39 protein-coding genes (2 of these 39 running past the window's edge) are annotated in these 57,671 nt (G+C 72.7%); 11 read left to right on the forward strand and 28 right to left on the reverse strand.

Going from position 1 to position 57,671, the window contains the following annotated elements; all coding sequences use genetic code 11:
* Positions 1–1,426, reverse strand: partial view of an aldehyde dehydrogenase family protein gene (locus tag ACIQWG_RS25205; protein WP_404099774.1) — the 5' portion only. It extends 101 nt beyond the left edge of the window; only the first 1,426 of its 1,527 coding nucleotides appear in the window; the start codon lies at positions 1,424–1,426; its stop codon lies off the left edge, out of view.
* Between the two features lie 263 nt (positions 1,427–1,689).
* Here ACIQWG_RS25205 and ACIQWG_RS25210 point away from each other — a divergent pair, with 263 nt between their 5' ends.
* Positions 1,690–2,577, forward strand: coding sequence for a GNAT family N-acetyltransferase (locus tag ACIQWG_RS25210; RefSeq protein ID WP_404099776.1), 888 nt, complete (start codon positions 1,690–1,692; stop codon positions 2,575–2,577).
* Between the two features lie 8 nt (positions 2,578–2,585).
* Here ACIQWG_RS25210 and ACIQWG_RS25215 read toward each other — a convergent pair whose 3' ends face one another.
* From ACIQWG_RS25215 to ACIQWG_RS25260, 10 genes are all read right to left on the reverse strand, one after another.
* Positions 2,586–4,574, reverse strand: coding sequence for a hypothetical protein (locus ACIQWG_RS25215; RefSeq protein ID WP_404099778.1), 1,989 nt, complete (start codon positions 4,572–4,574; stop codon positions 2,586–2,588).
* Entirely contained in the window at positions 4,571–6,715 is a 2,145-nt protein-coding gene (locus tag ACIQWG_RS25220) for a hypothetical protein (RefSeq protein WP_404099780.1), read from the reverse strand. The genes ACIQWG_RS25215 and ACIQWG_RS25220 overlap by 4 nt, the downstream gene beginning before the upstream one ends.
* Positions 6,712–9,504, reverse strand: coding sequence for a hypothetical protein (locus ACIQWG_RS25225; RefSeq protein ID WP_404099782.1), 2,793 nt, complete (start codon positions 9,502–9,504; stop codon positions 6,712–6,714). The genes ACIQWG_RS25220 and ACIQWG_RS25225 overlap by 4 nt, the downstream gene beginning before the upstream one ends.
* Positions 9,501–13,082, reverse strand: a complete 3,582-nt coding sequence (locus tag ACIQWG_RS25230) for a tubulin-like doman-containing protein (protein WP_404099784.1) — start codon at positions 13,080–13,082, stop codon at positions 9,501–9,503. Before ACIQWG_RS25230 ends, ACIQWG_RS25225 begins: the two co-directional genes overlap by 4 nt.
* Positions 13,083–13,149: 67 nt before the next feature.
* Positions 13,150–15,477: a VWA domain-containing protein gene (locus ACIQWG_RS25235; RefSeq protein ID WP_404099786.1), complete on the reverse strand. Its 2,328-nt coding sequence runs from the start codon at positions 15,475–15,477 to the stop codon at positions 13,150–13,152.
* A 167-nt stretch (positions 15,478–15,644) separates the two neighbouring features.
* Positions 15,645–16,199, reverse strand: coding sequence for a Pycsar system effector family protein (locus ACIQWG_RS25240; protein WP_404099788.1), 555 nt, complete (start codon positions 16,197–16,199; stop codon positions 15,645–15,647).
* On the reverse strand, positions 16,196–17,755 hold the full coding sequence (locus tag ACIQWG_RS25245) for a hypothetical protein (RefSeq protein WP_404099790.1): 1,560 nt from the start codon (positions 17,753–17,755) through the stop codon (positions 16,196–16,198). The genes ACIQWG_RS25240 and ACIQWG_RS25245 overlap by 4 nt, the downstream gene beginning before the upstream one ends.
* The gene (locus ACIQWG_RS25250) at positions 17,748–20,417 is read right to left on the reverse strand and encodes a hypothetical protein (protein ID WP_404099792.1); all 2,670 of its coding nucleotides are present in this window, start codon (positions 20,415–20,417) and stop codon (positions 17,748–17,750) included. The genes ACIQWG_RS25245 and ACIQWG_RS25250 overlap by 8 nt, the downstream gene beginning before the upstream one ends.
* A gap of 5 nt (positions 20,418–20,422) precedes the next feature.
* Positions 20,423–21,271, reverse strand: a complete 849-nt coding sequence (locus ACIQWG_RS25255; protein ID WP_404099794.1) for a hypothetical protein — start codon at positions 21,269–21,271, stop codon at positions 20,423–20,425.
* A 196-nt stretch (positions 21,272–21,467) separates the two neighbouring features.
* Positions 21,468–22,190: a Crp/Fnr family transcriptional regulator gene (locus ACIQWG_RS25260; protein WP_404099796.1), complete on the reverse strand. Its 723-nt coding sequence runs from the start codon at positions 22,188–22,190 to the stop codon at positions 21,468–21,470.
* Between the two features lie 544 nt (positions 22,191–22,734).
* Here ACIQWG_RS25260 and ACIQWG_RS25265 point away from each other — a divergent pair.
* A complete protein-coding gene (locus tag ACIQWG_RS25265; RefSeq protein ID WP_404099798.1) occupies positions 22,735–25,911 on the forward strand; it encodes an AfsR/SARP family transcriptional regulator in 3,177 nt (1,058 codons plus the stop codon).
* A 75-nt stretch (positions 25,912–25,986) separates the two neighbouring features.
* Here the strand turns inward: ACIQWG_RS25265 and ACIQWG_RS25270 are convergent, their stop codons facing one another.
* From ACIQWG_RS25270 to ACIQWG_RS25290, 5 genes are all read right to left on the reverse strand, one after another.
* Complete coding sequence (locus ACIQWG_RS25270) at positions 25,987–26,976, reverse strand: malate dehydrogenase (protein ID WP_404099800.1); 990 nt, start codon at positions 26,974–26,976, stop codon at positions 25,987–25,989.
* Positions 26,977–27,345: 369 nt separating this feature from the next.
* Positions 27,346–28,596, reverse strand: coding sequence for a DUF2690 domain-containing protein (locus ACIQWG_RS25275; protein ID WP_404099802.1), 1,251 nt, complete (start codon positions 28,594–28,596; stop codon positions 27,346–27,348).
* A gap of 448 nt (positions 28,597–29,044) precedes the next feature.
* Positions 29,045–29,554, reverse strand: a complete 510-nt coding sequence (locus ACIQWG_RS25280; RefSeq protein ID WP_404099804.1) for a helix-turn-helix domain-containing protein — start codon at positions 29,552–29,554, stop codon at positions 29,045–29,047.
* Between the two features lie 215 nt (positions 29,555–29,769).
* A complete protein-coding gene (locus ACIQWG_RS25285) occupies positions 29,770–30,246 on the reverse strand; it encodes a DUF3017 domain-containing protein (protein WP_404100360.1) in 477 nt (158 codons plus the stop codon).
* Positions 30,247–30,271: 25 nt separating this feature from the next.
* Positions 30,272–31,126, reverse strand: a complete 855-nt coding sequence (locus ACIQWG_RS25290; RefSeq protein ID WP_404099806.1) for a bifunctional methylenetetrahydrofolate dehydrogenase/methenyltetrahydrofolate cyclohydrolase — start codon at positions 31,124–31,126, stop codon at positions 30,272–30,274.
* Positions 31,127–31,395: 269 nt separating this feature from the next.
* Here ACIQWG_RS25290 and ACIQWG_RS25295 point away from each other — a divergent pair, with 269 nt between their 5' ends.
* The 4 genes from ACIQWG_RS25295 to ACIQWG_RS25310 all read left to right on the forward strand — a co-directional run bounded on the left by ACIQWG_RS25295 (position 31,396) and on the right by ACIQWG_RS25310 (position 35,382).
* The gene (locus ACIQWG_RS25295) at positions 31,396–32,004 is read left to right on the forward strand and encodes a hypothetical protein (RefSeq protein WP_404099808.1); all 609 of its coding nucleotides are present in this window, start codon (positions 31,396–31,398) and stop codon (positions 32,002–32,004) included.
* 153 nt (positions 32,005–32,157) lie between these two features.
* A complete protein-coding gene (locus tag ACIQWG_RS25300; RefSeq protein WP_404099810.1) occupies positions 32,158–32,907 on the forward strand; it encodes an FHA domain-containing protein in 750 nt (249 codons plus the stop codon).
* Positions 32,904–34,472 (forward strand): protein kinase, encoded by a 1,569-nt coding sequence (locus ACIQWG_RS25305; RefSeq protein WP_404099812.1) that lies wholly within the window; start codon positions 32,904–32,906, stop codon positions 34,470–34,472. The genes ACIQWG_RS25300 and ACIQWG_RS25305 overlap by 4 nt, the downstream gene beginning before the upstream one ends.
* Before the next feature lie 154 nt (positions 34,473–34,626).
* Entirely contained in the window at positions 34,627–35,382 is a 756-nt protein-coding gene (locus ACIQWG_RS25310) for an ALF repeat-containing protein (protein WP_404099814.1), read from the forward strand.
* On the opposite strand, the gene ACIQWG_RS25315 is transcribed toward ACIQWG_RS25310, so the two are convergent.
* Together ACIQWG_RS25315 and ACIQWG_RS25320 are read right to left on the reverse strand one after the other, a co-directional pair.
* Complete coding sequence (locus ACIQWG_RS25315; protein WP_404099816.1) at positions 35,379–35,576, reverse strand: DUF397 domain-containing protein; 198 nt, start codon at positions 35,574–35,576, stop codon at positions 35,379–35,381. The two genes, ACIQWG_RS25310 and ACIQWG_RS25315, sit on opposite strands and share 4 nt — an antisense overlap.
* Positions 35,554–36,408, reverse strand: a complete 855-nt coding sequence (locus ACIQWG_RS25320) for a helix-turn-helix domain-containing protein (protein ID WP_404099818.1) — start codon at positions 36,406–36,408, stop codon at positions 35,554–35,556. The genes ACIQWG_RS25315 and ACIQWG_RS25320 overlap by 23 nt, the downstream gene beginning before the upstream one ends.
* Before the next feature lie 118 nt (positions 36,409–36,526).
* On the opposite strand from ACIQWG_RS25320, the gene ACIQWG_RS25325 reads away from it, so the two are divergent.
* Both ACIQWG_RS25325 and ACIQWG_RS25330 read left to right on the forward strand, forming a co-directional pair.
* Positions 36,527–36,895 (forward strand): ATP-binding protein, encoded by a 369-nt coding sequence (locus ACIQWG_RS25325; protein ID WP_404099820.1) that lies wholly within the window; start codon positions 36,527–36,529, stop codon positions 36,893–36,895.
* A gap of 91 nt (positions 36,896–36,986) precedes the next feature.
* Positions 36,987–38,744, forward strand: coding sequence for a protein kinase (locus ACIQWG_RS25330; RefSeq protein WP_404099822.1), 1,758 nt, complete (start codon positions 36,987–36,989; stop codon positions 38,742–38,744).
* A gap of 48 nt (positions 38,745–38,792) precedes the next feature.
* Here ACIQWG_RS25330 and purH read toward each other — a convergent pair whose 3' ends face one another.
* The gene (gene purH / locus ACIQWG_RS25335) at positions 38,793–40,376 is read right to left on the reverse strand and encodes a bifunctional phosphoribosylaminoimidazolecarboxamide formyltransferase/IMP cyclohydrolase (RefSeq protein ID WP_404099824.1); all 1,584 of its coding nucleotides are present in this window, start codon (positions 40,374–40,376) and stop codon (positions 38,793–38,795) included.
* Positions 40,373–41,011, reverse strand: a complete 639-nt coding sequence (gene purN / locus ACIQWG_RS25340; RefSeq protein WP_404099826.1) for a phosphoribosylglycinamide formyltransferase — start codon at positions 41,009–41,011, stop codon at positions 40,373–40,375. The genes purH and purN overlap by 4 nt, the downstream gene beginning before the upstream one ends.
* 285 nt (positions 41,012–41,296) lie before the next feature.
* On the opposite strand from purN, the gene ACIQWG_RS25345 reads away from it, so the two are divergent.
* On the forward strand, positions 41,297–42,079 hold the full coding sequence (locus ACIQWG_RS25345) for a hypothetical protein (protein ID WP_404099828.1): 783 nt from the start codon (positions 41,297–41,299) through the stop codon (positions 42,077–42,079).
* A gap of 60 nt (positions 42,080–42,139) precedes the next feature.
* Here the strand turns inward: ACIQWG_RS25345 and ACIQWG_RS25350 are convergent, their stop codons facing one another.
* Positions 42,140–44,308, reverse strand: coding sequence for a DUF6350 family protein (locus tag ACIQWG_RS25350; protein ID WP_404099830.1), 2,169 nt, complete (start codon positions 44,306–44,308; stop codon positions 42,140–42,142).
* A 45-nt stretch (positions 44,309–44,353) separates the two neighbouring features.
* On the opposite strand from ACIQWG_RS25350, the gene ACIQWG_RS25355 reads away from it, so the two are divergent.
* On the forward strand, positions 44,354–45,400 hold the full coding sequence (locus ACIQWG_RS25355; protein ID WP_404099832.1) for an RNA polymerase subunit sigma-24: 1,047 nt from the start codon (positions 44,354–44,356) through the stop codon (positions 45,398–45,400).
* A 66-nt stretch (positions 45,401–45,466) separates the two neighbouring features.
* Here the strand turns inward: ACIQWG_RS25355 and sucD are convergent, their stop codons facing one another.
* The 7 genes from sucD to ACIQWG_RS25390 all read right to left on the reverse strand — a co-directional run bounded on the left by sucD (position 45,467) and on the right by ACIQWG_RS25390 (position 57,379).
* On the reverse strand, positions 45,467–46,351 hold the full coding sequence (gene sucD / locus ACIQWG_RS25360) for a succinate--CoA ligase subunit alpha (RefSeq protein WP_404099834.1): 885 nt from the start codon (positions 46,349–46,351) through the stop codon (positions 45,467–45,469).
* 27 nt (positions 46,352–46,378) lie between these two features.
* On the reverse strand, positions 46,379–47,557 hold the full coding sequence (gene sucC / locus ACIQWG_RS25365; RefSeq protein ID WP_404099836.1) for an ADP-forming succinate--CoA ligase subunit beta: 1,179 nt from the start codon (positions 47,555–47,557) through the stop codon (positions 46,379–46,381).
* A gap of 508 nt (positions 47,558–48,065) precedes the next feature.
* Positions 48,066–50,054 (reverse strand): hypothetical protein, encoded by a 1,989-nt coding sequence (locus tag ACIQWG_RS25370; RefSeq protein ID WP_404099838.1) that lies wholly within the window; start codon positions 50,052–50,054, stop codon positions 48,066–48,068.
* 289 nt (positions 50,055–50,343) lie between these two features.
* Positions 50,344–51,447, reverse strand: a complete 1,104-nt coding sequence (locus ACIQWG_RS25375; RefSeq protein ID WP_404099840.1) for a hypothetical protein — start codon at positions 51,445–51,447, stop codon at positions 50,344–50,346.
* A 294-nt stretch (positions 51,448–51,741) separates the two neighbouring features.
* Complete coding sequence (locus tag ACIQWG_RS25380) at positions 51,742–52,905, reverse strand: VWA domain-containing protein (RefSeq protein ID WP_404099842.1); 1,164 nt, start codon at positions 52,903–52,905, stop codon at positions 51,742–51,744.
* 148 nt (positions 52,906–53,053) lie between these two features.
* Positions 53,054–55,906: a DUF5682 family protein gene (locus tag ACIQWG_RS25385; RefSeq protein WP_404099844.1), complete on the reverse strand. Its 2,853-nt coding sequence runs from the start codon at positions 55,904–55,906 to the stop codon at positions 53,054–53,056.
* 342 nt (positions 55,907–56,248) lie between these two features.
* Complete coding sequence (locus ACIQWG_RS25390) at positions 56,249–57,379, reverse strand: AAA family ATPase (RefSeq protein WP_404099846.1); 1,131 nt, start codon at positions 57,377–57,379, stop codon at positions 56,249–56,251.
* Between the two features lie 166 nt (positions 57,380–57,545).
* Between ACIQWG_RS25390 and ACIQWG_RS25395 the strand changes: the two genes are divergently transcribed.
* Positions 57,546–57,671 carry the 5' portion of an SWIM zinc finger family protein gene (locus ACIQWG_RS25395; RefSeq protein WP_404099848.1) on the forward strand. 1,230 nt of this gene lie beyond the right edge of the window, so the window shows 126 of its 1,356 coding nt (coding positions 1–126); the start codon lies at positions 57,546–57,548; its stop codon lies off the right edge, out of view.

Here is a 57,671-nt window from a genome sequence, read left to right on the forward strand (position 1 = left end):
CCCCGCTCTTGCCGAAGCCGCCCCACTCCGCCTGCGGGAGGTAGGGGTGGAAGTCGTTGATCCAGACGGTGCCGTGCCGCAGCCGGCCGGCGACCCGGCGGGCGCGGCCGGCGTCGGCGGTCCAGACGGCGCCCGCGAGGCCGTACTCGGTGTCGTTGGCGAGGGCGACGGCCTCGTCCTCGGTGCGGAAGGTCTCGACGGTGAGGACCGGGCCGAAGACCTCCTCGCGGACGACCTTCATGTCGCGGTGGCAGTGGTCGAGGACGGTCGGCTCGTAGAAGTAGCCGCTCTCCGGCCGGTCCGGGGACGGCTCGGGGCGCTTGCCGCCGGAGCGCAGCACCGCGCCCTCCTTGAGCGCGGAGTCGACGTACGCCTCGACCTTGGCGCGCTGCTGCTCGGAGACGAGGGGGCCGCACTCGACGCCCTCGGCGGTGCCGCGGCCGAGGCGGATGCGGTCGGCCCGGCGCGCCAGCTCGGCGACGAAGCGGTCCCGGACGGACTCCTCGATGATCAGTCGGGCGCCGGCCGAGCAGACCTGGCCGCTGTGGATGAAGCCGGCGTTGAGGGCCTGGTCGACGGCGGTGTCGAAGGCCTCGTCGGTGGCGCAGGCGTCGGCGAAGACGACGTTGGGGTTCTTGCCGCCGAGTTCGAGGGCGACCTTCTTGACGGTGGGGGCGGCGGCCTGGGCCACCTTGGTGCCGCTGACCAGGCCGCCGGTGAAGGAGACGAGGTCGACGTCGGGGTGCTCGGAGAGGCGGGCGCCGACGGAGTGGCCCGGCCCGGTGACGATGTTGGCGACCCCGGCGGGCAGACCGGCCTCGACCAGCAGCTCGATGAGCGCGACCGTCGTCAGCGGGGTGATCTCACTGGGCTTGACGACGAAGGTGTTGCCGGCGGCGAGGGCCGGGGCGATCTTCCAACTCGCCTGGAGAAGGGGGTAGTTCCACGGGGTGATCAGGGCGCAGACACCGACCGGCTCATGGACGACGACGCTGTGGATGTCGGGCGAGCCCGCGTCGACCACCCGGCCGGGGGCCTCGGCGGCGACGAGGTCGGCGAAGTAGCGGAAGGCGTCGGCGACGCAGTCGATGTCGACCCGGCCCTCCTCGACGGTCTTGCCGGCGTCGCGGGCCTCCAGCAGGCCGAGCTGCTCGCGGTCGCGCACGAGCAGGTCGGCGACGCGGCGCAGCACGGCGGCGCGCTCGGCGACGGGAGTGCGGGGCCACTCGCCCTGGCCGCCGTCGAAGGCACGGCGGGCGGCGTCCACCGCGAGGTCGGTGTCCTTCTCGTCACCCTCCGCGACCACGGCGAACGGCGTCCCGTCCGCGGGGTCGAGGATCTCGCGCGTGCCGCCGGAGACGGCCGCGCGCCATTCCCCTCCCACGTGGATGGTGCCGCGTGCCTGGAGTTCCGTACTGTCCGCCATGATCGGTGTTGCCTTCCGTTCCTGTTCAGAGCCCCTGTGTCACACGTATGTCACGCACGGGACCGAGTGCGCCTGCCCCCCGGATACGGATGCATGCGCGATCCATGGCCGAAAGTGCGCTGCATCACGGAACATGCGGGCGAATCCACTGAAACAGGGTGATCGCTCAAGGGCGCGCCCCCTCGACCGCCCCTCGACCGGTGCCCGGACTCTGCCCGCGGACCCATGGACTCCGGCGAAACCTTTGACTAAAGTCAAAGAACATGAAGCCAGTGTCGGCAGAACAGGTGACGGCCTTCCGCCGCTTCAACCGCTACTTCACGCGTCGCATCGGCGTGCTGGACGACCACTACCTCGGCCAGGACCGCCCGCTCGGCGAGGCCCGTCTGCTGTTCGAGGTCGGGGACGGGGTGTCCCTGCGGGAGCTCAGGAGCCGGCTCGGGCTGGACGCCGGGTATCTGAGCCGGATGGCCAAGGCGCTTCAGGCGCAGGGCATGGTCACGCTGAGCGCGCATCCGCAGGACAGCCGGCTGCGCATGATCGAGCTGACTCCGGCCGGGCGGGTGGAGGTGAAGGAGCAGAACCGGCGGGCCCACGCGGCCGCCGCCGGTCTGCTCGAAGGCCTCAGCGAACCGCAGCGGACCACGCTGACCGAAGCCATGGCCACCGCACAGCGCCTGCTGCGCCTCGCGGGCATCACCGTCACCCTCGTCGACGGCGCCGCGCCGGACGCCCGCGCCTGTCTGGACGCCTACGCCGCCGACATCGACGAGCGCTTCCCGGAAGGATTCGACAAGGCCGACCTCGTACGGCCCGAGGAGGTGTCCGGCGACGCCGGCGCGTTCTTCGTCGCCTACGAGGAGGGCCGCCCCGTGGGCTGTGGCGCGCTGCGCTGCCTGGAACCCGGCGTCGGCGAGATCCGCCACGTCTGGGTGGACCCCGCCGCCCGCCGCCTCGGCCTCGCCCGCCGGCTGCTCACCGCACTCGAAACGGAGGCCCGCACCCGTCACTTGAATGTCGTACGCCTCGACACCCACGCCGCGCTCACCGAGGCGCAGGCCATGTACCGGGCCTGCGGATACACCGAGATCCCGGCGTACGTCGACCACGTCTACGCCAGCCACTGGTTCGAGAAGCGGCTGGCGCCCTGAGCCTGCCGTCAGCTGAGGAACCAGGCGACCACGATGACCATGCTGACCGCGCAGAAGCCGAGACCCCCCACGAGCAGACAGCCCGCGATGCCGCTGCCGCCGGAGAGCCGGTCCAGGAGCGACCCCGGCGGACGGTCCGGCGGCTGCGGAGGCGCGAGGGGCGGCAGGGGTGCCGGGACGGTCGTGCGGGACGTCGGGGAGGCCTGGGGTGGCGGCGGAGCGGCGGGCGGCGGGGTGCCGGCCCGCATCAGGGCGTTCCCCAGGAGCTTGCCCCACACCTCCGGCGGCAGGTCCGGGACCCGGCCGTTCGGCGGCTGCACGATGCTCTGCCTGAGCCAGTTGCCCGTGGTGGGGTGCGGGTCGCGGCTGAGGCGGTACAGCAGTTCCTGAAGCGGGACCAGATGCCGCCTGTCCCGGGCCAGCGGGGCGACGGCCCAGGTGAACAGGTGCGCCGCCCGGGACGCCCGGTCCGCTCCCGACCTGCCTTCCGCCCCCGGTCCGTGCGGCGTGAAGTACAGGTCGTGCTGGAGCACCTCCGTGCACAGCTCGTGCCGCATGTCGAGCGAACGCGCCTGGACCCGCCGGGGTTCACCCAGCTCGTCCAGCAGTAACTCCTGGGCCTCCAGCGGCAGTTCGCCCGACCGCAGCTCGTGCAGGAGCGACTCGTCCGGCTGCCGGCGCAACTCCGCCAGCAGGACGCTCTGCCCCATGACGTCGCCCCGACGGTGGCCGCGGAGCCGGCGGCGGAGCGAGGGGTCCAGGTGCGGGGTCGGGGAGGGGTCCACGGCCGGCTCCACGTACGGCTCCGTGACGGCCTCCGCGTATGGGTCCTCGGTCGGCTCCGCATACGGGTCCAGGGCCGGCTCCGCATACGGGTCCACGGCCGGCTCCGCGTACGAGTCCAGGTGAGGCTCCGCGTACGACTCCTCGTAAGGCTCCTCGTACAGCTCCGGGTACGACGGCACCCGGTCCCTCGCCGGAGCCGGCACCGGGGCCTCCTCCGGCCGTTGCTCCGGCTGCGGCGTAGGCACCGGCGTCGGCACCGGCGTCGGGATCCGGGTGCCCGCCGGAGGTGTCCGGTCCACGCCCAGGATTCCCTGGAGGCGGGCCCGGCGCCGCTCCCAGTCCAGCCCCGCGCCCTCGGGGAGCTCGTGGACCAGCTGCGGCACCCCGGCGTCCGCGTCGGGGTGGGCGAGGAGGTGCCGTACCAGCTCGGCCGCCGCCCAGAGTTCGAATCTGCGGTTGACCGGCTTGCCGCCCCTGACCCGGGCCAGCGGGCCGGACCCGCCGCTGTCCGGCTCCCAGACCGGCACGGACGTGAGCCGGAGCGGGTGGCTGTCGGCCGTGTCGTACGTGGCGAAGGTCCACTGCCGGTCCAGCCACGGTCCGAAGAGCAGGAACAACCCCAGGTAGACCACCGGCACCGCGTCCTGGTCCGGCCAGCCGGGATGCCTGCGTTCCTCCTCCATCAGCAGCGAGATGCGCTGCACCGGATCGCGCAGCCACTCCGCCGCGGCCATCGTCAACGCGTGATTGACCGACGGCAGTTGGCCCAGCATCTCCGGCAGTCGCCTGAGCGCCAGCGCGTCGAGTCTCGCGCCCTCGACCACGTCCTGCTTCCCGGTGACCGTCTCCGCCTTCTCCCGGGTGCCCCAGCCGCCGTACGCCAGCCCGAGGCACTGCCGCACCTTCAGGGTGCCGGGCCCGCCGACCAGCACATGGCTGACCGTGCTGGGCCGTCCGCCCCGGTCGGTGGTGGGCCAGCGCCGCACGAGCAGGACGTCGCCGTCGCGGGACAGGGTGCGGACGACGCTCGGGCGGGTGGCCGCAGCACCGGACACCCACAGCAACGGGCCCAGTTCGCGCCCGAGTTCCTCGGCGCGCCCGGCGTCGCAGGAGTGCGCGACGGCGTTCATGCCGGTGCCCTGGCGGCCGTGGTTGCCGTCCCAGCGGTAGACGACCTGGTGCACCGAGCCCCGGTCCTGGAAGTCGTTCACCGGAGTTCCCCTCCCTCGGATCCCTCGGATCCCTCGGGCTCCTCGGGCCCTTGCGATCTCTTGAACCGGCCGCCGTCGCCGGCCCCGTCCCACGGCACCGCCTCCAGCGCCGGAGCGTCTCCCACCGCCAACGCCTCGCCGCCACCGGGGAGTTGGATCAGTCCGTGCATGGCGAACAGGGCGAGCAGCGGCTCCAGCACCCGCCGGGGCCCGGCGCCCGCCGGATAGCGGCCGTGGTCCTCCTGGCCGCCGGTGGCGGACGCGATGTGCAGGGTGCAGCGGCGGATCGCGTCGAACGGGCGCAGCCACGCCTGACCCGCGTGCCGGCGCAGCAGCCCGTACAGGTCCCGGCTCTCCTCGCGCACCAGCGCCGGATCCAGCGAGTCGGCCGGCGGCCGGGTCAGCCACCGGTCGACCGGCGGCTGGAACCTGAGGAGGTCCGCCTTGCCCAGCACCATCGCGGACGGCACGTCCAGATACCCGCCGTACTTCGGCAGCCGGTCCAGGACCGTGCCGAAGGCCAGGTCGCCGTCCCGGTTCACCTCCACGCCCCAGCGTTGGCGGGCGTGGTCCAGCTGCGGCAGCGGCAGGGCCAGCGCCGGGTCGACCACGAAGACCAGGGCGTCGACGCCGAGCAGGAACCGCAGCGCCGCGTCGGTGCGGACGAGATCCTCACCGCCGAGGTCGAAGAAGGCGACCGGGCGCACCTGCCCGCGCGGGTCGGTGATCAGCAGGGACTCCACGAAGCGGGCGAAGTCGTCCATGCCGAGCGCCGGGGTGTGGTTCAGCACCTTGCCGTTGCGCAGCGGCTGCACCCGGTCCCGGACGAACCTGGCGTGCTGTTCCGGATTGACGGACTGCCACTTCAGACCGAACGGCTCCAACCCGCCGTCGGTGATCGCCGCGATCATCTGGGTCAGCAGATGGCTCTTGCCGGTGGAGGACTGCCCGACCATCGCGACGGTCAGCGGCCGGCCGTACGTCAGATAGGGCACCGGGATGTAGTGCGCCGGAAACTCCGGGTCCGCCGTGCACTTCTGGACGGCGCCGCGCATGACGTCCGTGCGCCGCACAGGGTTGGTGATGCCCTTGAGGTCCAGCCGCTTGTACTGCATCCGGCTGTCGGTGACGAACAGCTTGCCGAGGTCGAGTTGGATCGTCTCCAGGCAGTAGGGGCAGAGCACCCCGGCCCCCGTCTCCTCGCGCGGCGGGGCGGCGGGCGCCTGGCGCTTGAGCCGCAGCGCCTCCTCGAAGGCCTCGTGGTGGGGGCGGGTCTCGTCCGGCGGCACGGCGACCCGGACGCGGTGGGCGGCACCCGGTGCGACCAGGTCGAGCACCTGGGCGGGCGTCGGCCGGCCGGCCGCGCCCGGGGCGAAGGCGTCCCGCAACGTCTGGTCGAGCTTGCGGTGTTCGCCCAGGTCGGCGGGCGGCCGGTCGGCGGGGCCGGACCGTCCGGTCGCCAGCCGGTACAGCACCTGCGCCACGCTCCACACCGCGTCCCGGGGCTCGGCGAGCCCCTGGCCGGCGCGCTGTTCCGGCGGGCAGAACGGCGAGCGGCCCCACGGACGCCTCGGCCGGCCGATCCGGGTGACCGACTCCAGTCCCCACAGCTGGACCTTCGCGCCGTCCCAGAGCACGGTGCCGGGCGCGATGCCGCGCGGCACCAGGCCCTGGCCCTCCAGCAGGCACAGGGCCAGCATCAGATCGCGGGTGAAGATCTCCTGGTCGGCGGCGCCCATCACATGGATCCGCGCGACGGGTGTGCCGCGCGGTGGGTCGTACAGCAGGAACGGCTCGGCCGTGTCCAGCTCGTGGCCGATCAGCCTCGGGAAGAGCGCCGCGTACTCCGTGTCGCCCAGCACCTGGGCCAGTTGCACGGCGGTGCCCGCCTCGGTGTCCAGCAGGGCGCGCGCCGCCGGGTTCGCCGCGTCCTTGGCGTTGAGCCGCACCTGGACGCACTGCTGTCCCTCGTCGTCGAGCACGGCCCTGCGCAGCAGTTGGGGCAGCACCCGGTCGCGACGGAACTCCTTGCCGACCCGCACGGGGGTGACGCGCCGCCGCCCGGACAGCGTCGTGAACGCGAGCTTGTCCGGCGGCGGTCCGCCCGGCCCCGGCGTACGGGAATGCGTGGTGCTGGTCACCGGCGGTCGCCGTCCCCTCGGTCGTCGGAACCCAGCCAGTCGTCCGAGGCCAGCCAGTCGTCGGAGTCGGCGCGGTCGTACGAGGCCGTACGGTCGTAGGCGTCCGCACGGTCGTAGTCCGCACGGTCGCGGTCATACGTGTCGGTGCGGTCGTACGAGTCCGTGCGGTCGTACGTGTCCCCGCGTTCGTACGGATGTCCGCCGTACCCCTCCGTCCTCCCCTCACCCGCATCGGCCCCGTCGGGACCGTCGGAACCGGTGCCCTGCCGGGAGCGGACGGTGTGCACCACGCCGGTCCGCAGGGGGGTGAGCCGGACCAGGCCGGCGTAGCGGCCGGACGATGTCCACAGGACGTCCTGCGGGTGCCCGGAACCCGTCGCCCGCCAGGACTTCTCGACCTCGTCGCGTACGGCCCCGGGCGCGAACCTGAGCCACACCGCGGCCTCCGGGTCGCGGCTGAGCAGCGTGCCCTGCTCGGGTGTGGACAGCTGCACCACGGCCTGCCGGCCGGTGTCCGCGCCGACCAGTTCGGCCAGTCCGTGCGGGTCGGTGCCGAGCAGGTTCGCCGAGGTGGCGCGGGCGCGGCGCGGGGCGGCGAACGGGGGCGGGGCCAGCACCCCGTTGTGCTGGAGGTGATGGCGGGCCGCGAACAGCAGCTCGTGGACCCGTTCCTCGGTGCGCCGGACGGCGCGGGCGCCGGCCTGGCCGCGCTCGACGGCACCCCAGTAGTGCTTCATGGCTTCCAGCGCGGCATCCGTCAGATCGGCGGACAGGGTGGCGACCAGCTCCGGCCCGCCCTCCCCGTTCTCCCGCTCCAGCCAGCGCGGGACCCTGCCGGGGCTGCTCCGCCAGACGCCGGAGCTCTTCTCCGGCCCCTGCCCGTTCGGGCGACCGGCTGCGCGCTCGTCCTCGGCGGGCTCCTCCTCCCAGGCGTACACGCTGGCCCAGTCGGTCTCCGCGTCCTCCGCCCCGGCGTAGGTGTCCTCGACGTCGACGTCCGGGTCACCGGTGAGCCAGTCGTCCTCGGCGCGGGTCCCGCCGGACAGACCGAAGGCCCCGTCGGCCGCGGGCCGGGCCGGGCCGGGCAGCGCTTCCGCCTCCGCCGCGTCCGCCGTCGCCCGCAGCATCCCGGCGACGGAACGGGCGGCGTCGGCGCAGTACAGGCGCTCCTCGACGGCCCAGTGCTCCCGGACCGCCTCCGCCAGCACGGCGTCCAGACCGTCAAGTGCCCGACGCAGTACGGCCGTTGTGTGGCCGGGGGCCCAGGCGGCGGCCGCCGCGCACCAGAGCCGGCGTACGGTCTCCACCGCGATGCCGAGGCCGGTCAGCAGGCCGACCGTGCCCAGCCAGAGCGGGGGTTCGGTGGCGTATCCCGCGCCCGCCCCCACCGCGGCACCGCAGAACGCCGCGATGCGCGGGGCCACCGCCCAGCGGCCGGGGCGTCCCGCACCCCGCAGCCGGGCCGAACCGAGCGCCGCCATGCCGGCGAACAGCAGCGGCACCAGGACCGCGAGGGCGAGGAACGGCCCCGACCACAACGCGCCGAGCACTCCCGCCGCGAACGCCGCCAGTGGTCCGGCGACGGGCAGTCCGGGCACGGCGACGCCCGCCCCGCCCGTCAGCTGCCGGGCCACGGACTCGGCCGAGTGCGGGCCGAGCTTCGGCAGCAGAGCCGAACCGGGCAGCGGCTCGACCCGCCCCGCCAGTCCGGTGAAGCGCTGCGCCACCGAGCGCAGGGCGAGCCCCTGGCCGAGCAGCTTCAGGGCGAACTCCCGCAGTCCTTCGCCGATCCGCTCCCCCATGCCCTCGGCCGACGGCACCCGCAGCCCGAGCGCCGCCAGCCGGGTCGCCGACTCGGCGGCGGACGGTGCCGTGCCGCCGCCACCCCGCAAGGCCGTGGCGACGAGGTCCCGGTAGTCGTCCAGCGACTTGCGGGCCTGCTCGGCCTCCGCCTCGAACGTCTCCCGGCGGGAGGCCCGCAGCAGACCGGGCAGGGTCCGCAGCCCGGCCAGCGCGTCGTCGGCGTAGTCGAGGGCGTCCGCGCAGACACGGTGGGCGTCGTCCGCGATGCCGCCGGGTTCCCGGTGCCCCAGCTCCCGGCCGCCCCGGCCGGCCACCAACCCGCGCAGCGGCTCCGGCAGATCGGCGCCGGAGGAGGCGGTCAGCACCACGTCCGGCGCCAGGTCGTCGTCCGCGCCGGCGAACCGGGTGAGCGCGTCCCGCCAGGCCCGGTCACGCACCTCGGGTGGCAGGTCCTGCTCCAGCAGCCGTACACCGGGCGCGGCCACGGCCTCCGGCAGCGTCTGCACGCCGTCCAGCACGCTGAGGTAGACGTCCGGCACCGACAGCGCGTCGACCAGGACGGCCAGCGCGTCCGGGTCGTCGGGCGCGGGCTGCTCCAGCGCGGTGCGGGCGGAGCGCAGATCGCCGGCCCACAGCAGGCCGCTGCCGGTGGTCCGCAGCACGGCGGGGCGCAGCAGCCGGCGGTCGGGCTGGAAGTCCCCTTCCGGGCCGGCGAACGAGCCGGGCGCGCTGCCCACGAGCAGCACCAGCAGTCTGACCTCGCCCACCGCCCGGTAGCCGGTGAGCAGTTCGTACTGCGTCTGGTGGTCGTTGAGCCCGGCCGGGGTGTCGACCACCAGGAACAGCGGGTCGTCGGGCTCGGGCAGCCCGGCCCGGCCCAGCTCCTGGGCGACCCGGTCCCGCAGGGCGGACGGGCTGTGCAGCGCCGCCGCCCCGGCCCGCAGGTCCAGGTGGATGACGGTCCCGGAGGACTGGCGTGTGCTCACTGCGCGTCACCGTCCCAGGGGTTGCGGCGGCCGGGCTCGCCGGACTCGTCGTCGTCCCACGGGGCCCGCCGCCGACCGCCCTGCGTGCCGCGGTCGTCGCGGTCCGGGTCGTCGTGGGCGTCGCGGCGCCGGTCGCCGCCGTAGTCGTCGTCGGGGTCGTCGGGGTCGTCCTGCCGGCGCCCGCCGCCCCGGCCCCCGTAGTCGTCGGGGTCGTCGTGCCGGCTGTCCGAACGGGGGCCCGGCTCGTCGTCCCGCCGTGCGCCCCGGCCCTCGCGGCCGTCCCGTTCGGCCGTGCCGCGCTCGTCGCCGTACGGCCTGCCGTAGTCGGCGTAGCCGCCGCGCGGGTCGACCGGTGCCGTGCCCCAGTCGTCCTCGTCGGGTGCCGGGCGGCGGGGCGCCGAGAGGTCCTCACGGGTGCGGGGGCGAGCCGGCGAGCCGCCGCGGACGTGTTCCAGCAGGGTGCGCAGGGTCGGCTGGACCGCGCGCTGGTCCCCGAACTCGGTGTCGAGGGCGGCGGGCAGGGTCTCCGCCCAGAACTCCCACAGCGGGCGCACCCAGCCCTCGACCCGCTCGCCGTCCCGCTCCCGGCGCTCGGCCAGCAGCTCCAGCTGGCGCGGGGCGACCTTCTCGACGAGGTCGACGAAGAGGGGATGCGGCTCGCTGCCGGACCGGGCCAGGCCCTGCGGCTGGGCCCCCATCAGCTCACGGCAGTAGTCCTCGACGATCCGCTCGTCGTCCAGCACCGTCCAGCGTTCGTACGACCGCAGCAGTTCGGCCCAGCTGGACACCCCACCGGGGAAGTCGCCGAGCCGCAGCCGTACGCCGGGGACGTGTGTGCCCTTCTCGGGGTGCAGCCGCAGCCGGATCCGGTCGGGCGAGGACGGGTCGCCGTCGACGACGTCCACCTGGCCGTTCCACATGCAGCACAGCAGCCGGTGCAGGATGACCCGCCGGTCGTCCTCGCCGCTGACCATCCAGCTGTCCCGGTAGCCGAGCCGCTGCCGCCAGCGCAGTACGTCCTGCGCCTGCTCGCTGTCCTTCGCGCGGGCCCACTGGCGCAGCACCTTGCGGGCCTCGGGCACCTGGGTGAGGCTCATCTCGCTGCGGAAGAGCACCACGGTGATCGAGTCGCTCTCCACGCCCCGGTACTCCACGGAGTTCTTCGCGTCCGACGGCAGCCGCAGGGTCTTGCCGAGGAACTCCTGCACCTCCTCGACGGCCTGCACCCGCGGATGGGTCACCAGGACCCGCAGCAGACCGGTGCCCTCCGGGGTGAAACCGACCGGCAGCAGCCCGGTCAGCTTGCGGCCGAACAGGTCGAGCGCCTCCTTGCTGACCTGGTCCTTGGCCTCGGCGTCGCCTGCCGCCGCGGCCAGCAGCGTGCCCATGGACGGCAGCAGCGGCCGTTCCTCCAGATGCGCCCCGCTCTCCGCGAACAGCCGGGTGATCCGGGCCTCCAGCTGTCCCTTGACCCGGGCCACCGCGCCCTCGGGGTCACGCCGGCTCTGGGCGTGGACGCTGCGCCAGGTGTCGCCGTCGACCAGCTTGAGCAGCAGCGCGGACTCGTCGTCGTTCTCGCGCAGCCCCTCGCGGCGGACCAGCCGGACCACCACGTCCTCGTAGAAGTGGTTGAGGGTGCGCTGCGGCGGTAGGAGATACGAGATGCCGGTGCGGTCCTCGTACAGTTCGAGGCCCTTCTGCTGGGCGGTCTTGCGCTCCTGGTCGCTGTGCCGGCGGAAGGCGCCCACCAGCCGGCCGAGGTCGGTTCCGGCCGCGTCGGCCTGGGGCTGCCAGTGCATCTGCTGTTCGCGCCAGGCCTCGTGCCACACCAGCCGGCAGCGCCACTGGTACCAGGCGTCCTGCTCCTGGATGGCGGCCTGTACGTCGTCGTCGCCCCAGCGGGCCGGGGCCAGGCCGCCCAACTGTCCCTTGATCCGGGGGATCTTGGGCGGCTGTTCGGCCACCCCGGCCGGGCGCTGCGGGGTGCGGGCCCGATGGTCGAGCATGCCGAGGAAGCCGAGCCGGGCGATGGGTTCCTCGCTGTCCGGGACGCCCCGGACGACACGTTCGGCGAGGAAGGGGTCCACGGTCTGGAGCAGCTTGTCGAGGGCGGGGCGCGGGGCGAACCGGTCGGCCATCGTGATGGCGGCGCGCTCCGCCTCGGCGCGCAGGTCGGAGAGCAGCCGCTGCATGTCGGCGATGCGCTCGCCGAGGGCCTGCTCGATGTTCTTTCCGCCGCGCGGCAGCGGATCGGGCTCGGGCACCGGCAACTGTCTGCGTTCCCACAGCTCTTCGAGGTGGGAGTCGGCGAACAGCTGCCGGATCATCGGCACCGCCTCGTCCCGCAGCTCCGGGCGCGGCCGTTCCCCGAGGTCGGTGACCGCGAGCCGCAGCAGCCGCCCGGCCACCAGGTCGGCGAGCTGGTCCATCGGCGCGGTCATGGAGGCGACCAGGCTGGTGGAGACGCCCTGCCGGCCGATGCCGGTCGGGGACACGGCACTGCGCTGCACGCCCCGGTTGATGAAGCTGGCCGCGAAGGTCTGGTAGTCGTCGTCGGCCGCCATGGTGCGGCCCTGCGAGCGGCCGTCGCCCAGCTCGGTGCCGATCAGCGACATCACCAGGGAGACGATGGAGCGGCGCAGGTCGTCCGCGCGGATCCCGGCGGTCGGGCTGAACAGGAAGGCGGTCGGCAGGATGCCGGTGCGCAGCCGGATCGGGGTCATGCCCGGGTAGCGGATGCCGAGCCCGAGTCCTCGGTCGAGGTCGCCGATCTCGTTGTCCTCCGACGGCGCGTTCTGCGTGTCCACCAGCCGGAACAGGTCGACCAGCGCCCGCGCCGCGTTGAGCTCGGCCTCCCGCCCGCCGCCGGTGGCCGAGCCGAACGACGACGGCATGACGACCAGCGGATAGATCTTCACCCCGTCGAAACGGCGCAGCTGGAAGGCGTAGTTGATGAGGTGGAGGTAGTCGAGGAAGATCCCGGCGCCGGTGCCGCCGGCCACCGAGAAGGCGACGAACACGTCACAGCCGTTGACCTTGCCGCCGCCGAGCTCGCTCAGTTCGCCGCCCGCCTTGGCGATCGCGTCGATCGCCTGGAGCAGCGGTTCCAGGACCGGGCCGAGGCCGTGCCGGAGGGTGGCGAACAGGGCGGCCCGGCCGACGGTCGGCAGCTGGCCGGCGCCCGAGTGCAGCGGGGTGACCTTCGGCTCGTCGACACGCGGCGGCAGCCAGTCGGCGACCTCGTCGCGCAGCACCGCCCGGAGCATCTTGGTCACTTCGGGGGAGGCGTCGAAGTTCGGCAGCAGATTGTGGGTGGCCCGGGAGGTCCGCGCGTAGGCGGCCCGCAGCGACGGGTCCACGTTGAACTGCGGCAGCCGCTGGAGGTCGCTCTCGCTGTAGTCGGCGTACACGAACTGGAGACAGTCCGGCAGTTGGAACGGGGCATGGCCGCTCTGCCTGCTCAGCGCCATGCCGTCGGGACCGCACAGTTCGGCGCGCAGTCTGCGTTCCAGCTCGGCGCCGACCAGGCCGCCGGTGCCGCCCAGGCCGACGAAGAGCATCGGCTGGAAGATCTTCATGGGTTCCTCCCCGCTTCACGGCCTACCGGGCCGCAGGTCTGTGCTGGGTACGTCCGTGCGGTGCGCGTCACAGGTACGAGGTGAAGGGGCTGTCGTTCCCGCTGTCCCCGGCACCGGTCGAGGAGCCGGCGCCGACCGTGGTCGTCCTCGTGGTGGTCGGCCTGCGTCCGGTGCGCCGGCCCGGCCGGGTGTCCTCGCCCAGGGCGAGGCTCAGCGTGTCGGTCAGCTGGACGCGGCCGCCCGGGGCGAGCGGGGTCCGGCCGTTGCCCTTCTTGCGCAGCACCGCTCCGCCTTCGCGGCTGCGCTGGACGGCGTACTGGCCGTGCGGGCGCCGCTCGATGCGCGGGCTGCGGTGGGCCTCGACGACGGTGAACTCGTACCACTGCTTGGAGTTGCCGTGTCCGGCCGGGTGTTCGTTGACGACGCGGCCGTCCTCCGAGACGAGGTGGAGCATCAGGCCGTACGGGTCCTTCCGGCGTCGGCGCAGCCGTCCCCACGCGACGAGGGCCGCCACGGCCGCGGCGGTCAGCACGGCGGCGGACACCACTGCCCACCAGTACTTCTCCCAGAGGCCGGGCTCCGGCGTCACCGTCACCGAGACCGGCGCGCGTTCGAGGGTGCGGTCGTCGTCGGTGGTGTCGACGGCGGTGAAGGTGCCGGAGAGGTCGAGGCCGTCGCCGAGCCGGTCACCGAAGGCGCCCTCGGGGGAGACGCGGACCGTGATGTCCCGGGTGCCCCGCTCGCCGGGCTTGAGGGTGATCTCGTCCGGCTCGACGGTCAGCAGCCCGTCCTTCACGTCGGCGACGGACAGCCGCAGGGTGTGCGGGGCGTCGGTGGTGTTGCTGACGTCCAGGGTGCCGGTGACGGTGCCGCCGGGGTGGGTGTCGCCTTCGGGCAGTTGGAGCGACGCCTTGACGGGCAGTTCACCGGGCGCCACCTCGCCGGTCTCGCTGCGGGTGTCGGCGCTCAGACCCGAGGCGGTCAGCGTGGCGCTCACCGTCAGCGTCCCGTCGGCGTCGTCGGGGATGGTGACGGTACCGGCGAAGGAGCCGTCGCTCGCGTCGGGGTCGGGGCCCTTGCCGTCGTCGGCGAGGTCGAGCGCCAGCGCGGAGAAGCCGTCGCCGGTCAGTTCGCTGCGTACGCGCAGCCCCTCGTAGTCGCGCGGGTCCTTGATCTCGTAGCCCTCGCGGGTCTGAAGGCGCATGGTGACGGTGACCTTCTCGCCGGCCTGCGGCGAGGGCGGGTCCATGGTGATGGCGCCGCGCAGCTCGCCCTGCCACAGCACGCTGACCGCGACGGGCAGCGAGCGGTGGCCCTCCGGCGCCTCGGCCTTCACCTTCCAGGTGCCGGGCAGCGGGTCGACGATCTTCAGCGCCTCCACCGTGCCGGTGCCGCCCGCGAGTTCGAAGCGGGACTTCTTGAACGTCCGTGCGGAGGCGGGGATCTCGTCGCCCGCCGGGTCGATGTAGGTGATCCGTACCTCGGGGTCGCCCTTGTCGACGACGATGCTGCCGACGGTCGCCAGCGGTGAGATGCCGATCTCCAGGGTGGCCGGCGGCCGCTTGCTCGGGCCCTCCTCGTGGCGCAGGCAGTGGGCGGCGGCGAAGATCTTCTCCAGCGTGCTGCCGACGTCCTTCGCCCCGTCGACCTTGTGGGCCCGGGGAGTGGCGGAGGGCAGTTCCACACAGCCCTTGCGGTAGCCGCCGGCGGCGATCTGGTCGAGCTGGCGCCGGTCCGGGTCGGGTCCGAAGCCCAGCGGCCAGATCTGCACGTTCTGCGCGGCGGCCTCCTCCAGCGCCACCTTCAACTGGCGTTCGCCCTCGGCCCGGCGGTGCGCGGGGTCGCCGTACTTGAAGCTGTCCTCGACGTCCATCTTCCCGTCGGTCAGCAGGAACAGCACCCGGGGCACCGAGGCGTCGGTGCCGTCGGTCAGGTCGTCCACGCCCTGCCGGATGGCGGTGGGCAGGTCGGTGCCGGTGCCCTCGTTCTCCTTGCGCTTGCGCAGCTTGTCGACGCAGCCGCCGACGTCCTCGCGGCCGGCCGCGTCCAGCGTGGTGCGCGGACACACCGGGTCCACCGCGCGCTGGCCCGGCTTCTCGGCGGCGGCGAAGCCGAACACGGTGACCTGCGAGGACGAGGACACCTCGCCGAGCGCGATCCGCTTGGCGGCGGCCTTCTCGGCCTTCATGTCCTCGGGTGCGAGGCTGGCCGACTCGTCCACGGCCACCGCGTAGTTGACCGCCGGGAACGCGGGTGCCGAGTCCGCCGCCGGCACCGGATCCTGACCGGCCGGTGCCAGCAGGGACGCGACCACCGCGGTGCCGGCCAGCAGCGACGCGGCGGCGCGCCGGACCCGGGTCCTTCCTGTCTGTCGTCTTCCCGTGACTCTTCCCACGGCCGTCCCCTTGGTCTTCGTGAAGTCGGTGCTTGAGGCTGTTGCTGCGTCTGTGACGTGTATGTGGTGACGCGTCGGGTGTCGCGCCTGGTGCGTGCCGGTGTCATGTGCGGTGGAGCGTTGGCGTACGCGCGGTGGTACGCCGGTGTCGCGTGCGCCGTCCGGGATCAGCCCGCGGTGAGCCCCCAGACCACGGCCAGCGCCGCCGAGGGAGCGAGCGAGCCCACTCCCCAGCGGATGGCGCGGTACTTGGCGGACAGGATCGAACTGACGTCGACCGCCTGGACGAGGAGCCATTTCGCCGGGTCGCGCCCGGCCTCGCCGACCCGGGCGGACAGCCCCGCGAGGTCGCGGGACGCCACCAGATCGCCGAAGTACGTCACCCCGTCCCCGCCGCGGACCGTGCCGGTGCGCGGCATCAGTGCCGCGACCAGCGCGGCCACCGCGACGGCCCAGAGCACCCCGGACAGGACCAGCGTCAGGTCGCCGAGCCCGTCCCAGCCGGGGGCGCCGCGCCACCCGGCGAGGAACGCGGGCAGCGCGAGCGTCCCCGAGAGGAGCACGGCCGCCTTGGAGTCGGCGCGGCCGAGGTCCTCCCGCACCGTCGCCAGCAACCGCTCGGCGACGATGCGCTCCCCCGCCCGGTCGTCGCAGTGCCGACCCCCGTCCGGCACCGGCACGACCGGGTCGGGGGAGGTCCGTGGGGCGCCGTCGGCGCTCATCGGTCCTCCTCTGCCCAGGACCAACCGTCGTCCCCGCCCCGCCTGCGCCGTCGCGGCGGCTCCCGGTCGAGGTCGTCGGCCGGGTAGTAGGGCTCGGGCCGGTAGGTCCGGGGGCGGTCCGAGGAGCGTGGCTCGTCACGGTCGGGGTCCGCGCTCGGGGGGAGTTCGGGGCGCGACGGCCTGCGCCGGGGGCGCGGGTCGTCGTATCGCGAGCCGTCTTGGTGCGAGCCGTCATGGCGAGGCTCGTCGGACCGGGGACCGTCCGACCGGGGACCGTCGGACCGGCCGCCGCTGTATCCGCCGCCGTGTCGACCACCGCCGTAGCCGCCGCCGTCGTCGTACTCGGCGTCGTCGCGCGGGTAGGAGGGCTCGGGCCGGTGAGCGGACCGGGCCCGGGTCCGCGGGCGGCGGTCGTCGTGGTCGAGGTCGTCCGGGTACGGCTGCGGGCGGGCGTTGCGGCGCCCGGTGCGGGTGCCCGGCTCGTACGGGTCGGTGTCGTCCGCCGGGTAGGGCTCGTCCCGGCCGGGGCCTCGCCGACCGGCCACTCGCCGCTCGCTCCCCCGCCCGTCGGGCTCGCCCCGGGTCGGCTGTGCCCGGTGCGGAGGACGCCTCGGCGGTTCGTCCGACGCCCAGTCGGGGTTGAACGGACGGTCGGCGGACGTCTCCAGTTCCCGGGGCCGGCGGGCGGGCACCGTGCCGATGGGGCCCACCATGGGGCGCCCGGTGCCCTGGTTGAGGAGGTTCAGGACCTGTGTCTCCACGTCGACGGTGGCGAGTTCGCCGCGGGTGGCCATGGCGAAGAGCCGGGCGACCCGTTCCTTCTCGTCCTGTCGGCCCTCCTGGCGGATCTGCTCCAGGAAGTCCTTGGCCCCTTCGGGGTCGGCCGCCAGCATGAAGCTGAGCTGCTCCAGCTCGCCGCCCATCAGCATGCGCCGGTACGACTCCTGCCGCAGCCGGATCACCTTGGCCTGGGCGTGCGCGTCCCGTTCCTCGTCCGCGTGCTCGATGGTCCGGTCGTCCACCCGCAGCCGTACGTACAGCCGTACCCGCAGCCCGAGTTCGGAGCCCAGGTCGGCCCAGCGGCCCCCCGCGCACTCGCGGGTGATGGCGCGGTTGGCGTGCTCGGCCTCGGCGACCCGGTAGGTGGTGGTGACCTCGCGCAGCCGCTCCAGGATCGGTGAGGTGAGCCGGTTGGCGACGTCGGTGACGACCTCCAGCGCGGCCAGATGCGGATCGGTCACCGCCCACTCGATGTCCACCTCGGCCTTGAAGAAGGTGGTGCCACCGGCGGCCGGCAGTTCCATCTGAAGCGGTGTCACATAGGTGCCGAGCGCGATCTCGCAGATGCTGTGCGGCCGGGCCAGCACCGGCTTGTCGACGTGCTGGACACCGGAGGCGCGCTTCACGGTGTAGCCGCCGTTCCGGTAGAACTGCACCAGCGCCGACCTGGGACTGACCCGCGGGAATCCGTCGGTCAGCGTGTTGTGGTCCTTCAGGAACGGACCTGTGGGCGCCACCGCTCCGGTGCCCGCCGCCTCGTCCTCGTTCTCAGACATGGCTCTCCTCCTCGCGCGTCCTTTCCCGACGCGGCCTGTCCGGGCGCGGCGCCTGCCGGCGCGGCCTCTCCTCCGGCTCGACGGCGAGCCACCACAGGTCGCGCGCCTTGGGTTCGGGGAGCGGCTTCTCCGGGTCGTTCATCATTCGGCGCAGCAGCCAGTCCAGCCGCCGCTGGTCGTGCTCCTCGGTGGTCAGCGCGGGCAGCAGGGCCGCCAGCCCGGGCCGGGTCCACTCGGTGCCGTCCTTGCGCTCGGCCGAGCGCAGCAACTCCTCCAGGGCGTCCAACGCCACGTCCTTCGACCGCGCCGTGTTGAGCGCGGTCCACATCAAGTCGGCCATCGGCGCGACGAGTTCGGGCCGGATCGCGGCCAGCGCGAGCGACACCGGCCAGTCCCCGCGGTCCCCCCACGGCGAGCCGCTGCCGTCCGTCAGCGCGTCGGGGTCCATCAGCAGTTCGTCCACGGTCGTCAGGGCGAGCCGGACGGTGGCCGCCAGGCCCAGGTCCTGGTACGGCTCGCGCTTGTGATGGGTCCACTCGGCCATCCGCGCCAGCACCTGCGGAGCCTGCGGCAGCACCAGCAGCCGTACGACGTTGTGCGAGGCGACCGTGACCAGTTCGCCTTCGTCCCGGACCCCGATCCGGGCCAGCGCGTCCAGGGTGTCGTCCATCGTGGCCGCGGCGTTGCCGTAGCCCAGCGCCCAGGCCGCGGTCCAGCGCTGGGACGGGGTGCCCTTCCTGCTCCAGTCGCCGACCAGCTTGTGCACCGTCCTGCGGTGCGAGTCGTGACCGGCGGCCTGGTCCAGGGTGGTGGCCGCGAAGATCAGCCGGCGGTTGGTGGTGGCCTCGGCGAGCGGCCGTACCAGCTCGGTGTAGCCGTGGTCGAAGTCCCGTACGCACAGCTCGCCCGCGGCGACCGCGGCGCGCATCCACACCTGGGAGCGCGGATCGTCCGCCAGCAGCCGCAGCCAGCGCACCACCGGTGCCCGCACCGGGAAGTGCCGGTCCCACAGTTCGGTCAGCACGGCGGACGGCAGCGCGGAACCCCGGTAGAAGATCAGCCGTGCGGGGACGTCGTGGCCGTCCACCTCGACCTTGCCGTCGGTCAGTTCGGCGCGCGAGAGCGCCACGTCGGCCTCCGGGTCGTCGCAGAACAGCGGGCGGGCCGGGGTGTGGTCCGGGTCGGACTGCACCGACAGCTCCCACGTCAGCAGGTGGGCGGCGGCGGCCACGGCGCTGTGCGCGGCGCCGCCGAGCACGGCCAGCGCGATCCGGAACGCCACCGGGTGGAACAGGGTCGCCGTACCCGACCGCCGGGTCCCCCGATCCGCGCGGTCGGGTACGGCTGGGAGGGTGGTCAGTGCGCGGTCCACGCCGGCGAACCACTCCTGGGCCTGCTCGGCGGCGATGCTGCGGCAGCCGTCCAGCAGTTGGCCGTAGGAGACGTCCCCGAGGACGTGCCCGGCCAGCAGCGACGCCACCAACTCGGCCTCGGCGGGCCGCAGATCGTCGAGGCCGACCGCGTCCGTGACCTCGTCCCGGCCGGCCACCTCCTCCGCGCGGGCCAGCAGGTCGTCCAGGGGCGTGTCGTCCCCGCCCGTCTCGGAGGCACGTTCCTCCAGCCGCTCCCGCAGCCGTGTGACGAGCAGTTCCTCGGTCGGCGCGGGCGGGCAGAGCATGCCGTACCGCCCGGTGAGCAGCGGGTTGGCGGCCGATCCGACGGTGACCACGACCACCGCGTAGGCCTCCCGCCGGGCGAGGGCGGCGGCGAGCTCGTCGAGGTCCATCTCGTCGGGGGGCAGCGCGTCGGGTCCGGACAGCGAGAGGGACAGCAGATGGCCGGTGCCGTGCCAGGCCTGGCCGTCCTCGTCGTCGAGCCGCTCGGCCAGCTGCCGGATCCCGCCGTCCGAACCGACCCGGCGCACCCGTGCCACGGGCTCGCCGTCGGTTTCGTCCGCGGCGGAGGTGGTGACCTCGTCGAGCAGGGAGAGCGCCGTGCTCGTACGTCCCGTACCGGGCGCGGCGCCGAGCACCAGCAACCGCCGGGCGCGCAGGGCGTTGCGCAGCCGTACGTACCCCTCCGGTGCCACGTGGGCCCGGCGCAGCCGGCGCAGTTCGTCCTCGGGGACCGGGCCGCTGCGCATGCCGGCGCCGGGGCGGGCGCCCAGCAGGAGGTTGATGTTGTCGCCGATGTGGGCGCTCTGGAGCCGGGAGTGGGCGAAGCTGATCAGGTCGCGGTGGACGTCGAACAGCTGCCGGGTGGCCCTACGGGTGCGCGCGGCGGCGGCGAGGTTGGTGGGCCCGTCCTCGCCCTGGTCGTCGGCGAGCGGGTCACGGGTGCGTTCCTTGAACCGCCCCGCGGCGCGCTCACGTTCCCGCTCCCGTTCCTTCTCCTCGTCCGCCTCCTCGTCCTCGGCGGACTTCTCGTCGTCGGACCGGCCCTCGTCGTCCTGGTCCCGCTTGCGGTCGTCCCGGGCGTTCCTGTCGTTCTTCCTGGCCTCCCTGGCCTCCTTCTTGCCGTCCTTCCTGCTGTCCTTCCTGTCGTCGTTCTTGTCGTCGTTCCTGTCGTCGCCGCTCTTCCTGCCGTCGTCGGACGACCGTCCCGCGCCCGGCCGGTCGGGGGCCTCGTCGGCCACGCCGCCCGACTGCTCGTCGTCGCTCACCCGGCTCAGCCCTTCCCCTGCTCGGTGACCTGGTGCGTGGACCCGCCCATCTGCACGTTGCCGTGGTAGACGTTGTGCTCGTTGTGGAAGGCGTCGCGCCGGACGTTCTGACGGATCCCGACGCGGCCGGGCAGATGGCCGGACATGTCGACCGCCTCGAAGTCGTCCTCGTCGGCGTCGTCGGACTCGTCGTCGACGGCGGGCAGCGGGGCGACGGCTGCGGTCGGCGCCGGTGCGGCCGGAGGGGCCCCCGGGATCTCCGGAGCGGGCCGTCCGGGCAGATGGAACCAGGCGGTGACCGCGCCCTCCTTGAGCTCCAGCCGGGCCGGGGCGTACTGCGCGGGCTCGATGAACTTGCCCCCGCCCCCGACCACGTCCTCGTACAGGGACTGCGAGGTCACCAGCACCAGATCGGCCTTCTCGGCGTCGAGGAGGTCCCGCGCGACGGAGGAGTCGGCCAACCGGCAGGCGAGGTCGACGGCGCGTCCGCTGATGCCCCGGTCGTCGTGCCGGACCGGGCCGACGTGCATACCGATGCGCAGCCCGAGCGGCACGGCCAGATCGCGGTTCTCGTCCCGCAGCTTCTCGTGCACCTCGACCAGCCACAGGCCGAGCAGCCGGCTCGCCGCGATCCGCCCGGCCACGGACAGCAGCACGCCGTCGCCGCGGTCCTCCAGGTGTACGGCGTCCCGCGCGATCCTGGCGTGGGTGAAGGCGGTCTCCAGCACCCGGTAGATCCGGGCGCGCATCCGCGGCTTGTCTACGTCGTCGTACCCGCCGGAACGTCTGGCGTCGACGCTGATCACCGACTCGTAGTGCGCTTCGGTGAGTTCAAGAGCGTCGTCGTGGTTCACCGGTGCCCCCTGAATGTTCTGTCTCGCTGCCGAAGAAGTGGTTCGTGGTGCCGAAGAAGTGGTTGTCCTGCCCGAACCGGCCCGTGAAAGTGACCCCGGCAGTGTGGGCGGCGACCCTCGGGAGGGGTCCGCACCTACAGGGTCGGGCCCGGGAGGAGAGGCGTCTGTAGCCGTTTACACACGGCGGGGCGTGGGTCTACTCCTGATGACCGTCCGCGAGAAGGGCGAGCAGCGCGGGGTCGAGGATCTCCACCATCCGGTTGCCGGTGCGCACGATGTGCTGGGTGCGCAGCAGCCGTAGCGCCTTGGCGACGGCCTCCCGGGTGGCGCCTATGGTGGCGGCCAGTTCGTCCTGGGCCAGCTGGACGACGGGGCCGGAGACGGCCGGGGCGCTCGACGGGCCCGTGCCGGACGGGGCGTAGGGGCCGGCGGGGTCGGCTCCGGAGAGTTCGGTGAGCCGGCCGGCCAGGCGTTGGAGCACGGTCAGGGAGGCGAGCGCGGAGCGCTCCTGGTCGGCGCTGCGCAGCCGGGAGGTGAGCTGGCGTATCACCAGTCCGCTGACCCGGGGGTGCAGGGCGAGGAAGCGGCGAAAGGCGTCCCCGGATATGACCTGCGCCTCTGTCGGCCCCAGGGCACGCACGGTGGCGCTGCGCGGATGCTGGTCCAACGCGGCCATCTCGCCGAGCAGTTCACCCGGGCCGCGCAGGCCGAGTATCAGCCGGGTGGCCCCACGGTCGGTCGCCACGGATACGGTCACCCACCCCCTGATGATGATCACTACATGACTGGACCGGTCCCCCTCCGTGAGCAGATGGGTGTCGGCCGGATAACGCTTGCGACTGCCGAGCGCCATGACGCCCTCGTGCTCCTGGGGAGTCAGCGTGTGCGCGAACGCCAGCTCATTTCCGAGCAGCCCCATGGCCGGCCCCCCGCCGCAGTCCGGACTCCTGGATATTCGATGGGTGACGATGGTGGCAGCACGAAGGTGCGGGCCGAGCGGATTGCGCCATACCGGGGGTACTGGCCGGTAGTTGCGGAATGCCAGGTTGGTCGCCCGGTCGCCGCCCGCCCCGACGGCACCGCGACACTCGACGGCCACCGCAAGTGGTCTGGGCCACATCCGCATCCGAACGCTCGACCGTGAGGTCAGACCGGACACTCGAACAAAATGTCGCCTCACCTCCGGAATTCGGTCAGCGGATGGAGAGTTGGCGAAAACTCTGGTTTGGGCGGTGAGGGTGGTGATGACCTGGTGGCCGCCGCGTGTGGGGATGGTGCGGCGCGCGGGCGGCATGAGGGGGGAAGCGTTCGAGACCTTCACGGCTGTACTCCGGTGTGCTGTCGGATGCCGTCAGCTTTCCGAGCGGGACGTGAGGGAATGTTGAGGAAAGCTGTACGCGCAGGTCGTCGGCCCTGGACCATGACCGACCGGAAGGCACGGGCGGTTACGGAAGGACGGGCCGGTGGAGATCCGGTTGCTGGGGCCGGTACAGGCGTGGGCGGACAGCACCGAGGTCGACCTCGGCCGCCCCCGGCAGCGGTGTGTGCTGACGGTGCTCCTCATGGAGGCCAATCGCGTCGTACCGATCGAGACGCTCATCGACCGGGTGTGGGGGGACGATCCGCCGGCTTCGGTGCGCAACGTGGTCTACGGCTACATAGGCCGCCTGAAGACCGCGCTCCGCGGCCCCGGCCCGGCGGCGACCGACGTCCATCTGGACCGGACCTCCGGGGGCTACGGGCTACGGGTGCCTCATGAGCGGGTGGACCTGTACCGCTTCCGCGACCTCGTCGCCCGCGCCCGTGACGCCGACGACGACCGGGCCGCCGAACTGCTGTGCCGGGCACTGGAGTTGTGGCGTGGCGATCCGCTGTCGGGGGTGACGGGGGCATGGGCGGAACGGACCCGTGCGGGCCTGGCGCGGGAGCGGGTGGAGGCCGCGCTCGGGTATCACGAGGTGCAGCTGCGCAGGGGGCGCCACTCGGAGATCCTCCCCCGGCTGCGGGAGCTGGCCGCCGCCCACCCGCTGGACGAGCGGCTGGCGGGGCACCTGCTGACCGCCCTGTACCGGTGCGGCTTACCGGCCGAGGCGCTCCTCCACTACGACGCCGTGCGCAAGCGTCTGGCCGAGGACCTGGGCGTGGACCCGTCACCGGAACTGCGCGCGCTCCACCGGCTGATCCTCACCGGCGACCCGGAGCTGGCCGCACCGACGCCGAGCCGTGCCGGGGTCCCGGCCGAACTGCCGCACGACGCCCCCGGTTTCGCGGGCCGCGCCGACGAACTCGCCCGGCTGCACGCGCTGCTCCCGCCGGAGCCCGGCCCGGGACCGGCGAACACCGTCGTCATCTCCGCGATCGGCGGCGCCGCCGGCATCGGCAAGACCGCGCTGGCCGTGCACTGGGCCCACCAGGTACGGGCCCGCTTCCCCGACGGCCAGCTGTACGTCAACCTGCACGGCTTCGACCACGACCGGCCGCCGCTCACGCCCGGCGAGGCGCTCGAACTCCTGCTGCGCGGCCTGGGCCTGGGGGCGTCGGAGATCCCCCTGACCGACGAGGCCCAGGCACGCGCGTACCGGTCCCTGCTGGCCGGCCGGCGTCTGCTCGTCCTGCTGGACAACGCGGCCTCGGCGCAGCAGGTACGTCCGCTCCTCCCCGGCAGCCCGACCTGCTGCGTCGTCGTCACCAGCCGCAACCGGCTCGGCGACCTGGTCGCCCGCGACGGCGCGACCGCCCTGCCGCTGGACCTGCTGCTGCCGGACGAGGCCCGCGCGCTGCTGGGCGAGGCGCTCGGCGCGGCCCGGCTGTCGGCGGAACCGCCCACCGTGGTCGACGAGTTGATCCGCCTGTGCGGCAGCCTCCCGCTGGCCCTGCGGGTGGCCGCGGCCCGGCTCGCGGGCGACCCCGGCCTGCGCCTGGCGGACCTGGTCACCGAGATGACCGAGGGCGACCGGCTGGAGGCCCTGGCCCCGGACGACGGGGACGTTTCTCCGCTGCGTACGGCGTTCTCGGCGTCGTACCGGGTGCTGTCGCCGGGGGCGCGGCGGTTGTTCCGGCTGCTGGGGCTGTTTCCTGGCGCGGAGTTCGCGGTGGAGGTGGCGGCGGCTCTTGGAGGTGTGGAGCCGCATCAGGCGCGCCGCCTGATCGGTGCCTTGACCGCGGCGCATCTGATCGAACCGACGGCGGTGGGGCGGTACCGGTTCCATGATCTTCTTCGTGAGTACGCGCGGGAACTCGCGGTGGCCGAGGAGACGGCGACTGATCGGCAGACCGCACAGGAACGGCTACTGCTCTGGTATCTGCGGGCCGCGCGGGCAGTTGCCGGGAGCGGGCTCTTCCCGAGGCTGCCCGACGACCTCGATCGCGGTGACCGGCAAGGCGTCCCCTCTCCCGCCGAAGCCGCTCGGTGGCTTCAAACGGAGCAGCCGACCCTGCTCGCCGTCATCAACCACGCCGCCCGCCACGGTCCCCGCCCTGTCTCCTGGTATCTGGCCTCGGCCCTCTTCGGATACTTCTGGCTCCATCTGCCGCGGGCGACGTGGCAGGCCACGGCGCAGACGGTGCTGGAGGCGGCCGTGGCCGATGACGATCTCTTCGGTCAGGCGGCCATGCACCACCACCTCGGTGTCGTCCGCTGGGACAGGGGCCATGTCAAGCAGGCCATGGACCATCACACGCGGGTTCTGGAGATCAGCCGGGAGATCGGCTGGGCGGCCGGCGAGGTGGCGGCGCTGGGCGGTATGGGCGGCGTGGAATGGACCTTGGCACGCCTCGACAGCGCGTACGAGCACGCCATCGCCGGCCTGCGCATCAACCGGGAGGCCGGGTACGACTACGCCGAGACGTTCGGCCTGGTCATCCTGGGTATGACCTGCCGGGATCTGGGCCGTCTGCACGAAGCCGCCGGTCACCTGGAACTGGCCATCAGCCGGAACCACGGGGTGGTCTGGTGGGACGAGAGCCTGGCGCTCCAGATTCTGGGCTCGGTGTACTGGGAGCTCGGCCGCCTGACCGAGGGCCTGGACGCCCTGCGCTCTCAAGTGGCCGACGACAGCGGCGGGTACCGCAACGGTCGCGCCATGATGCTGGACGCCGTAGCGAAGATCAATGTCGAACTCGGCCGACACGAAGAGGCGCTGCCCCAGGCCGAGCGGGCGTTCGCGATGGTCGAGGGCTCGCGACGCCCCTGGGTCCAGGCGACCATCCTCAACACGGTCGCCGCCGCCCACCGACAACTCGGGCGCGCCGACCAAGCGTTGCGGGCTCACGGTCAGGCCCTCGCCCTGGCCCGAAGCGCCAGGCACCCACGCACCGAGGCCGACAGCCTGCTGGGCCTCTCGCTCACCCACCATCGAGCGGGTCGCCACGACGACGCCCGAACCCACGCGGAACAGGCCCTGCGCCTCGCCCGCGACCACTCGTTCCGGGTGGTGGAGGGCCAGGCCCTGACCGCTCTCGCGGCGACTGCGCGGTCGCAGCGGGACGACGCCACGGCCGTCGGACTGGGGGAGGCCGCCCTGGCCGTCCACCGCCGCACCGGGCACCGCCTCGGAGAGGCCCGCACGCTGCTGGTCCTCGGGATGCGGCAACAGGCCCTGGACATCTTCGCCGACATCGGCGTGCCCGCACCGGAGTAGACCGGCGTGGAAAGACCGCGGGCCCCGCGCCGGAGGAATCCGGTACGGGGCCCGCGGCCGAACGCGCGCTGAGGCTCAGATGAGGCCGAGCCCGCGAACCGCCTCGCGCTCCTCCGCCAGCTCGGCGACGGAGGCGTCGATACGGGCGCGGGAGAACTCGTTGATCTCCAGGCCCTGGACGATCTCGTACCGGCCGTCCTTGGTGGTGACGGGGAACGAGGAGATGAGCCCCTCCGGCACGCCGTACGAACCGTCGGACGGGATGCCCATGGAGACCCAGTCGCCGTCGGCGGTGCCGTTGACCCAGGTGTGGACGTGGTCGATGGCGGCGTTGGCGGCGGAGGCCGCGGAGGAGGCGCCGCGGGCCTCGATGATCGCCGCGCCGCGCTTGGCGACGGTCGGGATGAAGTCCTCGGCGAGCCACTTCTCGTCGTTCACGACCTCGGCGGCGTTCTTGCCGGCGATGGAGGCGTGGAAGATGTCCGGGTACTGGGTGGCGGAGTGGTTGCCCCAGATGGTGAGCCGCTTGATGTCGGCGACCGTCGAGCCCGTCTTCTTCGCGAGCTGGGTCAGCGCGCGGTTGTGGTCGAGGCGGGTCATGGCGGTGAAGCGCTCGGCCGGTACGTCCGGCGCGGCGGCCTGCGCGATGAGCGCGTTGGTGTTGGCCGGGTTGCCGACGACGAGGACCTTGATGTCGTCCGCGGCGTTGTCGTTGATGGCCTTGCCCTGCGGCTTGAAGATGCCGCCGTTGGCCTCCAGCAGGTCACCGCGCTCCATGCCCTTGGTGCGGGGGCGGGCGCCGACCAGGAGGGCGACGTTGGCGCCGTCGAAGGCGACGTTCGGGTCGTCGCTGATGTCGATGCCCTGGAGCAGCGGGAACGCGCAGTCGTCCAGCTCCATCGCCGTGCCCTCGGCCGCCTTCAGCGCGGGAGTGATCTCCAGCAGGCGCAGCTTGACCGGCACGTCCGCGCCGAGCAGCTGGCCGGAGGCGATGCGGAAGAGGAGGGCGTAACCGATCTGGCCGGCCGCGCCGGTGACGGTGACGTTCACGGGAGTGCGGGTCATGGCGTTCTCCGTATGACAGCTGGCGGTGGGGCGGCTCTGCCCCAGGGGTGCGGGACGTAGAGATGATCGATCTCTTGGCGTCGAGAGATCCACCGGTCAGGCTATCGCGCATCCGGGATCTCGTACGTCCGGGTCCGTGTGGCCCGGCCCACAGACCCTCCGCCGGCGGCCAAAAGGAGGCGGCCGCCCGGTCCGGGAGAGGAGGACGTGGGCGGCCGCCGGGTGGGGGTTCCGATGCCGGACTCCCGTGGGGGTACCGTGCGCGTGCCCACTATCCCGGCGGCCATTCCTGTCCCACGGCATTCTTTTTCCGCCCGCGGAAGTCGGCGGGCGGAAGTCCAGGGAGCGGGGCCCCCTGGACCGCCGCTCCTACTCGGTGCACCCTTCCTGCCCGATCGCGAGGGTCGCGCAGGCGATGGCCTCGCCCGCGTCCTTCACCGCCACCATCGGCGTGTACGCGATCGTGTCCCCGGCGGCGGTGATCGTGCCGGTCTGCTTCGACTTCCCGACCGTCACCGCCACCTCGTCCCCCTGCGCCGCCTGGGTGATCCGTCCCCAGGCCGCCCCGCAGGTCTCGCTGTAGCGCACCTCGACCACGGCGGTGCCGACGGTCGTGGTCTTCGCGGTCGTGACGAGGTCACCGCTGCACCCCATGGCCTCCGCGTCCTTGCCGGTGCACGAGTCACCGCTGCACTTCACCCCGGCGGGCAGGTCGGGGGCCGAAGCGGTCGGCGAGGGCGACTTGGCGGCGTCCTCGCCCTTCTTCCCACCGACGCCGTCGGTGAGGTAGAACACCGCCGCGATCACCACCAGCACACCGACGACCCCGGCGAGGAACATCGTCAGCCGCCGCTTCCCGCCACCGCCGCCGGCAGCCCGGTCGCCCCGACCGGGCCCCTGGGGCGGCCGGCCGTACGGACTCGGCGTCCCCGGCGTCCAGGCCGCACCCGACTCCGCGCCGGACGGCCCGGACACACCGGACGCCCCGGACCCGGCGGACCCCGCCGCACGGCCCCCCGTCGGCGACGGCCCCCGGTACCCCGCGAGCCCCCAAGAGTTGCCGCCGGAGCTCTCGCTCTCGCGGACGTCGTCCCCGGAGGATCCCCGCGGCGGGGCGTCCCGGACCCCGGAGTCCCGTACGTCCGGTGCCGTCGGCTGTGCCGGCACCGACGGGGGCAGGGTGGGTGCCACCCCGGCCGGGCCCGCCACTCCGGGCGTGGGCGTCGCCGTGGCGCTGCCGCCCCGGCGCGCGGTCTTGCCCGCCTTCGCGCCCTCCTTGGCGTTCGCCGGCGGCGCTCCGAACTCGCTCAGGGCCGCGCGGGCCTGGGAGATCCGGATCGCCTCCATGGTCATGTCGTGACGCATCTCCGAACGGCTCCAGGCGCGTTCGGCGAGCTCCCACATGGTCGTCAGATGGACCGGATTGGTGCCGGTGACCTCGGCGAGCGCCACGATGGCGCCCTTGGGCGCGAGCAGCCGCCCGTTCAGATACCGCTCCCAGGACGTCTTGGCGTATCCCGTGCGGTCGGACAGCGCCGCGATGCTCAGACCGCTGCGGTCCACGAGCCGCCGCAGCTGGCTCGCGAACTCCCTGACCTGCGGATCGAGTTCATCCGGCAAGGCCCTCCAACGAGGCATTGCGTCCCCCTCTTCCCCCCGGTTCGTGCTGGTGTTTCTCGCGTTTCCCCCGCGCGTGGTGCCCTCTGCCGAGTCCTCGATGTGGCTACCCACAGGGATGCGCCCAGTAAGGATCTCAGTTCCCGGGGTGGGGGCGCACGGGAGCATTGGGACCGTGGGCATGCACCGTTGCACGCCCATCGGACCGAGTCCAGTGTTCCACCGGCTTCCCCTTGCGGCCGACGCAACCCTGGCAGTAAGCCCTTGCAGAAAAGCGGGACGCCCCGGACGTCCCGATCGACCACGCTAGCCCGCTTACTGAACGACTTCCTTGTAAATCCGTGAATTTGTCAACACATCGACACACAGGAAGCACATAAACGGCCACTCTCGCCACATGGGCCGCATTCCGGCAAGTCGGACACCGCCCCTCACGCCGGGCTCACCGGGCTCATCCCAGCGCGAGCGCCCCGATCACCGCCGTCAGCACCAGGGCCACGACGAGTACGACGGCGACCATCAGCAGCCTCCGGGAGGACGGCCCGGTCTCCTTCGGCGGCGCGTCCCACCAGGGCAGCGTGGGATCGTCCTCGTACTCCTCGCCGGGGTACCGCTCGCCCGCCGGGCCCGTGCCGCCGCCCTCGGCCGGTGCCGCCCCCTCCGGCTGCCCCGCCACCGGTACCGCCTTCGGCCAGGCCCGCACCGCCAACTCCCAGCGCACCCCGAAGCGTTCCGCCTCCTCGTTCTCGATCCCCGCGACCCGGCACAGCGCGGCGACCGCCTGACGGGGCGGGGGCTGGGTGGCGTTGAGGTAACGCTGCCAGGAGGACTTGCTGTACGCGGTGCGCGCGCCCAGCGCGACCAGGCTCAGGCCCGTACGGTCCTTGAGCTGCCGCAACTGCTCCACGAAGTGCCGCACCTCCGGCGGCAGATCGTCGGGCAGCGGCTGCCACGCACCCATCGCTCACCTCCGAACCGGACCCGATCGGGTGACGACACGACACGGCGCATTGGTTCCCGACCCGTGCCGACGTAGCGGAACGGTCACTTCCGTGCCACAGCGCACTGACAGGCGTTGAAGAGCCCGTTCTCCGTGCCCGAGGGTGGACGCAGACGGCGGTCCGTCCTTCCTCGGGGGAGAGGACGGGCCGCCGTCGCGTGGAGCCGGATCGGGCTCTAGTTCTCCACGGTGAAGTGCAGGGTGTCCTTCAGGAACGGGAGTTCCAGCCACGGCTCCGGCTGCGCCATCAGCGCCAGCAGCACGATCGCCAGGCCCAGCACGCCGTACGTCACGATGTCGGTGAAGCGCGAGCGGACCGCGAGCATGCCGACGCTCGGCAGCAGCCATCGCAGCACCGCACCGGCCAGCAGCGCGCCGCCGATCACCAGGGTGCCGACGCGGAACACGTCCAGCGCCGTGATCAGCAGGCCGACGCCGACCAGCCCGAGCACGAGCAGGACGGGCCACTGACGGGCGGGCGCCGGCAGATCGGCGGACGCCGCCCGGCCACCGCCCTCGGGGCGTGCCGTGTCCCTGGTGAACAGCGGGAAGCGGCGGGTGGTGCGCCGGGGCACACCCTCCGCGTCCGGCGCGCTCACCGGATCCCGGACCTCGATCTCCTCGACGTCCTCGACGCCTTCGACGTCCTCGATCTCCTCCGCCTTGCCGGAGCCCGCCTCAGCCGACACGGCGCTCCGCCGCCTCCACCACGTTGACCAGCAGCTGGGCCCGGGTCATCGGACCCACACCACCGGGGTTCGGGGAGATGAAGCCGGCCACCTCGGCGACACCGGGGTGGACGTCGCCCACGATCTTGCCCTCGGCGTTGCGCGAGACACCGACGTCGAGGACGGCGGCGCCCGGCTTCACGTCCTCGGGGCGGACCAGGTGGGCGGAGCCGGCGGCGGCGACGATGATGTCGGCGCGGCGCAGGTGCGCGGCCAGGTCACGGGTGCCGGTGTGGCACTGGGTCACGGTCGCGTTCTCGCTGCGCCGGGTCAGCAGCAGCGGCATCGGACGGCCGATGGTCACGCCACGGCCGACCACCACGACCTCGGCGCCCTTGATCTCCACGCCGTACTGACGGAGCAGGGTGAGGACGCCGTTGGGGGTGCAGGGCAGCGGGGCCGGCTCGTTGAGGACCAGGCGGCCGAGGTTCATCGGGTGCAGGCCGTCGGCGTCCTTGTCCGGGTCCATCAGCTCCAGGATGCGGTTCTCGTCGATGCCCTTGGGCAGCGGGAGCTGGACGATGTAGCCGGTGCAGGCCGGGTCCTCGTTCAGCTCGCGGACGACGGCCTCGATCTCCTCCTGGGTCGCCGTGGCGGGCAGCTCACGCTGGATGGAGGCGATGCCCACCTGGGCGCAGTCGCGGTGCTTGCCGGCGACGTACTTCTGGCTGCCGGGGTCCTCCCCGACCAGGATCGTGCCCAGTCCGGGCGTGACCCCCTTCTCCTTCAGCGCCGCCACGCGGGCGGTCAGGTCGGACTTGATCGCGGCTGCGGTGGCCTTGCCATCGAGAATCTGGGCGGTCATGGCTCCCATCTTCCTGGATGACGCCCTCCCCGATCCAATCCGGGTCCGGCACGGCCGTCGCCGCCCCCATCTCCGCCCGTATCCGCCCATGATCAGCGATGTTGCACTTGCACAACACATAGGGAATGCGGCTGGACAAGTAAGAGCCGACTAAAGAACGATGTGACCGCAGTGCCGCGGGCAGTACCGGGGGGACAAACCGCATCAGTTCACCTTCCTCCGCACCGTGCCGCGCGTCCCCGCACTCGGACAACGGAGGAAAGACCGCCATGAGTTTCGGCGACCCGAACAACCCCTACGGCCCGCCTCCCCAGGGCCAGCCCGGCTACCCGCCGCAGCCGCCCCAGGGTCAGCCCGGATACGGCTACCCGCAGCAGCCTCAGGCGCCCGGTTACGGCTACCCGCAGCAGCCCGCGTACCCGGGTTACCCGGGCTCCAACATGATGCCGGTGCAGATGCCGGGTCTGATGAAGACCGCCCGTGTCCTGCTCTTCATCCTGGCCGGCTTCCAGATCCTGTTCGGCCTCATCACCGGCATCGCCGTCGGCGCGGCCCAGGACGTCTCCAACGGCGTCGGCGCGGGTGACGACACCGACACCCTGGCCGGTCTCGGCTTCCTGGTCGCGGCGCTGCTGCTGGGCCTGGGCGCACTGTCGATCTTCCTCGGCGTGAAGTTCAAGAACGGCGGCAGCGGCATCCGCATCACGACGATCGTGTACGCGTCGCTGATGATCCTGGGCGGCATCGTCAACATCGTGAACGGCGCGAACGGCTCCGCCACCTTCGGCGGTCTGATCTCGCTCAGCATCGCCGGCATCATCCTCGCCTCGATGGTCAACAGCGCCGCGTCCGCCTGGTTCGGCCGCCCGCGCTACTGACCTGCACCGGACCTCCACGGAAATCGCCGCCGTCAGGGGTCGGTTCACGCCAATAACAGCCGAGGGCCGTGTCTCACCTGCTTCAGGGGGACACGGCCCGGCCGCGTCGCCCTACTCTGACGGGGGTAGCCGTCAGGCACGGGGAGACGCACCTTGTACAGCATCATCGTGGTACCTCCGCCGACCACGGAGGACGAGAACCGGGCCGTCCAGCACCGGCTGGCGCCCGGCGAACGCCTGGGTTTCGGGCGATCCCTTTCCGACAACGACCTCGCGATCATGCACGACGGGGTGTCCCGCAGGGCCGGTGAGATCACCGCGCAGGGCGCCTTCTGGATACTGAGCAACCTCAGCCGGGAGCAGACGTACGTCGTCGAGAACCCGGAAGGCGCGGGCGAGCACATCAAGGTGGGGCCGGGCCGGCTGGACGCACCGATCCCGTTCGAGTTCTCGCGGATCGTGCTGCCCGCGGCCGGCGATCTGCTGGCGATCGAGGTGTGGGCTCCACGCCACGACTACCTCAGCTCCGACGGCGGCCTGGACGGGGCCACCACCGCTCCGGCCTTCTCGGTGGACCGGACGAAGCGGTACTTCGCGGTCCTCGCCGCCCTGTGCGAACCCCGGCTGCGCGGCGAACCGCACGCCCCGCTGCCCACCGTCGACCAGGTCGTGGACCGACTGCGCCCCAACTGGCCCGCGGCCTCACGCACCTCGGTGCAGTGGAACATCGACTACCTCGCCGTGAAGCTGCGTCTGAAGCCCGGCCCGGAGACGGCGGACACCGGCCCGCGGCTCAACGGCAAGAAGGAGTCCCTGGTGTCGCTGGCGCTCCGCTTCGACCTGGTACGGGAGGACGACCTCGTCGTGCTCGCAGCCCAAGCGTCCGGCCGGGTGGCGCGGTGACCGAGCCCTACGCCGTGCCGGTGCCCAGGGGGTACCGGGTGGGCGACTGGGAGGTGCGGGAGCCGATCGCCACGGGGGCGTTCGGGAGCGTGTACGAGGCCAGACGCGTCGAGGGCGACGCCCTCCCGACGACCGCCGCCCTGAAGTTCCTGCCCACCGGCACCGGCACCCCCCGCCAACTCACCCACCTGCGCGAACTCGTCGAGCGTGAGGTCGAGTTGCACCGCCGGCTGAAGCAGCCGCGGCTGATCCGGATGTACGACACCCTGACGGTGGACGACCCCGGGCACCCCGCGCTCGACGGCGCCACCGTCCTCGTACTCGAAAGGGCCGAGGGCTCCCTGTCCGCCCTGCTGGCTGCTCGGCCCCGCCCCGACGCCGGGCCGGCCCTGCTCGCGCAGATCTGCGAGGGGCTGGCCCAGCTGCACCACGCGGGCTGGGTGCACGGCGACCTCAAACCGGCCAACGTGCTGCTGATGGCGGACGGTTCGGCCCGGCTCGCCGACTTCAACATGGCGGCCGAGCTGGAGGGCACGCACGCCTACACGCCGGCCTTCTCGACGCCCGACTACACCCCGCCCGAGCTGCTGTGGTCGGAGATCGGCGAACGGGGCCGCCGTATCCGGCCGTCGGCGGACGTGTGGGCGTTCGGCGTCCTGGCCCATCTGGTCCTCACCGACTCCTTCCCGCTGCCCGGCGTCACCCCGACGGCCCGCCGCGACGCGGCCGCCGCCTACGCGCGCGGCATCGACGACCTGCGGCTGTCGCCCGAACTGCCGGACACCTGGCGGGAGATCGTCCGTGACTGTCTGACCCGCACGCACGAGGACCGCGTCGGCACCCAGGACCTGCTGCGCCGTGTCGAGGCCGCCGCCGGCACGGGCCGCTCGCCGCGTCTGCCCCGGGCCCTCCTGGGCCGCCGCCGCTCCCGCCGTGGGCCGGTGCTGGCGGCCGCGGCCGCCGTGCTGGCGGTGTCCGCCCTCGGGTACGGCATCAGCACCTGGGCGGACGGCGGCGGTGACAGCGGGACGCCGGGAGGCGAGAGCACGAAGGTCACGGCCGGCATGTACGGCGCCGCCGAACTCCGCACCGACAAGGGCATCCCGGTGTCCTACCGCCGCCTCATCGTCGACTCGGCCCATGACTGTGTCCGGCCGCAGGTCACGCCCGCGCTGATCGCCGCCCTGCTGAAGGCAGAGAGCAACTTCGACCCGGATCTGTCCGATCCGTCCGCGGGCAAGGAGGGCGAGTACGGCATCGCCCGCTGGACGCCGAGCCTGCTGCGCTGGTGGATCCGTGCGGACGGCGTCCCCGCGGAGGAGACCCCCCGGCCTCCCCTCACCCCGGCCGAGTCCATCCCGGCCGTGGGCCGCTACCTCTGCTACATGGAACCGCTTCTGGACAAAACCGGTCTGTCCGGCGACCGTCAGATCCTGCTGGCCGCCGCCTACCGCACCTCGACCAGGGTCGTGAACGACGCGGGCGGAGTTCCCCCGAAGTACCGCGACTACGCCGCCCGCGTCGCCCACTACCTCAAGGAGTACACGCCGCCCGGCAAGAAGTGACCCTGAGAGTTCTCAGGTACCGCACGCGCGGGGCGTATGTGTGGCGCATGCACGCAACGACGAGCGGCGAAGACTGCTCACTTCCGGCAGTGAACTCCGGCCCTGCGTGAGGGAACATGCGGGCGCTGACACACCTCGGAAGAAGGGTTCATCTGTGAGACCGAACCGCGCTGCCCTGACCCTCGCGGCAACCGCCCTCGCCCCGGCGCTCCTGCTGGCCACCCCGGCCTTCGCCGCCCAGTCGGCGCCGGCCTCCGCGACCACCGTGTCGGCCGCGTCCGACGCGGCCGGCTCGGGCGTCGACGAGATGTCCGACGACGACGTCCGGGTCGAGATCGCGCGCATCATCGGCGACCCCGACACCGGCAGGGCCGTCTACGCCGCCGCGCAGAAGGCCCTGGACGGCACGATCGAGGATCAGCGGTACTTCCTGGAGACGGGGCGTTGGATCGCGCAGTTCGAGGACGACCGCGTCGCCACCTTCCGCATCCTCCATATCGCCCAGCAGAACAACGACAGGGCGGTCATCAGGGAAGCCACGAAGGCCCTGGAAGCCGGCACTCCGGAGGCCCTGCGCGCCTTCCTGGAGACCGGCTATCGCCTCGCGCAGGCCGAGGACGACGCCGTCGCGATCGCCCGCATCCTGGCCACCGCCGACCCCAAGACGGACAAGGCGGTCATCAGGGAGGCCAACGAGGCCCTCGACGCCTACACCCCGGAGGCCCTGCGGGCCTACCTGGAGACCGGCTACCGGCTCGCCCGCGCGGAGGACGACCGCGTCCGCGTCTTCCGGATCCTGGCCGACCCGACGATCAGCGACGCGCTGCGCACGGCGGCGGAACAGGTCATCGACGGCACACCTGAGGAACTGCGGTACTTCATCGAGGTGGGTCAGTACGAGGTCGACTAGAGGGACTTGAGGAAGAGGGCCCAGGCGCGGGTGGGGAACACCAGCGCGGGGCCCTCCGGGTTTTTGGAGTCGCGGACGGGGATGACGCCGGGGAGGAGATCAGCGACTTCGACGCAGTCGCCGCCTTCGTCGTTGCTGTAGCTGCTCTTGCGCCAGGCAACGGAGTCCGAGTCAATCCCCTTGCTGCGCTTCATCTCTGTAGATCCTCGCTGCGTCGTCCATCAAGGCCAGGGACGCCTCGGGTGACAGTGCGACGGCCCTGAGCAGATCGTATCTACGACGGTACTCCTGCACATGGGCCGGATAGTCGACCATCTGACCAGCGAAATCACCCTCGGTGTACACCAGCGGCGGGGCATCCGCGAAGGACATGATCTTGACCATGCCATGCCTGAGCGGATGCCAGGGTGTCGTTTCCGGAATGATCTGAACAACGCTCCGCGTGGAGCGCATCACTTCGAGGATGTGCTCCACCTGCTCGGCCATCACCGTCGGCGGAAGCGGTGTTCTCCGGATGACCGACTCGGCCAGGATCCCCCAGTAGCTGGGCCGGTCCTCGCGACTCCACAACTCCCCGCGCGCCAACCGTGCGCGGACACGCTCCTCGACCACCTTCGGTGGCACCTCGGGGTCCTGGTACTGGATCTGCCCGCGAAAGTAAGAACCGGTCTGGAGAAGCCCCGGTACGACATTGGGCGCCCACTCCTCCAACGTCGTCGCCTGCTTCTCCATGTCGGGGATGTCGGCGGAGTACCACGGGTGCCCCACCCGCCGGGCCCTCGCCGCGTCTTCACACCGGCGCTGGAAAAACCCGTCCGTCCCCAGCCGCTCATCCACATGCCTGGCCAGATCCTCCGGCATCCGCCGCTCCCCGCGCTCGATCTGGCTGAGGAACGAGATCCCCCGGAAGCTCCCGTCGGCCAACTGCTCCAGCGTCAGCCCGGCCGCCTCCCTCTTGAAGCGCAACTCGGCCCCGTAGAAACAGGGAACGCTCACCGAGGCGTCGGGATCCTTACGAGCGGGCACCACTCACCACCACTGTTTGCCGATTACCGTGCGCAATCCAAACCCCTTTGACGGTACGCCGTTCCGCGCCACTGTGTGACCGATTCACCACGCAGCGCACACAGAAAGGCGCACCCCGATGACGGAACCCCTCGTCCTCGAACTGCCGGCGCTCCCCAAGGCCGTACCGGAGGTACGCCGTGCCGTACGCGAGCACCTCGGCACTCCCTGCCCCGAAGTCCAGCTCTGTGTGAGCGAGTTGATCACGAATGTGATCACCCACGTCGGCGAGGGCACCCCCGTGACCGTCCGCCTGTTCCGTACCGTGTGCGGCAGCACACGCCTGGAGGTCACGGACCCCGAGGCCCACACGTGGCTCATCGCCCGTGTGCCGGACGCGGACGACGAGACGGGACGGGGCCTCCTGCTGCTCGACGCGGTCACCCGGCGCTGGGGCGTGTGGCTGACTCCGAGGGGCAAGACGGTGTGGTGCGAACTGCCGCCCTGAGGGGCCTGCGTGACGCACGAGCCCGCGATAGCCTCGGGTCAACTGGGGTGACTCACCCGAGGCGTTGGGACATAGGCACATCGGGGGTTCCATGTCGGAGCAGCGGCCCACGCCGCCACCTTCTCCCGCGTCGGCTGACGCCGCCCTGGCGCAGGTGGGGGCCACCCCGCTGAAGCCGGCCGACCCCCGCCGGATCGGACCCTACGTCCCGCTCGGCCTGCTCGGCAGCGGCGGCATGGGCCACGTCTACCTCGCCCGCCCCGCCGACGACGCCCCCGGCCTGGCCGCCGTCAAGGTGATCCGCCCCGAGTACGCCGAGGACCCCCGGTTCCGGCGGCGGTTCGAGCGGGAGGCCGCCGTGCACGCCCAGGTGCACACACCCCGGACACCGGACCTGCTCGGCACCGGGTTCGACGACTCGCTGCTGTGGATGGCGACGCAGTACCTGCCCGGCCTGAACCTCGCCGAAGCGGTCCGCGAGTGCGGCAGGCTGGAGCGGGCCGGGGTGTGGCGGCTGGTCGCGGAGATGGGGCAGGCGCTGTCGGCGCTCGCCGCCGCCGACGTCGTACACCGGGATCTCAAGCCGTCCAACGTGATCCTGTCCCAGCAGGGCACCCATGTCATCGACTTCGGCATCGCCCAGGCCGCCGACGGCAGCGCGATCACGTCGACCGGGAGCCGGGTCGGCACGCCCGCCTTCATGGCGCCCGAGTATCTGCGCGAGGGCCGCTGCGACACCGCTTCCGACGTCTTCTCGCTCGCCGGGAGCCTGATCTACGCGGCCACCGGGCACGCCCCGTTCGGCGACGGCACCGGCGTCGATGTGATGCACCGGGTCGCCTTCGAGGAGCCCAAGCAGGAGATCATGGCCGAACTCGCGGCCGTGGACCCCGCGTTGGCCGCCCTGATGTCCGCTTGTCTCGCCAAGGACCCGGCCGCGCGCCCCCTTCCGCGCGGGCTGATCGAGGCCGCCACGGCCGCCGGCCACGGGCACGGCAGCCCGCCCGCCTGGCACGAGCCGCTGGGTGCTCGGCTGGTCGCCCGGCAGCAGGCCTGCGAGGTGCTGGAACGGGTCGCCGTGCACGAGACCGTCCAGTTGCGTACGCCGGTACAGCCGCCCGTCTTCCCCGGTCCCTCGATCGGGGCGCCCACGCCGCCGGCCCCGTGGCAGCACGCCACGCCCACGCAGACCCCGGCCCCCGAGGGCGGCGGCACGAAGAGGCGGAGGGCCTACCTCGCCGTCGCCGCGGGTCTCGCCGTGTGCGCCATCGCGGCGAGCGCCTTCGCGCTCACCCGCCCACCCCAGGACGACACGGCCCCCGCCGCGGCGACCGCGGGCAACAGCGCCACCCCCGAACCGGCACGGACCTCTGTCCTCCCCACCTCCTCCGCCTCGCCCTCCGGCAAGAAGAAGGAGACGAAGAAGGCGGAGCCCCGGGAATCGGACGTCGCGGCGTCCGAGAGCGCCGGCGCGACATCCGACAGCGGCGCGGGCGGAACCCGGCCCACCCCCGCCGACAACGCCTCCGCCCCGCCCAACGGCGGCACCACCCCGGCCGCCACCCCCACCCCGACGGCACCCACCACACCCGCCACCCCGCCCTGGATCTCCCAGTGCACGTACTACTCCGGCACCGAGCTCACCGTGCAGGGCAACAAGGGCCAGCGCGTGGTCCAGGTGCAGTGCATGCTCACCAAGCGCGGCTACAGCGTCGGTTCGTCCGGCGTGGACGGCGAGTTCGGCTCCGCCACGCTGGCCGCCGTGAAGCAGTTCCAGGGGGCCAAGGGCCTTGAGGTGGACGGCGAGGTGGGCCCCAACACCTGGGCGGCGCTGCGCAGTTCGACATGACGCAGGGCCCGCCGTCCGAGGTACGGCGGGCCCTGCGACTTGTACGGCTCAGTGGAAGAAGTGGCGCGTCCCCGTGAAGTACATCGTGACGCCCGCCTTCTTCGCCGCCTCGACCACCTGCTCGTCACGGACCGAACCGCCGGGCTGGACCACGGCCTTCACGCCGGCCTCGGTCAGGATCTCCAGGCCGTCGGGGAAGGGGAAGAAGGCGTCGGAGGCGGCGTAGGAACCCTGCGCGCGCTCGGCGCCGGCCCGCTCCACCGCCAGCTTCGCGGAGTCGACGCGGTTGACCTGGCCCATGCCGACGCCGACCGAGGCGCCGTCCTTGGCGAGCAGGATGGCGTTGGACTTCACGGCCCGGCAGGCCTTCCAGGCGAAGGCGAGCTCGGCCAGTTCCCCGGCGGAGAGCGCCTCGCCCGTCGCCAGGGTCCAGTTCGCCGGGTCGTCGCCGTCGGCCTGGAGGCGGTCGGTGACCTGGAGGAGGGCGCCGCCGTCGATGGGCTTGACCTCGACGGGGTTGCCGGGAGCGGTCGGCGCCTTGAGGACCCGGATGTTCTTCTTCTTGGCGAGCGCTTCGAGGGCGCCGTCCTCGTAGTCGGGCGCGACGATGACCTCGGTGAAGATCTCGGCGACCTGCTCCGCCATCTCCTTGCTGACCGGCCGGTTGACGGCGATCACGCCACCGAACGCCGACAGCGGGTCACAGGCGTGCGCCTTGCGGTGCGCCTCGGCCACGTCCGCACCGACCGCGATACCGCACGGGTTGGCGTGCTTGATGATCGCGACGCAGGGCTCGGCGTGGTCGTAGGCGGCACGGCGGGCGGCGTCCGTGTCCGTGTAGTTGTTGTACGACATCTCCTTGCCGTGCAGCTGCTCGGCCGTGGCCAGACCGCCGCCGTTGCCGTCGACGTACAGGGCGGCCGGCTGGTGCGGGTTCTCGCCGTAGCGCAGGGTGTTCTCGCGCTCCCAGGTGGCGCCGAGGAAGTCCGGGAACCGGGAGTCGTCGACGGGGGCGTACTCGCCGGCGAACCAGCTCGCCACCGCCACGTCGTACGCCGCCGTGTGCTGGAAGGCCTCCGCCGCGAGCCGCTTGCGGGTGGTGAGGTCGAAGCCGCCGTCGCGGACGGCCGCGAGGACGTCGGCGTAACGGTCCGGGCTGGTGACGACCGCCACGGACGGGTGGTTCTTGGCGGCGGCGCGCACCATCGACGGGCCGCCGATGTCGATCTGCTCCACGCACTCGTCGGGCGTGGCGCCCGAGGCGACGGTCTCACGGAACGGGTAGAGGTTGACGACGACGAGGTCGAAGGGCGCGACCCCCAGCTCGTCCAGCTGCTGCCGGTGGCTGTCGAGACGCAGGTCCGCGAGGATGCCCGCGTGCACACGCGGGTGCAGCGTCTTGACCCGGCCGTCCAGGCACTCGGGGAAGCCGGTGAGCTCCTCGACCTTGGTCACGGGCACGCCGGCCGCGGCGATCTTCGCGGCCGTGGAGCCGGTGGAGACGAGTTCGACACCCGCCTCGTGCAGCCCACGCGCGAGGTCCTCCAGACCGGTCTTGTCGTAGACGCTGACGAGCGCGCGACGGATGACCCGCTTGGTGCTCTCGGCCGTGACAGTGCTGTCGGCGGTCACTGGATAACTACCTTTCGTCCCTCAATGCGATAGCCGTTGCGGGCGAGCCGCCCCACGACCTCGACGAGCAGCCTTCGCTCGACTTCCTTGATGCGCTCGTGCAGAGCGCTCTCGTCGTCCTCGTTGCGGACCTCGACCACGCCCTGAGCGATGATCGGCCCGGTGTCGACGCCGTCGTCGACGAAGTGGACGGTGCAACCGGTGACCTTGGCCCCGTACGCGAGCGCGTCACGGACGCCGTGGGCGCCGGGAAAACTGGGCAGCAGCGCCGGGTGGGTGTTCACGAACCGGCCCCCGAAGCGCGCGAGGAACTCCTTGCCCACGATCTTCATGAACCCGGCGGAGACGACCAGATCGGGCTCGTGGGCGGCGACGGCCTCGGCGAGGGCGGCGTCCCACTCCTCCCGGCCGGCGTGGTCCTTGACCTTGCACACGAAGGTCGGCAGCCCGGCACGCTCGGCCCGCGCCAGCCCCTCGATGTTCGCGCGGTCGGCGCCGACCGCGACGATCTCGGCGCCGTAGCCCTCGGGACCGACGGCGGCGATCTCGTCGAGGAGCGCCTGGAGGTTGGTGCCGGATCCGGAGACCAGCACGACGAGGCGCTTGGCACGCTCGGCCACGGGCTTGGCGGCCACGGTGGGGCCCTTTCTCGGGGGTGTGTTCTTCGTGCGGCCGGTGCTTTGTATATTCGCTTTGTATATTCGTACGAATGCATCGCGTCCCGGGATACGGGGAAGTCTACGAAGCGGCCGACCGTCAGCAACGATACCGGCACTCCGGACGGCCCCCACGGGACGGGGGCGTGGCCGGAAGGTAGCGTCTGGGGGAGCTGGCCCGGGAACGCGGTTGTGGTGCGGTGCGTTCACGAAGTGACAGCTCATGTCGGATCAGTCGTTCACCAAGGGGAAGACGCTCACCTGATGTCGGACCGCAGCCTGCGACTCCTCACACTCCCTCCGCAGTCGGCGCGGGGAGGGAAGCGGGACGCCGTCCTGCTGCGCGAGCGGCCCTCCTCGCCCCCTGACGCGTCCTCGGACAAGAAGTCCGGTGGCGAACAGGGCGGCGACTCCCAGGACGACAACCCCTTCGCCCCGCCGCCGGAGGGCACACCGGACCGCCCGTGGCAGCCCCGGCGCCCGACGGGGGGCGACGACTCGCAGGGTTCCGACCAGGGCGGGGACAACTCGCCCTGGGGCAACCAGTGGAGCGACCGCCAGCCCGGCCGTTCCAACGGCGGCTTCGGCGATCATCCGCGCAGCGGCCAGGACGGCTCCGGCTCCGGCGGCCCCGGCACGAACATGCGCTGGGACCCGACCGACCCCGCCCAGCGCCGGGCTCGCTATGCCCTGCTGTCCGGCATGTGGGCCTTCTTCTTCGCCCTGTTCAGCTGGCCGTACCTGGCTCTGCCCCTCGGCGCGCTGGCCCTCTACTGGGGCATCAGCGCCCTGCGGGCCAAGCCCCGCACCCCCGACCCCGACAACCCGGCCCCGCAGCCCACCGGCCGCCCCCAGACGACGGCCGCGGTGAGCGGCCTGGTCACGGCGTCCCTCGCCATCGCGGTGGTCGCGGCCGGGTTCGCGGCACAGGTCGTGTACAGCGAGTACTACACCTGCCGGAGCGACGCCCTGACCAACGAGGCGAAGCAGGCGTGCAGTGAGCATCTGCCGAAGGAGCTGCGGGGCGTTCTGGGGGCGGATAGTTGATGCGGGGCGGGATCGGCAGGGGTTGAGGGGGCGGTTGCCGGCCTCCGGCGGCCGCGCTGGTCAGTTCGGCGCCTGGGCCGCGTCCGGGGGCCCGTCGGTGGTCGAGGGCATCTTGGAGTCCTGAGGTTCCTGGGGCTTCGAGACCTCGGGTGTCTCGCGCTCGGCTGACGTGTCCCGGGTGTTCGGGAGCTCGTGTGCGGCGGAGGGATCCGGTCCGGCCGGGGGCTCTTGTCCGGCCGGGGGCTGCTGTCCGGCCGGGGGCTGCTGCTCGATTGAGGGCTTCTGTTCGGTCGAGGGCGCCGGTCCGGCCGAGGGCGCCTGTTCCGCGGAGGGCTCCCGTTCCGCGGAGGGCTCCTGGACGTCTCGTGGGCTCGGTTCGTCCGGTTCTTGCTGTGGCTTCGGCGGCTTCGGCGGCCTCGGCGCCTTTGTCGGCTCCGGCTGCTCCGACGCCTCGTCCGTCGCCTCGTCCGTCGCCGCCCGGTGGGCCGCGCGGGAGCTGTCGCCGTCGTGCCAGGACGGGGGCGGAGGCTCCGGCCGCGGGTCGTTCGGTGAGAAGCCTTCGGGCTCGAAGGTCGTGTCGTGATCGTAGGTCCCGTACGGGAAGGCCTGGTCGGCCTCACCCGGGTCGACCTGCTCCCGCGCCGGCGCCTTGAGGGAGGCGTCCTTGCCCTCGGCCGGCAGTCCCGGCCCCGGCTTCGCCGCCTTCCCTTCCCCCTTCCCCGGCCGCCCGGACCCTTCCGACTCCGCCCCCTGCGGCTCCGCCCCTTGCGGCTCCGCGCCCCGAGGCTTGCCGATCCGTGCGCCCTGCGATGCGCTCGCCGACTGCGCCCGTCGCGCCGTCCCCGACTCGCTCCCCGAGGCCCCCCGGCGCCGCTGCCCCACCCAGCACCGGCAGCCCCGCACCACCACCGCGACGGGCACCGACACCGCCGCGACCCACCCCAGCGTGGCCCCACCCGTCTGCCACCACACCGGTCCGAAGGCCGAGAGCGCCCCCACCCCCAACGGCCCGCCCGACAGCGTGGCCAGCACGGCGACGACGACCGCGCAGAACACGGCGGCCAGTACAGCGGTCCCGGCGGTGAGCCCGGGGGACCAGGTCACCACCGGCGCCGGCGCGTTCCCCGAAGCGGCAGCCGCACGCTCCCGCCCGCTCCCCTCAGGCGCCTCGCCCGGCTCGCCCCCCTCCCCCCACCTGGCCGCGAACCACCCCACGACCACCCCCGCCACGATCGGCACCACCCCGATCCCCCACCGCAACGGCCCCTCGACCCCCGCCTCCGGCACGGCCTCCAGCAGCGGGAACGGCGGCAGCAGCGGCGCCGGTGCCGAGGCCAGCGGCCCCACCACATGCCCCGTCCCGAGCACGAACCCCGGGCCGAGGGCATAAGCCGCCGCCCACACGGCCGCGTTCGGCACCAGCGCCGCGCACAGCAGCAGCACCGCGAGCCGCCCCGACCAGCCCGTCGTCAGATCCAGGAACGACCCCCGCACCGCCGCGCCGTTCCACACCAGCGCCCCGCTCACCAGCAGCGCCCCGCCCCCGGCCAGCGCCGCCGCGCCGGCCCCCGCCGCCCGCGCCGCGGTACCGACGCGGGCGCGCCCTTCCGGCGCGGGCACCAGCCGCCGTACCCGCGCCGGAAGCACGAGCAGCAGACCGTCCACCACCTCGGGCCGGCGCTCGCACGCCGACCACACCCCGACGCCGGCGGCGGCCATGACGATCAGCGGCACCCGCATCGCCGTCCACATCCACGCCGGGCGCAGCTCACCCCCGGAGGCATACACCGCGGCCGCGAAGCCGACCCCGAGGTACCCGAGGACGACGCCCGCCCACGCCGTACGCACCGACACCAGGGGCACCCCCTCGCCCCCGTCCGCCGCCGCGTCCCGCGCCGCCCGGTGCACCAGCCACACCGGCACCGCGAGCAGCAGCAGCGGGGTGACACCGACCGGGGCGGGGACACCGGAGAGCGTGTCCATGCGGACCAGTTCGGCGCCGTGCGCCAACAGCCACAGCACGGCGGCGATCCGCAGCGCGCCGCCCGGCCCGCTGTCCGGATACGGCGAGCTGATCCACAGCACGATCACCAGCACGGCGGACACACCGAGCCCCAGCCCGGCCGCGACCGCGCCGCTGAAGAGGCTGGCGCCCAGGCCGGGCGTTCGACGGCGCATGCGCGTGAGCAGGGGCGTTCGGCGAGCGGTCATCTCGATCACGCCCGCCATGCTCCCAACGACACGCGCTTTTCCGTCGTAACGGGCGAACCCCCGATGTGTCGCTCAATATATGTTTATGTACTTTTTCGGACAAAGGAGTGTCTGGTGACACAGACCTCCGCGGCCCCGCGCAAGAACGGCCGCACGACACCGCGGGGCCGGCGTCGGGAGGCGTACGCACAACTGCTCGGGTCGCCCGCCGAGGAGACGGAGGATCAGAAACACACGGAGGAGCCCGAGGTGATGGCAGATCAGTCCGCGGTCCAGAGCGTCGCCGCCGCGCCCGAGCCGGCACTGGAGGGACGGCTCACCCCCGCCCAGGCCTTCGACGCGCTGTACGCCTTCTGCGCCCCCTCCCTCGTCCGGCAGACCTACCTGCTCACCGGGCGCCGCGAGCTCGCCCGGGAATCCGTGGAGCGGGCCTTCCAACTCGCCTGGCAGCGCTGGCCGGAAGTGGCGCGCGACCGGGACCCGGCGGGCTGGGTGCGGGCGACGGCGTACGACTTCGCCCTCTCCCCTTGGCACCGGTTCCGCCCCCGCTACCGGCACCCCGAACCGCCGCCCGGCGACGCGTCCGACCGCGCCCTGCTGGACGTACTCCTGCGCCTCCCGCCACCGCAGCGCCGCACCCTCGTGCTCTACGACGGTGTGGGCCTGGACCTGCCCGAGACGGCGGCCGAGACGGAGGCGAGCACACCGGCCGCGGCCAACCGCCTGCTGAACGCCCGCTGCGCGGTCGCCGCCCGGCTGCCGGATCTGTCCGACCCCACCGAACTCCACCACCGTCTGGCCGAACTGGCCGCCGCGGAACGCCTGCGCGCGGCCAAGCCGACCGAGGTGCGCGACGGCAGCGAACGCCGGGCACGTTTCTGGACGCGAGCGGCGATCGCGTTCACGGTGGCGCTCATCGGCACGACGGCCCTGACCCTGCGCACGGCTCCGACGCAGTACGAGCCGCCCGTGCCGCCGGGGTCCACGGTGCGGGGCGTGCCGCCGAGGATGGCGCCGGGGCCGCTGTCGGAGAAGGAGCTGGAGCTGCGCAAGAAGCTGCGGGAGCAGTTGCAGAGCGGGCCGGAGCGACTGGCGCCGCAGCCGCTGTGACGCCGGTGGGCCCGCCCCCCTTACGGGGAACGGGCCCACCGGTGTTCGGCCGGGTACCTGTGAAGGTCAGCCGCCCAGGATCTCGCGCGCGAGCTTCGCGGTCTCGGTCGGCGTCTTGCCGACCTTGACGCCCGCGGCCTCCAGGGCCTCCTTCTTGGCCTGCGCCGTACCGGAGGAGCCGGAGACGATGGCGCCGGCGTGGCCCATGGTCTTGCCCTCGGGCGCGGTGAAGCCCGCGACGTAGCCGACGACCGGCTTGGTCACGTTCTTCGCGATGAAGTCCGCGGCCCGCTCCTCGGCGTCGCCGCCGATCTCACCGATCATCACGATCAGGTCGGTGTCGGCGTCGGCCTCGAACGCGGCGAGCGCGTCGATGTGCGTGGTGCCGATGATCGGGTCGCCACCGATGCCGACGGCGGTCGAGAAGCCGATGTCACGCAGCTCGTACATCATCTGGTACGTCAGCGTGCCGGACTTCGAGACCAGACCGATACGGCCCGGCTTGGTGATGTCGCCCGGGATGATGCCGACGTTCGACTGACCCGGGGTGATGATGCCGGGGCAGTTCGGGCCGATGATCCGGGTCTTGTTGCCCTTCTTGCCGGCGTACGCCCAGAAGTTCGCGGAGTCGTGCACCGCGATGCCCTCGGTGATCACGACGGCCAGCGGGATCTCGGCGTCGATGGCCTCGATGACCGCGTCCTTGGTGAACTTCTCCGGCACGAAGATGACGGAGACGTTGGCGCCGGTGGCCTCGATGGCCTCCTTCACGGTCCCGAAGACGGGTACCTCGGTGCCGTCGAAGTCCACGGTCTGACCCGCCTTGCGCGGGTTCACGCCGCCCACGACCTCGGTGCCGTCACCGAGCATGAGCTTGGTGTGCTTCATGCCCGTGGCGCCGGTCATGCCCTGGACGATGACCTTGCTGTCCTTGTTGAGCCAGATAGCCATGGTGTGTTGTGTCCTCGTCCTGAGTGCTTACTTGGCGGCGTGAGCCAGTTCGGCGGCCTTGTCGGCCGCGCCGTCCATGGTGTCGACGCGCTGCACCAGCGGGTGGTTGGCGTCGGTGAGGATCTGCCGGCCGAGCTCGGCGTTGTTGCCGTCGAGGCGGACGACGAGGGGCTTGGAGACGTTCTCGCCCCGGTCCTCCAGCAGCTTCAGGGCCTGGACGATGCCGTTGGCGACCTCGTCACAGGCGGTGATGCCACCGAAGACGTTGACGAACACGGACTTGACGTCCGGGTCGCCGAGGATGATCTCCAGGCCGTTCGCCATGACCTGGGCGGAGGCGCCACCGCCGATGTCCAGGAAGTTGGCCGGCTTGACGTTGCCGTGCTTCTCACCGGCGTACGCGACGACGTCCAGGGTGCTCATGACGAGACCCGCGCCGTTGCCGATGATGCCGACCTCACCGTCGAGCTTGACGTAGTTGAGGTTCTTCTCCTTGGCGGCGGCCTCGAGCGGGTTGGCCGCGGCCTTGTCGTGCAGCTCGTCCCAGTCGTGACGGAACTCGGCGTTGTCGTCGAGCGACACCTTGCCGTCCAGGGCGAGGACGTCACCGGAGGCGACCTTCGCGAGCGGGTTGACCTCGACGAGGAGGGCGTCCGACTTGATGAAGGTGTCCCACAGCGTCACCAGGACGTTGACGACCTTGTCGGCGACGTCGGCCGGGAAGTTGGCGGCCTCGACGATCTCGCGGGCCTTGGCCTCGTCCACACCGTCGATCGGGTCGATCGCCGTCTTGGCGACGGCCTCCGGGCGGGTGGCCGCCACCTCCTCGATCTCCACGCCGCCCTCGACGGAGGCGATGGAGAGGAAGGTGCGGTTGGCACGGTCGAGGAGGAAGGAGACGTAGTACTCCTCCAGGATCTCCGGGGCCGTCTCGGCGATCATCACCTTGTGGACCGTGTGGCCCTTGATGTCCATGCCGAGGATGTCCGTCGCACGGGCGACGGCCTCGTCCGGGGTGGCGGCGAGCTTCACGCCACCGGCCTTGCCACGGCCGCCGACCTTCACCTGTGCCTTGACGACGGACTTGCCACCGAGGCGCTCAGTGGCTGCGCGGGCCGCCTCAGGCGTGTCGATGACTTCACCGGCCAGCACCGGTACATCGTGCTTGGCGAAGAGGTCCCTCGCCTGGTACTCGAACAGGTCCACGCGCTTCCGTCCCTATCAGTGATCTCGCGGTTCGTTGGATGCGTGGGCGTGCCGCGAAGGGCAACGTGACGTCCGCTGTCACAAGGGAGGCGCACACGGTGTCCGAGCGCGCGGCATGTCCGTCTCGCAGGTTATCTCTGCTTGCAGGAGGCCCCTAAATCGAGGGTCACACCTGAGCGGTGATACCTGTCACATGATGCCGGGATCAGCCCTGATCACTGGCACGGCGTGCCGAATGTGAGGTGTCCGGAGCGTGACGGGATGCGGCCCTTGCGGGGCCTCACCGAGTTGGGGTTGACCCGGTGAGGCCCCTTGAACGGCCCGAAGGGGCACGAATGGGCCGCCCCTGTGGGCCATGGGCCGGTGATCCCCACCCCAATGGGGATCACCCGGCCCGTCCGCGGGGTTCCGGCCGGATGAGGCCGACGGCTTTCGGCCGTCCGGGGCCGTCAGCCCCGCGGAGTCGTTGGTCGCCGGGGGGATGACCCCTGGCGGGTGATGGGTCGGGTCAGATGCGGTTGGTGTGGGTCTGGGGTAGGTGGACCTCCTGGTGCAGGTCCTGCGCGTAGGCCGGGGTGATCGACCGGGCGACGCCCTGTGCGCCGGTGACGGCGTTGTCGGTCAGTGGGCCCGCCGAGCCGGCGACGGTCCCGGTCAGGTCCTCGGCGAAGGGCGCGACCTGCCCGGCCACGCCGTGCGCGAAGGGGTCGACCTCGCCGACGACACCGCCCGCGAAGGGCCGGACGTCGTCGGTGACGCCGTACGCCAGATCGGTGGCGCTGCCTGCGACACCGTCGACGACCGGACGGACGGTGTCCACGACCTCGTCCACGACCGGCCGTACCGCACCGGTGACCCCGTACACGAACGGCGGCACCTGCGCGGTGACGCCCTCGGCGAAGGGGACGGCCTGCCCGGCCACCCCGTGCGCCAGGGGATCGACCTCACCGACGACACCGCCCGCGAACGGCTGGACGTCGCCGGCCACCCCGTACGCCAGCCCGCCCGCGTCCGCGACGGCCCGCCCGGCGACCGGCACGACACCGTGCACGGCCGTGTCCGCGACGGGCGGCAGCACACTGCCGGTGACGTCGGCGGTGACCTGGCCGACCAGACCGGTGGCGTAGGGCGGCACGCCCGCGGCGACCCCGTGCACGACCGGCCGCACCTCGGAGACGGTGCCGGAGGCGAGGTGCGACACGTCGCCGACCGTGCCGTGGGCCACGGGCCGCACATCCTCGACGGCACCGGCGGCGACGGGCTGGACGTCGGCGACGACGCCGTAGGCCAGCGCGGTCGCCGCCCCCACCGTGTGCCGGGCGGTCCGGTCGACACCGGCCACGGCCCCGTTCGCCACCGGGACAACGCCGTCCACCGCGTGCCCGGCGACGGGTGTCACCCCGTCCACCGTGCCGGTGGCGGCGGGGACGACACCGGCGACCGCGTGCCCGGCGGCGGGCACAACGCCCCGCACGGCGGTGCCGGCGACCGGCACCACACCGCGCACGGCCTCGGCCGCGACCGGCGGCACGACCGCGTCGGCGGTCTGCGCGACGACCGGGCCAACCGTGCCGGGGACGGCGGCGACCGTGCCGACAGCCCGCATCCGGACGCCGCCGACCGTGCCGGTGACGTGGCTCGGGACTGCGGAGACGGAGGCCTCGGCGGCCGCCGTGACGGCGTTGGCCTGACCCTTGACGGTGGCCCTGGCGGACGTGACCGTGTCCGCTACCCGGCCATCGGCTCGCGCGGCGGCACCCTGCGCGACAGCGCCCAGGCCCGCCTCGGTACGGCCCGCCCCGGTGACGGCGTACTGCGCCTTCGTCTGCGCGGCGGCGAGCGCCTGCTCCAGTTCGGGGGCGAAGGCGGCGAGGGGGCCGAAGAGGTAGTCGATGGTGCCGGGGCTTTGGGGGGTGTGGGACGTGCGGGGGGCCTGCGGCGTGTGCGGGGAGTGCTGGGGCACGGCGCTGGTGACGGCAGCGGAGACGGAGGCCTCGGCCTGCGCGGCGGCCTTGTCCGCGCGGGCGGCGTTGGCACCCTGTATGGCCTGGACGGCGCCCTTCGCCTTGGTGGCCGAGGCGGTGTTGACGACCGTGTCTGCGGCCTTGTGGGTGACCTTGTCCGTGGTCTGGTGCGTGGCGGTCGTGTGCGGGTGGGCCGTGTGCGTGGCGGCCGTGTGCGGGTGGGCCGTGTGCGTGGCGGCCGTGTGCGGGTGGGCCGTGTGCGTGGCGGCCGTGTGCGTGGCGGCCGTGTCTGTGGCGCCATGGGCGACGCCTTCGGTGACACCGGAGACGACTTCGTTGACCGTGTCGGTGACGCCGCCGAGCAGGCCGGGGGCATCGGTGCTTTCGGCCGCGTCGGTGACGTCGGTGGCCGTGTCCGGTACGGAGAGGGTGGAGGTGGACAGTTCGTCCGCACTGGCGGCGGCCGAACCGAGCGCCCAGGCGCCGGTGACGCCGGCGGCTATCACGATCGAACGGCGGATGTTCTTGTTCATATGTGCGTCAGATCCCTAGATCTTGAGGCTCCGAAGGCCCGGAGGTCGCGGAAGTCGCGGAAGTCGCAGAGGCGAGGGCTCCGGCTACGGGCCTCGGGCCTCGCGGCTCGTGCTTCGGAAGGTTGGGGGACATACCGGCGCCGTCCGGGGGATGTCCGGCTACGACCGGCTGACATCGACGGTCGGGGGCATCCCGGGAAAGGGGAGTGTCCGGACGGACGGGCAGACCTGTCTTCACCCCGACGCGGTAGGCCTACGGCTCTACGGCGGGGAGGGCAGGCCTACGCCCCTAGGCGGGGGAAACCGGAATGTCCCGGTGAACGTCCCCGACCTCGTCCGCATACGCACGAGCGGCGGCGCCGGGAACGAGCCCCAACGGCACCCGCCGGTTCAACGAGACCGCATGCGCGTCCCCGTGCCTCGGCGTCCCACTGTCACCGGCCGCGTGACTGCCTACAGCACCACCGGGTTGGTCGGCCGGCGCCTGGTGCGCGGGGGCGTAACCGGAAGGCGAGAGGCGGTGCCCGCCACCGGCCACTGGGGCGTGGGCCGCGGCGACGCCGCCGATGTCCGCAACGAAACGGGGCCCATGAGCGACGGCCGCGCCCTCACCCGTACGCCCCTTGTCGCCGCGTCCGTCAACCGGCGCGGGCGCATCCGGCACCGGCTGCGGCGTCCCGGTGACGGGAGCCGGGAGCGTCCGTCCGGGCAGCGCGGGCAGGTCGGCGCCCGGAACGTCCGGGACTTCGGGGAGTGCGGGGAGCTCCGGGAACTCCAGCCCCGGCCAGTCCGGCCACGCCGGTGCCTCGGGCGCCGTCGGCAACGAGGGCAACGCCGACAGCGGCGGCACCTTCGCCTGCACCTCGGCCAGCCCCGCCACGAGATCCTCGGTCACCGTCCGCACGACATCGCCGACCGGCTGCACGAGCTGAGTCCCGACGGGGTGGGTGACGTGGTCGGTCACGGGGCTGAGGATCCGGTGGGGACTCGGGTTGGCGGGGGTGGTGCCGGCGGCGGCTTGGGGCGCCTGAGCGTGGGGCCCGTGAGCCTGTGGTCCATCAGCCCTGGGTCCATCGGCCTGGTCTTCGTGGGTCTTGGGTGGCCGCACCTGCGGCGCCGAGTCCCGGCCCGGCTCGGCCGGCGGAGTCGTCGGCTCGTCATGCGCGCCGCCCACGAGCCTGGCGGGCGCGTGCAGGAGCCGCCCGACCACATCCTGGGCCGGCGAACCCGGGTCGGCCGACACCGTCGAGTGGGACGCGGAGGGCACCCCCGCCGACACCCCGTCCGCCGCATACGCCCGCTCCCCGCAGAGGAACCCGATCGCGAGCAGACCGCCCACCAGCAGCGCCAGTTGCAGCGCATGCCGCCCGGCCGCGGTACGCGGAACGCGCACAGCGGCACCAGGCAAGGTGGCCGGCCAGGTCAAGGCGGGTGGTCCTCCCGTGCGGCGGAACGAAGTACACGTGACGCGACGAGTCGGCTGGACGCGGTACGGACGGGCGGCGCGAAGGCGCACCGCTCACAGGACTTCGATCCTTGCACGCCCCTCTATCGGTCGCGCAAGCCCCCCGCTACCGATGGGTACACATGTCCGTTTTGCTGGCCGAAGTCGGTCGTCAACAGGTCGACAAATCACCGTTAAATCCCCGTCAGTTGCTTCTCCTCCGGCGTCCCGCGTCCGACGCCCTCACACGGTGTCCGGCACCGGAATCGGCCGCTTCTCGATGGCCGCCGCCATCACCTCGGGGAACAGATCGGGCGTGCAGGCGAAGGCAGGTGCCCCCAGCGCGCCGAGCGCGGCCGCGTGGTCGCGGTCGTACGCCGGCGCCCCCTCGTCCGACAGCGCCAGCAGCGCCACGAACTGCACCCCCGACGCCTTCATCGCGGCGACCCGCTTGAGCATCTCGTTGCGTATGCCTCCCTCGTACAGGTCGCTGATCAGCACGACCACCGTCTCCGCGGGCCGGGTGATCTGCGACTGGCAGTACGCCAGCGCCCGGTTGATGTCCGTGCCGCCGCCGAGTTGCGTACCGAAGAGCACGTCGACCGGGTCGTCGAGCTGGTCGGTGAGGTCGACCACGGACGTGTCGAAGACGACGAGCCGCGTACTGATGGACCGCATGGACGCGAGCACGGCACCGAACACCGACGCGTACACCACGGACGCCGCCATCGACCCCGACTGGTCGATGCAGAGAACGACTTCCTTCTTCACGGACTGCGACGCGCGCCCGTACCCGATGAGCCGCTCCGGCACGATCGTCCGGTACTCCGGCAGGTAGTGCTTGAGGTTGGCCGCGATCGTGCGGTTCCAGTCGATGTCGTGGTGGCGCGGCCGGTTGATACGGGCGCTGCGGTCGAGAGCACCGGTGAGGGTGGCCCGGGTGCGGGTGGCGAGCCGCTTCTCCAGATCCTCGACAACCTTGCGGACGACGGCCCGTGCCGTCTCCTTGGTGGTCTCCGGCATCGCCCGGTTGAGCGAGAGCAGCGTGCCGACGAGGTGCACATCCGCCTCGACCGCCTCCAGCATCTCCGGCTCCAGCAGCAGCGCGGACAGCCCGAGCCGGTCTATGGCGTCGCGCTGCATGATCTGCACGACGGAGGAGGGGAAGTACGTCCGGATGTCCCCGAGCCAGCGCGCCACCGACGGCGCCGACGCCCCGAGCCCCGCCGAACGGTCCCGCCCCGACTGCCCCTTGTCCTTCTTCCCGTAGAGCGCGGTCAGCGCGCCGTCCATCGCCGCGTCCTGCCCGGACAGTGCGCAGCCGGTGCCGTCGGCGTCGTCCCCGCCGAGCACCATCCGCCACCGCCGCAACCGCTCCCGGGCCGGATCCATCGTCTCGGTGGTCATCGGCACACTCCCTCACGAGGCCGCTCCCACAGCGGCATCACGGGCACGGTCGTCGTCATGGGCCTGGCCTGCACCGCACTCCCGCGCGGTCGCAGAACGGTGCCCGCCACTCGGGCCCGCTCCCTCGTCACCGGCACTCCGTCAGTCGTCATCCCGTCGCCCCCACAAGGTCGTTGTCCCCCATGCCGTTGTCCGCAGAGTCGTTGTTCGCGGAGTCGTCGTCCGAAGCGTTGTCGTCCGAAGCGTTGTCGTCCGAAGAGCCGTCGCCCGAAGGGTCGTTGTCCGCGTAGCCGTCCCCTGCTGCCCCTTCCGCTCCCGCCCTCCCCAGTGCGTCGTCCAGCCCCAACAGCAGCCGCACCACCGGCAATACGGCGTCCGCCCGCTCGACATCGAGCTCGGCCGCGTAGCCCGGTATCCCGGCACCGCCGTCCCTGGCACTCACCCGCTCCCCCGGCCCCCGCCGGACCAGCTCCCCAAGGGTCCGCCGTACCCCCGTCTCGTACGCCGAGAAGGTCCGCCGCAGCAGCGGCAGCACATCCGTGAACGCCTCCGCCGACACTCCCGTCAGCCACGCGTCGACCAGCCCCAGCAGCCGCTCGTCGTGCACGAGCAGCATCCCGCCGCCCGAACCGCCGCCGACGAAGCCCTCGATCCACGCGGCGGCGTCCGCCGGCGGTGTCCCCGGCGACAACGCGAGCCCCATCAAGCGCGCGGCGGCGTCCTGCGCCAACTCCCCGTCGTCCAGCAACAGCCGCACGGCCCGCCCCCTGACGACGCCGGGCACGGTGTCCCGCCCGGACAGCACCCGGAGCACCCCGTGCCAGCGCTTGCGCAGATCGCCGTGCCCGAGGGCGGGCGCGTCCCCCGATGCGTCAGCGTCGGCCGACGTGCCCGCACCCTGGGCGCCGCCCCCCACATCATCCGCAGCCCCCCGATCACCGACCCCGACAGGCTCGCCCTCACTCCCAGGAACCGGCCCGGATCCCCCGTCCCGAGCACCCGGCCCCGAACCCACCGCATCGCCGAGCAACCCGACCGCCCCATGCACGGCGTCCACATGGCGCCGCATCTCCTCGGCCGCGTCGGCGTCCAGCGCGGCGCAGGCCGGGGGCAGGCCGACGAAGATGCGCTCGGCGAGCCCCGCGGCGACCTCCGCGAGCGCCTTGGTGTCGGTGCCGCGCACATCGCCGTACCGCAGGGAGCGGACCAGCGCGGGCAGGGCCTGGGCGAGGTGGCCGACGTCGGCGTCGAGGGCGGCCCGGTCGGCGAGTATCCGCATCACCGTGGGCAGCGCGTCCGGCAGTTCGGCCAGGAGGCAGCGCTCGGCCAGGGCGGTGACGTCGGCGAGGCCCTGCGCGGCGACGGCGTCAGCCTCCGCCTTGGCGGTGGCCGCCGCGTACACGGTGGTCCCCCACACGCCGGCCTCGGCGATCCGCACCGACAGCTCCGGCTCCCACCGCAGCCGCCACGTCTCCCGGAACGTCCCCGTACTCCCCCGCGACGCGACCGGCTCGCCCCACTCCACACGGAGCAACCGCAGCCGGTGCAGCAGCCTGCTGCGCTCGGCGTCGTTCTCCTTGCGCAGGTCGAGCTCCAACTCCCGCTCCAGTGCCTCCGGCTTGAGTCGCAGGCGGCGCTGGAGCCGGTCGAGGTCCCGCTGCAACGGCACCGCCGGCGCCGAAGACGGCACCTCCCCCAGCACGTCCCCCACGACGAGCCGGTCCCGCACCAGCGCCAACGGCACGTCCGAGCCGTCGCACATCACCGCCCGTACCGCGTCGGTCGTCTCGCTCAGCCCCGGCAACGGGCGCCCCCGCATCGCCGCGAGCGTCTCCGCCAGCCGCACCGCCTCGATGACATGCGCCGACGACACGATCCGGTCCTCGTCCCGCAGGAGCCCGGCCACCTTCGTCATCCACCGCTCGACCGGCCGGTCCGGCGCACTGAAGAGGTGCCCGTACCAGCCCGGTGAGTCGATCCCCGCTCCGTACCCGCTGGCCCGGGCCAACCGGCGGTGCGTCCATGGCACCCAGGTCATGTCGGTCTTGACCTTGGGCAGCCCCTTCAGCAGTGCCCGGTCCGCCGCCACGGTGGTCTTCTGTCGCAGCGCGGGCACGTGCCACGCCCCGCACACGACGGCCACGTCGTCCCCGAACTCCCGCTGCGCGGTCCGCAGCTGGAGCCGCATATGGGCTTCCCGCACGAGATCCCGCTCGTGCCCGCCGGTCCCATACACCTCCCGCAGAGCGCCCATGGCCTCTTCGAGCCCGAGGAACGGCGCGAACGCGTCCCCCTCCCCCACTCCCCGGTGCTCGACGACGTCCTCCCACCACCGCTCGGGATCGTCGTAGCCGGCGACCTCGGCGAGCACGGCGAGGGGATCGAGCCGGACATCGGCGCGCGGACCTCCGGCACGGTCCTCGTCGCTGTCGGGCGTACGGCCGCTCGCCGGGCCCGGCTGACCGCCGCCGTCGTCGCCGCTGTCCGGCCGGGCGTCCGCTCCCGGTTCACCCGGCCCGCCCTCACCCGCGTCGAACGCGGCCTCGTCCTGCTTCCCCCACGCCAATGTGTGCGTGGCCGGCAAGTCGAAGAAGCGGGCCGGGACCTGGTGCTCGACGGCCCAGCGGATCGCGACCCACTCCGGGGAGAACTCGGCCAGCGGCCAGAAGGCCGAGCGGCCGGGCTCGTCCACGGCGTGGGCGAGGAGCGCGACGGGCGGTCGCATGTCCTCGTCGCCCGCGAGCGGGATCAGGCCATCGGCTTCCGGCGGCCCTTCGATCAGCACGGTCCGGGGCCGGGCCGCGTCCAATGCCGCCCGCACGGCCCGCGCCGACCCCGGCCCATGGTGCCGAACCCCGAGCAGCAGCGGCCCCGAGGGCCTCCCCACCTGAGCGGGGACGGCCGCGGTCCCCTCGCTGCCCGCAGACACCTCGCCCACGCGAGCGGCGTCCGCCTCCAGGCCCTCGCTCCCCGTCCTGTCCGTGCCCGTGCCCATGCCCATGCCCGTCACACCGTCCCCCTCGAACCCGACTGTCCGATGCCGCCGCCGACCACACCGTCGCCCTCGCCCAGCGGCTCACCCACCGCTCCACCGCTCACAGCGCGCTCCCCTCTCCTCCGCACCCGGCCACACCCGGCTCACGCCGTCGCGCCACCTCGACCCCGCCGGTGCCATCCCCCTGGCCGCACCGCGACCAGGAGGGCCGACCGCCGCTCACCGCCTCATACGGCCACCACCCGCGCATCGGCGACCTCTCAACCCCACTTCAAGGCCCTTCGACCACGGATACGCCGGACTTCGATCCGCCGCCCGGGCGGCCCCACCCCAGGTCGTCCTCGTCGTTCACGCGCTCACCTCCCGGCACGCCCGGTAGAAGTCCGTCCACCCGTCCCGCTCACGCACGACCGCCTCCAGGTACTCCTGCCAGACGACCCGGTCGGCCGCCGGGTCACGCACGACAGCGCCGAGGATGCCTGCGGCGACATCGCCGGGACGCAGCACTCCGTCGCCGAAGTGGGCGGCCAGGGCGAGGCCGCTGGTGACGACCGAGATCGCCTCCGCCGTCGACAGCGTGCCGCTCGGCGACTTCAGCTTCGTGCGGCCGTCGGACGTCACCCCGTCCCGCAGCTCACGGAAGACGGTGACGACCCGTCGAATCTCGTCGACGCCCTCGGGCACGGCCGGCAGGTCGAGCGACCGGCCGATCTGGTCGACACGGCGGGAGACGATGTCCACCTCCGCATCGACGCTCTCCGGGAGCGGCAGCACGACCGTGTTGAAGCGGCGGCGCAGAGCGCTGGAGAGCTCGTTGACCCCACGGTCGCGGTCGTTGGCCGTGGCGATCAGGTTGAAGCCGCCGACCGCCTGCACCTCCTGCCCCAACTCCGGTATCGGCAGCGTCTTCTCCGACAGGATCGTGATCAGCGTGTCCTGCACGTCCGCCGGAATACGGGTCAGTTCCTCGACGCGTGCGGTCATCCCCTCCGCCATCGCCCGCATCACCGGACTGGGCACGAGGGCGTCACGGCTCGGGCCGTGCGCGAGCAGCTGCGCGTAGTTCCAGCCGTACCGGATCGCCTCCTCCGGTGTGCCGGCCGTGCCCTGCACCAGCAGTGTCGAATCGCCGCTGACCGCCGCGGCCAGGTGCTCGGAGACCCAGGTCTTCGCGGTGCCGGGCACGCCCAGCAGGAGCAGGGCGCGGTCGGTGGCCAGGGTGGTGACGGCGACCTCGACGATGCGACGGGGGCCCACGTACTTCGGTGTGATCACCGTGCCGTCCGGCAGGGTGCCGCCGAGCAGATAGGTGGCGACGGCCCACGGGGACAGCTTCCACCGGGCCGGACGCGGACGGTCGTCCTGCGTGGCCAGGGCGGCGAGTTCATGGGCGAAGGCGTCCTCGGCATGCGGTCGCAACGCCTCGGCCGGTTCCGCCTCCGCCGCTTCGACGGACGTCGGTTCTACGGACACAGACATGGCAAAGTCCCCCTCCAGCTCGGCCGGTTCAGCCGTTTCGGATCTGGCACCCACGTTGCACCACGCCACTGACAACGCGTTCCGACCTGCGAAAACGTACTCACGAGGCCGTCGACGACATCGCTGCCCGACCCGATTGTCAGTGGGGGGATCTACCTTCGATGACATGACTCAGCAGGGGGTGCGCTGGACCGCGGACCAGGTGCTGGCGCTGGCGCCTGACGCCTCGTCACGCAAAGCGGGAAGCAAACTCGGCGCGGCGGGGCCGTGGTCCGAGGCGGGGAGTACCGAC

The sequence above is a fragment of the Streptomyces sp. NPDC098781 genome (genome assembly GCF_044759995.1).
Lineage (GTDB): Bacteria > Actinomycetota > Actinomycetes > Streptomycetales > Streptomycetaceae > Streptomyces.

Excerpts from the sequence above, each read along its gene's own strand:
- ACIQWG_RS25295 (WP_404099808.1), top strand. The coding sequence starts at position 31,396 with ATGAGTTTCGGCGACCCGAACAACCCCTACGGCCCGCCTCCCCAGGGC.
- ACIQWG_RS25380 (WP_404099842.1), bottom strand. The coding sequence starts at position 52,905 with ATGACCACCGAGACGATGGATCCGGCCCGGGAGCGGTTGCGGCGGTGG.
- ACIQWG_RS25350 (WP_404099830.1), bottom strand. The coding sequence starts at position 44,308 with ATGGCGGGCGTGATCGAGATGACCGCTCGCCGAACGCCCCTGCTCACG.
- ACIQWG_RS25270 (WP_404099800.1), bottom strand. The coding sequence starts at position 26,976 with ATGACCCGCACTCCCGTGAACGTCACCGTCACCGGCGCGGCCGGCCAG.
- ACIQWG_RS25390 (WP_404099846.1), bottom strand. The coding sequence starts at position 57,379 with ATGTCTGTGTCCGTAGAACCGACGTCCGTCGAAGCGGCGGAGGCGGAA.
- ACIQWG_RS25240 (WP_404099788.1), bottom strand. The coding sequence starts at position 16,199 with ATGAGCGCCGACGGCGCCCCACGGACCTCCCCCGACCCGGTCGTGCCG.
- ACIQWG_RS25385 (WP_404099844.1), bottom strand. The coding sequence starts at position 55,906 with ATGGGCATGGGCACGGGCACGGACAGGACGGGGAGCGAGGGCCTGGAG.
- ACIQWG_RS25315 (WP_404099816.1), bottom strand. The coding sequence starts at position 35,576 with ATGAAGCGCAGCAAGGGGATTGACTCGGACTCCGTTGCCTGGCGCAAG.
- sucD (WP_404099834.1), bottom strand. The coding sequence starts at position 46,351 with ATGGCTATCTGGCTCAACAAGGACAGCAAGGTCATCGTCCAGGGCATG.
- ACIQWG_RS25355 (WP_404099832.1), top strand. The coding sequence starts at position 44,354 with ATGTGTCGCTCAATATATGTTTATGTACTTTTTCGGACAAAGGAGTGT.
- ACIQWG_RS25280 (WP_404099804.1), bottom strand. The coding sequence starts at position 29,554 with ATGGGTGCGTGGCAGCCGCTGCCCGACGATCTGCCGCCGGAGGTGCGG.
- ACIQWG_RS25330 (WP_404099822.1), top strand. The coding sequence starts at position 36,987 with ATGTCGGAGCAGCGGCCCACGCCGCCACCTTCTCCCGCGTCGGCTGAC.
- ACIQWG_RS25245 (WP_404099790.1), bottom strand. The coding sequence starts at position 17,755 with ATGTCTGAGAACGAGGACGAGGCGGCGGGCACCGGAGCGGTGGCGCCC.
- ACIQWG_RS25345 (WP_404099828.1), top strand. The coding sequence starts at position 41,297 with ATGTCGGACCGCAGCCTGCGACTCCTCACACTCCCTCCGCAGTCGGCG.
- ACIQWG_RS25290 (WP_404099806.1), bottom strand. The coding sequence starts at position 31,126 with ATGACCGCCCAGATTCTCGATGGCAAGGCCACCGCAGCCGCGATCAAG.
- ACIQWG_RS25260 (WP_404099796.1), bottom strand. The coding sequence starts at position 22,190 with ATGGGGCTGCTCGGAAATGAGCTGGCGTTCGCGCACACGCTGACTCCC.
- ACIQWG_RS25370 (WP_404099838.1), bottom strand. The coding sequence starts at position 50,054 with ATGAACAAGAACATCCGCCGTTCGATCGTGATAGCCGCCGGCGTCACC.
- ACIQWG_RS25325 (WP_404099820.1), top strand. The coding sequence starts at position 36,527 with ATGACGGAACCCCTCGTCCTCGAACTGCCGGCGCTCCCCAAGGCCGTA.
- ACIQWG_RS25210 (WP_404099776.1), top strand. The coding sequence starts at position 1,690 with ATGAAGCCAGTGTCGGCAGAACAGGTGACGGCCTTCCGCCGCTTCAAC.
- ACIQWG_RS25230 (WP_404099784.1), bottom strand. The coding sequence starts at position 13,082 with ATGAAGATCTTCCAGCCGATGCTCTTCGTCGGCCTGGGCGGCACCGGC.